Below are 57,671 nucleotides of genomic sequence, written 5' to 3'. Positions count from 1 at the left end.
AAGCGGGTGCTAAAAAAGTTATCCTTTCTGCTCCAGCAAAAGATAATATGCCTACATTTGTAATGGGTGTAAATGCTGATCAATATAATCCAGAAACAGACCATGTAGTATCAAATGCTTCATGTACTACAAACTGTTTATCACCAGTAGCAAAAGTATTACAAGATCAATTTGGTATTAAGCGTGGAATGATGACTACTATTCACTCATACACAAATGACCAACGTATTTTAGACTTACCACATAGCGATTATCGTCGTGCGCGTGCAGCAGCAGAATCTATGATTCCTACAACTACAGGAGCAGCTGCAGCAGTAGCAAAAGTACTTCCTGAGTTAAAAGGGAAATTAGATGGTATGGCAGTTCGTGTACCAACTCCAAACGTTTCTATCGTTGACTTTGTAGCTGAATTAGACAAAAACGTTACAGTGGATGAGTTAAATGCAGTACTAAAATCTGCTTCTGAAAATGAATTAAAAGGAATTATGGAGTACAATGAACTTCCTTTAGTTTCTAGAGATTATAACGGAAATACAGCTTCATCTACTGTAGATGGTCTTTCTACTATGGTACTTGGAGATAATTTAGTAAAAGTATTAGCATGGTACGACAATGAATCAGGATATTCTGCACGTTGTATCGACCTTGCATTACTTATGGCTAAAAAAGGACTATAACTCTTTCGTACTTGACTAAGGAAAGCACATAGTAACAATGTGATTTTTCGTGGCGATTCGATAGATTTACCTCTATAATGAAAGAGGGTAAAGGAGCCAGGGATTACCCCCTCGCTCCTTTTTTTTACAGATTAACAAGGAGGCTTATCTCATGAAGGTTAAACAAGCAATGAGCGATGTAGCTTTACAAGGAAAACGTGTATTTTGTCGAGTGGACTTTAACGTCCCAATGGAAGATGGAGCTATCACGGACGATACAAGAATTCGTGCGGCACTCCCAACGATTAGTTATTTAATCGAACAAGGTGCAAAAGTAATCTTAGCAAGCCATATGGGACGACCAAAAGGTGAAGTGAAGGAAGATTTACGTTTGACTAAGGTTGGAGAACATTTAGCAAAACTTTTGGATAAGCCAGTACAAAAATTAGATGAATCTATCGGCGAAGCTGTGGAAAAAACAGTTTCAGAAATGGAAGACGGCGACATTGTACTATTAGAAAACGTTCGTTTCCATGCAGGTGAGGAAAAGAATGACGCAGAGCTAGCAAAATCTTTTGCGAAGCTAGCAGATGTGTATGTTAACGATGCTTTTGGTGCTGCTCATCGTGCACATGCTACAACAGAAGGGATCGCAAAACTACTTCCAGCTGTGTCAGGGCTATTAATGCAAAAAGAGTTAGATGTATTAGGAAAAGCTTTAGCTGAGCCTGAACGTCCTTTTACTGCCATTATCGGCGGAGCAAAAGTAAAAGATAAAATTGGGGTAATCGATCATTTATTGGACAAAGCAGATAATATTATTATAGGTGGAGGCTTATCGTATACTTTTACGAAGGCACAAGGCCGTGATGTTGGAACATCTCTACTGGAAGAAGATAAAATTGACCTAGCTAGAGGCTTCATTGAAAAAGCAAAAGAAAAAGGTGTTTCGTTCTATTTGCCAGTAGATGTAGTAGTGGCAGATGAATTTTCAAAGGATGCTAACACAAAAGTAGTAGATATCACTGACATTCCTTCTGATTGGATGGGATTAGATATTGGTCCAAAAACAAGAGAACTATACGCAGACGTTATTAAAAATAGTAAGCTAATTATTTGGAATGGACCGATGGGTGTATTCGAAATGGATGCATTTGCAGAAGGTACAAAAGCTGTAGCAAATGCAATGGCTGAAACTGCAGGCTATACGATTATCGGTGGTGGCGATTCTGCAGCTGCTGTTGAAAAGTTCAATGTTGGCGAGAAGATGGATCATATTTCTACAGGTGGAGGAGCTTCCTTAGAGTTTATGGAAGGTAAGGATTTGCCTGGAGTTTCCGCTTTAAACGATAAGTAATGGAGGAGATGTCATATGCGTAAACCAGTAATAGCAGGGAATTGGAAGATGTATAAAACACTTGGTGAGGCAAAGGAATTTGCACTTCAGTTAAAAGAACAACAAGTGGATAGCACAAAAGTTGATGCAGTAATCTGCGCTCCAGCGCTATTTTTAGATCAGCTTGTTCAAGCGACAAAGGGTTCGTTCGTTTCTATCGGTGCTCAAACGATGCACGAGGAAAAAGAGGGAGCATTTACAGGTGAAGTTAGTGGTCATCAGCTGAAAGACTTAGGAGTAGAATACGTTGTAATTGGTCACTCTGAACGTCGTCAATATTTCAATGAAACAGATGAATCGGTCAATAAAAAAGTAAAATCTGCTTTTGAGTTTAACCTAACACCAATCATTTGTGTGGGTGAAACATTGGAGCAGCGTGAGCAAAACGAAACAGAAACGATTGTTTCTAACCAAGTAATGGCTGCAATTGAAGGATTAACAGAAGAGCAACTAATTCAATCGATTATTGCATATGAGCCAATTTGGGCGATTGGAACTGGAAAAACGGCTACTGCAGATGATGCAAATGACGTATGCCAAGCAATTCGTGAAACGATTTTAGATGGTTTTGGAGAAGAAGTAGCTAGTCAGGTTCGCATCCAATACGGTGGTAGTGTGAAACCAGAAAATATTGAAGAGCTTCTTTCCAAGGAGCATATTGACGGTGCATTAGTAGGAGGAGCAAGCCTACAAGTAGACTCTTTTGTGAAACTATTGGAGGCTGGTGCAAATGCCTAAAAGTCCAGTAGCACTAATCATTCTAGATGGTTTCGGTTTGCGTCATGAAACGTTTGGGAATGCTGTTGCTCAAGCAAATAAACCGAACTTCGATCGATATTGGAAGACCTTTCCGAATGCTACTTTGACGGCCTCAGGAGAAGCAGTAGGTCTGCCTGAAGGTCAAATGGGTAATTCAGAGGTTGGTCATTTAAATATTGGTGCAGGTAGAGTCGTATACCAAAACCTAACTCGAATTCACAAATCAATTCGTGAAGGAGAATTTTTCTTAGAGCCAAAGCTATTAGCTGCAATTGACCATGTAAAACAAACAGGTGGGAAATTACACTTGATGGGCTTGCTTTCAGATGGTGGTGTTCATAGTCACTATAAGCATTTGTTTGCTTTGTTGAAGCTTGCAAAAGAACAAGGACTCGAAGAAGTATTTGTCCATGGCTTTTTGGATGGACGCGACGTTGGTCCGCGCACGGCGATTGGTTATGTAGCAGAAACAGAGAAACAAATGAAGGAAATTGGTATAGGGAAATTTGCTTCTATTAGTGGTAGATACTATGCAATGGATCGCGATCGCAGATGGGAAAGGGTTTTAATAGCATATAAAGCCATTGTAGAAGGTTTAGGTAAAACCGCAGAATCAGCAACAGCTGGTATTTTAGCATCCTATGAAGAGGATATTGTCGATGAATTTGTTGTTCCTTTTGTGATAGAGGAAGATGCAAAGCCTGCTGTATCAATTGAAACGAATGATGCGGTCATTTTCTTTAATTTCCGACCTGACCGTGCTATTCAATTATCGCTAGCTTTAAACACACCATCATTTGATAGTATTCCTTTAAGCGACACGCATCCAACGAACTTGAAATTTGTTACGTTCACTCATTATAGTGATGATGTTGTGGCAGATGTAGTGTTTGAGAAAGAGAATTTGTATAACACAGTAGGAGAAGTAATTTCCAAACATAACAAAACACAATTACGAATTGCAGAAACCGAGAAGTATCCACATGTCACGTTCTTTATGAGTGGTGGTAGAGAAGAAACCTTCCCAGGGGAAGAACGTATTCTAATCAACTCGCCAAAGGTTGCTACATATGATTTACAGCCTGAGATGAGCGCTTATGAAGTAACCGATGCTCTGTTGGATGCAATTGCAAATGATCGATTTGATGCAATTATTTTAAATTTTGCTAATCCTGATATGGTGGGACATAGTGGCATGTTAGAACCGACGATAAAAGCTATTGAAGCAGTGGACGATTGTCTAGGCAAAGTTGTAGATGCCATTTTAGCAAAAGGTGGACATGCTATTATTACAGCAGATCACGGAAATTCAGATGAAGTAACAACGATGGAAGGTCAGCCAATGACAGCGCACACGACAAATCCTGTCCCAGTAGTAGTTACAGTAAAAAATGAAACGCTAAGAAGCGACGGAATTTTAGCCGATTTGGCTCCAACCATGTTACACTTATTAGGGATAGAAACACCGCCTGAAATGACAGGTAAAACACTAATCGAAACGGAGAGTTAAAAATGCCAATTATTACACAAATTCAAGCACGTGAAGTATTAGATTCACGCGGAAATCCAACAGTAGAAGTAGAAGTATTTACAGAAAGCGGTGGATATGGACGCGCAATCGTTCCGTCTGGTGCATCTACTGGTGAATATGAAGCAGTAGAACTTCGTGATGGTGATAAGTCAAGATATCTAGGCAAAGGTGTTTTAAAAGCAGTTGAGAATGTAAACAACATTATTGCAGCTGAACTAGAAGAGAATTTCTCCGTATTGGATCAGGTAGAAATTGACCATGCAATGATCGAACTAGACGGAACTGAAAATAAAGGAAATTTAGGCGCAAACGCTATTTTAGGTGTATCTATCGCTGTTGCACATGCAGCTGCAGATTACTTAGATGTTCCACTTTATCAATACTTAGGTGGATTTAATGCAAAGCAACTTCCAGTGCCGATGATGAACATCGTAAATGGTGGAGAGCATGCGGATAATAACGTGGATATCCAAGAATTTATGGTAATGCCAGTAGGCGCAGAATCATTCCGTCATGCATTACGTATGGGAGCAGAAATTTTCCATAGCTTAAAAGCAGTATTAAAAGAAGCTGGGCTTAACACAGCAGTTGGAGATGAAGGCGGATTTGCACCGAACTTAAAATCTAACGAAGAAGCTCTTTCTACTATTATGACTGCAATTGAAAAAGCTGGTTATAAACCAGGAGAAGAAGTACTTCTTGCAATGGACGTTGCTGCCTCTGAATTATTCAATAAAGAAGATGGCAAATACCACTTATCTGGTGAAGGTGTTGTAAAAACTTCTGAAGAAATGGTTGCTTGGTATGAAGAGCTTTGCGAAAAATACCCAATCATTTCAATTGAAGACGGCTTAGACGAAAACGACTGGGCAGGTCATAAATTATTAACAGAACGCTTAGGCAAAAAAGTACAGTTAGTGGGCGATGATCTATTTGTAACGAATACTGAAAAATTATCGCAAGGAATTGAACAAGGTATAGGTAACTCTATTCTTGTAAAAGTTAACCAAATTGGTACACTTACGGAAACATTTGATGCAATTGAAATGGCAAAACGCGCTGGTTACACAGCAGTTATTTCTCACCGTTCTGGTGAATCAGAGGATGTAACAATTGCAGATATCGCAGTTGCAACAAACGCTGGTCAAATCAAAACTGGTGCACCATCTCGTTCAGACCGTGTAGCAAAATACAACCAATTACTGCGTATTGAAGATCAGTTATACGAAACTGCTCAGTACCTAGGCGAAAAAACATTCTATAACTTAAAAAAATAATGTAAAAAAGCAGTTAGCGAAATTTGCTAACTGCTTTTTTACCTAAATATTTTGGGGGATAGGTTGTAAATGTACTTGTTTTTTGGTAAAATTATATATATTGTGAACGTTCTTTTCAGGAGGTGGAATAAATGCACGCATTAATATTGACTTTACTTGTCATCGTTGCGCTCGCATTAATCGTTGTTGTATTGTTACAATCAGGGAAAAGTGCTGGTCTTTCAGGAGCCATCTCTGGTGGAGCTGAACAACTTTTTGGAAAACAAAAAGCTCGAGGTATGGACTTAGTCTTACATAGAGTGACGGTTGTACTTGCAGTTCTATTTTTTATATTGACTATTGCCATAACTAAATTTTAATCCTACTCTATTGATAGGGTCATTTATTCCGGTGAGTGTATTATACACTAAAGCCAAAGCCTTTTGATTAATAAACAGATGTGAACCGCCTGACCGACTTCTGATTGGTTAGGCGTTTTCTTTTAACTAAAAATAATTATACATATGAAATATAAGGCATTATTCGGGCATATTAAACTAATTAATGAAATAATTAGTATGATAAATAATGCAAAAAGCTATTATTGATGGAGGTTTTACATATGCGAATTTCAACTCCTAAGCCATTTTTCTTTGAAGCTGGCAAACGTGCGGTATTGCTGCTTCATGGTTTTACAGGAAATTCTTCAGATGTTCGTATGCTTGGACGCTTTTTAGAGAAAAACGGCTACACATCACTCGCTCCTCATTACAAAGGACATGGTGTGCCACCAGAAGAACTATTGGAAACAGGACCACAGGACTGGTGGAAGGATGTTATGAGAGGATATGACCGTTTAAAAGCAGCTGGCTATGAGGAAATTGCTGTTGCCGGGCTTTCACTTGGAGGAGTATTTTCACTGAAGTTAGGGTATACAGTACCTGTAAAAGGTATTGTCACTATGTGCTCCCCGATGACGATGAAAACGACTGATATTATGTTTGAAGGTGTAGTAAAATACGCAAAAGAATATAAAAAATATGAAGGAAAATCCGAACAACAAATCGAAGAAGAAGTAGAGGCTATTCGAAAAACACCAATGGAGACATTGGCTGAGCTAAGAGAATTTGTTTACAATGTTCGTGAGCATGTGGATCATGTATATGCTCCTTTATTAGTTACTCAAGGAAAAAAAGATAAAGTTATCGATATTTCTTCTGCTGAGTATATATATGAACAGGCGGAATCATTCGAGAAAAAACTAAATTGGTATGAAAACTCCGGACACGTAATCACACTGGGTTCAGAAAAAGAACAATTGCACGAAGATATATTAAACTTTTTAGAGTCGCTTGATTGGAATGTGTAAAACAGTCCAAATGTGCACACGCTGAAAAAGGAGGGATGTTAGATGGAAAATATGAAACAACAATTACTAGATCTAATGAACACAGAAGAATATAAACCAATGACTACAAAAGAGCTAGAAGAGCATTTTAATCTGGTAGATGCTGATGAATTTAAAGAGCTAGTGAAAACACTAGTCCAAATGGAGGAATATGGTTTCGTCGTTCGCTCTAGATCGAATAGATATGGGATTCCTTCTCGCATGAATTTAATCGTTGGGAAATTTATTGGGCATGCAAAAGGGTTCGGTTTCGTTACTCCGGAAGAGAGCGGAATGGATGACATTTTCATCCCACCTACCGAGGTAAATGGAGCAGTCAACGGAGACAAGGTACTCGTTCGTGTTTCCAAAGAAACATCAGGAGATCGCAGAGAAGGATCCATTATAAAAATAACACAGCGCGGTATGACGCAGGTTGTTGGAACATTCCAAGACAATAAAGGCTTTGGATTTGTAATCCCAGACGATAAAAAAGTCCCTATGGATGTCTTTATCGCCAAAGGAGACACGCTTGGGGCAATTGAGGGGCATAAGGTAGTCGTAGAAATTACCGAGTGGCCAAATGAAAGAAAGTCCGCTACAGGGATGGTAACACAAATTCTAGGTCATAAAAATGATCCAGGTGTCGATATACTTTCTATTATTTATAAGCATGGAATAACGATTGACTTCCCAGAAGAAGTGATCAACCAAGCAGAGTCTGTACCAGATCAAATTGACGAGAAGGACATGGATGATCGTAGAGATCTTCGAAATGAAGTAATCGTTACAATTGATGGAGCAGACGCTAAAGACTTGGATGATGCCGTAACTGTTACGAAAAATTCCGATGGTACATATAAACTTGGCGTCCATATCGCTGACGTAAGTCATTATGTAACGGAAGGATCGCCATTAGACCGAGAAGCATATGATCGTGGAACAAGTGTATACTTAGCCGATCGTGTTATTCCTATGATTCCACATCGATTGTCTAACGGAATTTGTTCGTTAAATCCACAAGTAGATCGTTTAACCTTATCCTGTGAAATGATCATTGATGGGTCAGGGATGGTTACCTCACACGAAATTTTCCAAAGTGTGATTCGAACTACTGAAAGAATGACGTACTCGGATGTATACAAGATTATAGAAGAAAAAGACGAAGAATTAATAGAGCGTTATAAAGACTTAGTGCCGATGTTCGAGCTAATGGGAGAGCTAGCGGAAATCCTACGTAACAAACGTGAACGACGTGGAGCAATTGACTTTGACTTCCCAGAAGCAAAAATAATAGTCGATGAAGATGGCTGGCCAACAGATATTGCAACTCGAGAGCGTACTGTTGCAGAGCGTTTAATTGAAGAGTTCATGCTTGCTGCCAACGAAACAGTTGCAGAACATTTTAAATGGATGGACGTACCGTTTATTTATCGTATTCACGAAGATCCAAAGCCCGAAAAACTAGAACGATTCTTTAATTTCTTAACGAATTTTGGGATAGTCGTTAAAGGGACTGGTAACGAAGTTCATCCAAAAGCATTACAGGAAATTATCGAAAACATTGAAGGAATGCCAGAAGAACCGGTTATTTCTACGATGCTTTTACGTTCATTACAACAGGCTAAATACTATTCCGAATGTCTAGGACATTTTGGTTTATCAACCGAATTTTATACCCACTTCACATCACCAATTCGTCGTTATCCGGATTTAATCGTTCATCGTTTAATACGTACGTATTTAGTGAATGAAGACGTGTCGCAGGCAACCATTAACCATTGGGGAGCCATTATGGACGATATTGCTGAGCATACGTCTAAACGGGAACGTCGCGCAGTAGATGCTGAGCGTGATACGGATGCACTGAAAAAAGCTCAGTATATGGCTGATAAAATCGGCGAGGAATTTGAAGGGATTGTTAGTTCCGTAACGAACTTCGGTCTATTTATCGAACTTCCAAATACGATTGAAGGTCTCGTACATGTGACGAATATGACCGATGATTATTATCGTTTTGACGATCGTCAAATGATGATGATTGGGGAACGAGCTGGAAAGCAGTTCCGTATCGGTGATGAAGTTACGGTTCGAGTGTCTGCTGTAAAACCAGAAGAAGCTTCGATTGATTTTGAAATCGTCGGAATGAAAAAAGCATTCCAGCGCACTAGAAAAGAAACACCAAAAGTTATACATGCGTCTAAAAAGGGCAGCAGTGGTACTGGAAATAGAGAAAAATCTCAGCCTGGTCCGAAAAAAGGAACAAAACAGAAACAAAAGTTTTACGAGTCAGTTGCGAAAAAATCTCAACGTCGTAAACGACCGAAGAAAAAATAACGGAGCGATTACAAAGTCGCTCTTTCTTTAGTTTTTGAGGGGTGAATGAAATGGCTAAAAAGCATGATGATAAGGTACTTGCACAGAACAAAAAAGCAAACCATGATTATTTTATCGAAGAAACGATCGAAGCAGGGATTGTACTTCAAGGTACAGAGATTAAATCTATTCGTAATGGTAAGGTGCAACTAAAGGATGCTTTCATACGAATTCGTAATAACGAAGCGTGGATTTCCAATATGCATATTAGTCCATACGAGCAAGGAAATCGATTTAACCACGATCCATTAAGAGCTAGAAAACTATTGTTGCACAAAAAACAAATCAGTACGTTAATCGGGGATACAAAAAGAGATGGTTATACGATCGTACCATTGAAGATGTATCTGAAAAGTGGCTACGCCAAAGTATTGATAGGTTTAGGTAAAGGGAAAAAAGATTACGATAAACGTGACGTCTTGAAGAAAAAAGAAGCCAAACGTGATATGGAAAGAGCATTTAAAGAACGTAACCAGTAATAGGTTTACCATTGCTGGTAGAATGTCTCACTTGAATTTTGACCATATTTGATGTATAGTAAGTTATGTAACTAAGCAACATATTCCATAAACGGGGACGTTATGGATTCGACAGGGATAGTCTGAGCTTGAGTTGCGCGTCGGAGGCTCGGCTCCGTAAAAACGGAACTTATAACAACAGGCAAAACAAACAACAACTTAGCATTCGCAGCGTAAGCTCGGATCTGCTTTATCTATCCATCGCCCATGTGGCTAGGTAGAGCTCAACTTTAGTGGGATACGGTAGCCAGTGCAACTTGAGCTGTCTACAAGAGATTTTCAAGTTAGCGTACAGGACGCCCGCTTATCGGCATAATGCTACGCGAAACTTCAAATAGGTAAGATACACGCGTAGAAGCTTAAGTGTTAGAGTTTCTGGACGCGGGTTCAAATCCCGCCGTCTCCATCTGCAATACCCAAGTACAAACTAATAATCGTCTCAAGAAAAACGATTTATTATAAGCGAATTGGGATAAAGAACATACAAGACGAAAAAAGGAGCAGGGATTAATTTCCCTACTCCTTTTTTTTGTTACTTTTTGGTGATAATTTTTATTACTATTGTAGTGATGATTCAATCATTGTTATGATGTTTATAGGAAGGGGGAACTATAGATGTTTTATAATAATCAAAGTGAAGAACAAAGAAGAGAATATATTAAGTTATTACAAACAGTAGGTTCACTGTCTAACCTTTTTTCGGATAACGAGGTGCCTTACCTGTATTATCGTGCGGCTGAAAATATCTTTTGTAGGTCACTGGAAGCACACAACTTATCAAGAGGGGATATTACCTTCGATGCAATGAAAGATAAGGTAGGAATAGCATTAAAAACTTTTCAACACAGAAATGGTCGATGCGTAGAAAAAATTGCTGAATTTAACCATGCCATAAATTATTTCCAAAATGAGTCCCCTAATAAAATTATGGAAATAGTATCATGCTTAAGAAATGATCGTATTGATTTGGCTTTGCGAATTACAGATGCTGATGAAATGATTTATCACTTAGTGACTCGTAAAGAAGGTTCATTTGAAATTCATGAGGAGCAACTAAAAAAGATTGATTTAGATACATTGAGATTAAACACCACTGCGACTACAGCAAAAAACATTTGGTTTAGCGATCAATATGCAGAATACAAATTTTCTATATCAAAAAGTACGTTGTACAAGAGATTCATTACAGACAATGCAGTTGCTACTTTTGACGTGGACATATTGGACAATCCATTTGAATTCTTATTGGGTGAGGAAGCAAAAAATATGTATCTATCCCACGAAAGTTTGGAAGAACAATACGAATTTGTTGTGCTACCATTATATTCTGCACAAGATGGTCTAGTTTATCCGAAGAGTGGTTTAAATCAGTGGAATGCTAAGGAAAGAAGTGGAAAACCAAGACATGAGGATGAAGTTTATATTCCAATTCCTAGTTGGATTCATAACCGATTTGAAGGTTTCTTTCCATACGACAAGGTGACAGATCATAGAGAACCGTGTACTCTTATTCTACCGAACGGACAGAGACTTTCAGCGAAAGTTTGTCAAGGTGGAGGAAAAGGATTTATGTCAAATCCAAACAGAGAATTAGGAAATTGGATTTTACAGACAGTTCTACAACTTCCACCTCGGACTCTTGTTACAAAAGTATTGTTAGACAGTATAGGAATTGATTCTGTAGTTGTGACGAAACTAGATGATTTAGTATTCCGTATAGATTTTGCTGAAACTGGAACTTATGATGAATTTGAAGAGAACAATAAATAGCAAATACTAGACTTTCAGATGACAATATGTGAAAATATTCTCTTGGGGGCAGCCAGATTAGCAAAATCATGCTACAATTAGTGTAGATATAATTAAGAACATCAGTTCTTCCCTATGGAGGTTATTTTATGGAAAACGATAGATTTACAGTTGCCTCACTTTTCGCGGGCGTTGGTGGAATAGATAAAGGGTTTGAAAGAGCCGGTGCCATAATTAAGTGGGCAAATGAAATAGATAAAAATGCGGCTATCACATATAAAGCCAATTTTGAACACGAATTAGTAGTAGATGATATTCGTAATTTAGATGAAAATGATATGCCTGATGTAGATATTATTACTGCTGGATGGCCATGTGTTGCATTTAGTGTTGCAGGAAATAGACATGGAATGAAATATCAATGTGATGATTGCAAATGCCAACACGATGTAACTTATGAACAATATATTTCAGAAGTATTATGTCCAAACTGTAAAAGTAATAAGACAGAAGCAATTGATCCAAGAGGAACTTTATTCTTCGATGTAGTTCGTTTCATTAGAAAGAAACAACCAAGAGCAATTTTCCTGGAAAATGTTAAAAATCTAGTTGGCCATGATAAAGGAAATACATTTAAAGTTATTCAACAAATGTTAAGTAGTTCCGGGTATTTTATTGACCACAAAGTTATGAACACAATGGAATATGGAAACATACCACAAAATAGGGAACGAATTTTCATTGTTGGATTTAAAGAAAAAGAAGACCTTGATAATTTTATATTCCCCGACAAAATTCCATTAACTAGAACAATAGAAGATGTCTTAAATAGAAACGTAAAACAGGCTGACAACTTTTATTACAATGAAGAGTCACAATATTACGGTATGATCCATGAAGCAATGCATAATCGTGATACTGTATATCAACTTAGAAGAGTTTATATTAGGGAAAATCAAAGTAATGTATGCCCAACTTTAACAGCCAACATGGGGACAGGCGGGCACAATGTTCCTTTGGTTATTGACGATTGGGGATACAGAAAACTCACTCCAAGAGAAACTTTAAACATTCAAGGGTTTCCAACGGATTATGTGATTCCCGAAAAAATGGCTAATAGTCATGTATATAAACAAGCGGGAAATGCTGTCAGTGTACCAGTTATTGAACGAATTGCTACGAATCTTTTAAGTGCATTAAAACAAACAAGTAGTAGTAAAGTTGAAGAATATCAAAAAGTTAGCAATTAAAAGAGACCCCTCAGGGTCTCTTTTTTCTTGTTCCATTATCTCCTTTAACTGCTATTGATATTTTTGGATTAAAAATGGAATATTATTGGGATTCCAAAGAGGATTTACAAAAATACCAATCTGATATAAAAATAACCCTTTTGGATTAATGCCTTTTTTATTATTATTTTTTCTTTGAATGGTAGCATCCCATTTTATTTTTACAAGTTTTGTAGTATTTTAATTAACCTGTTTATAGGGTGCATATGTCCGGTTTGTATGTAATAGTTATCAGCATCCATTTTGTTTTTTTCATGAATGACATTTAGATATGCACCTTGAGGAATAAAATAATTATTTTCAATTAATTGAACAAGATTACGATTCGTAATATATCCTGGAATATCATAAGAGTATTCTTGTTGCATGATTAATTCCTTAAGACTATCTTTATCAATTATATCATTGAACAAACATCTGTTTTCTAATAATATAGATTGGGTAAAAGGTTGAATTCTAAGTAAAATAAAATAGTGATATAATTCATTTCCAGTATTCAGATTTGGTATATACAGTCCTTCATCATTCCAGTCTTCAGACTCTAACAGCATTAACTGGCCATAGGACTTTGTTGATTTTACAGCAATTTTTATATCCTTATATTCAAAATCACTAGTATCCCAAATTCCTTCTTCATACATTTCTGTGTCCGGTTTTGGAACTTCTAAATTATTGGAGATAAAAAAGTCCCATAAAGCAAACTCTGCAAGTTTTCCTTGAAAAGTATCTGCGAATATTTGGCCATTTCTTCTTCGATCAATACCACCTGCCCTATGATTTCTGTGGTATCCTTGACCTCCAAAACTCATTCCAAATGCAAATTCAAATACTTCTTCTAGTACTTCCGTACTGATAACACTGATAGGTGAAAACGCTTTTGTGTTTGTGAATGAATAAACAGTTTGACTATTATCTTCGTGATCGTATTGTTCTTCTACATGTAACCGCATAGTATCTCCTCAATCCTTTCTTTTTAAATTATACAATAAATTTAAAATATTCCGAAGTTTACGTTGGTATTTTTTAGTAAATTCATCATTAATATTTAATTATAAAAAGGTAATGAGGATTCAGTGTTCAATTAATTAATACGAAGAAAGGAGGAGATACTACATGGTACAAATGAGCAATGAATACTTAATCCAACTCAATAAAATTTTTAAAACATCTAAAACTTTGGTTAAGGACAATGGAAATTCTATTATTCTAACATACCTTGATGAAGAAGGAGAATTAGATACAACAGTCGTTACACCAGAGGAATTTGATTTAATAAAGCAAGACTATTACTTACTAAATTTCTAAGCCGTTGAATATACATATAACTTATGACAATATATACGAAGTAATTATAAATGTCCCTTCCTATATCTCTACTTAAAAGATTTTTTAGCCGCTCCTAAAGGATACATTTACATAAGAGTTCTCTTTTCTTAGGAAGGCACATACAGAAGCAAGATAAATAAAAAGTTATTCGTTACTACAGGAAGTCCCAAAAGGTTAAAAGGACTTCTTCTACATCCTGTTTGACAACAGTGTAGAAAAAGTCCTTTTAACATTTATATATTCAACTCGGTTCACACTCTTAACACATACACTAACTCAAAGGTAGGATTTTCGTGTTTCCGCACGGTATCCTTTTGTTACACTCACTATATTATAACTGAAAATTCGGAATAACTAAAGGGTTTTGTCTAAAAGAATCTAAGAATTTAAGGAGAAGTTAAGAAAAAAGTTTCAACTATAAAATATATTCTTTTAGTAACTATTTTAATCAAGGAGATGCCTCACCAATCTCAAATAGATAAGAATAAATACTTACTCAAGAAAGGGAGGATTTATCATTATGACAGATATTTTAAAGTGGAATCAATTGAGGAGACCATTTGCGCCTTCACAAATAAAAAAAAGAGAAGGAAAGAAAGGAATGTGGTATGACTATGTTCCAAACGCGACTGTCGTTGAAAGATTAAATGAACAGGAAGATTTAAGATGGGATTTCACCGTCAAATATGAAATTATTGGTAATGAAGTTCTTGTATTAGGAACTATGAAGATCGAGGAGGAGATCAAAGAAGCATTCGGAAGTTGTACATATTCAACTGGGTATATCGGGGATGCTCTAAAAACAGCACAAGCGGGGGCATTAACGAAAGTTGCTTCCTTATTCGGGATTCCTTGTGTTTTTAATACACGAAAAAAGGAATACATGAAACAGAATCACACTCAGACAAATCAACAACAATACAATAAGCCAACAAACAACTTCAACAATCAGACAGTTCCATATGAAAATGAACAAACACAACAGAATGAGCAACAAGTTTGCAATGACTGCAAAGGTCCAATCTCACAACAGGAGATCCAATTTTGTAATAACAATTCAAGACTCAAAGGTCAGAAAGTCTGTCGCAAATGCCAGCAGGAAAGAAGAAAAAGGGGGGCATAATTGCTTCCCTTTTTTTATTGCTTATCTATTACTTCTGAAGTTCTCCATAAATAATAAAATACAAACACTTTTAGATGATTAGATTCACCTTACACTTAGTTAAGCGTTTTCTAAATAATTCGGTTATAATGGGCTGGTAATCGATCAACTCAAATACGGAGTGAATAAATAGCAACAAGACTATCTTTTGCTTAGTAACTAATCTGTTGTGTTTAGTAAAAAAATCATGATTGTATTCTTTGTTGTATAGTAGTACTATACTTGAATTTTAATTGCGGTTAGTCATTTAATCAAAAATATAAGATAGAGATTATTAGGAGTGGTGATCATGTTTGAGCCTAAACAGGTGTATATTACAAAACGGGTAAAGGATGAAATTATACCAGAAATAATCAAAGGTATGATGGATTCTATAATGGAAATTAAAAATATTGTAGAACTTGATTATCTTCAAGTTTTTGATTTTTCCTTATCCAAAAATAAAAAAACAACATATATAAATCATAGTCAAGAAGAGCCTGTTTATAGTAAACAACTTATGCTAGCAAATTTAACTAATAAATTTATTGGTAAAGTTTTCATAATTGATGATGGGGATTGTATAACAGTAATGTTAGCGGAAGAATATTAAAAGGAAGATAGTTAATGATCTTTAAGTATTCATTATCACTTGGAATATCTTAAGGAAATCAGAGGCAGTAATTTGGAGAAGTTATGAAGATCATAACGTACCATTAATTTTGGATTAGTGGGTTTTGGAAAATTAACTCTAAAAGAGGCATTAAGATTTCAAGGGTTCTCGGTGGACAATTATTATTAAATTCCAGAAGGATTGCAAATTCACATATTTAGAAACAAGTCTGCAATGCTGTATCTGTTCCAGTTATCCTACGTATTGCAGAGAAATTTATTGTAGCGCTTGAAACAGTTAATGGAGAGAAAAAATAAATGATCCATAAAGAGTGACAGTTTAAAGAGACCTATCTAGGTCTCTTTTTCTTTGTTATTACGATAAATTAATTCTAACTTCGCGATTGATTTAATAGCCACATGTTTTTAAATTCTCAATTCTTTAAAAAGTATTGGCCATATTAGAACTACTTTGTTTTATATTTACCTATGAAAAGTAATTTATAAATTATACTAGGGAGAGGAGGTTTTTTTATAAATTTTAAAAAATCATTTATCAATTAAGGAGGCAAAATATATTAGGTCTCTTTGTTTGTAAATATCCAAAAGTGTAGTGTTACTGGAGTATTTAAATAGATACCCGCGGATAGAGTAACATATTCTATATGTAGATCCTTACTAAAATATTGATTTATAAAACTTTTAATTTCGTTTAATGCGTCTGGTTTTTTCTTTTGATAATTATTAATTTCTTCAAAATGGGTATTTAAAGGATACCACATGGGATTTATTCCATGTGGGAAATCAACTAAAATTAGAATTTCAAAAAAGGTGATATGATCATACAGCACCTGAAACTTTTTCATGCGCTGAATATCTTTTTCTATATAACTCTTTTTCTTTAATAAACTGGGCGTTAACTGATAAATTACCTCGCATTTAAACTCTAACAGAGACACAAGTGGGAAAGGTGGGTTCCCATACTTAGGTTTAAGTTTAGGGTATTCAAAAAGAGCAAGATCAATCGCTTGGGTGCCTTTTAGATCATAAGTAAATGTTAAATCCTTAATTTCCATTGGGAGTTTACTTATTTCTATTTTTCTTGTTTCTTTGTCTTTGCTTCTTATATTTATTCCTTTTTCTTTAACATATAATTCTAAATGTACTGGGTCAATGCCCCACTCTTTCCATGAAGACCACTCCCTTATAGGGAATACATTAGAAATACCTTGAGAAAACCTATCTGAAAAATAAAGATCTAATTTATCTCGAAATAGATATTCAGTCTTAGATTGGAAAGATAATTTCGCTAATTCGTTAGGAGTTGAGTACCAGGGAATTGCATTTATACTATCAATAATATTTTTTAGAGAAATCATTTAAAAGTAACCTCTCTCTCACAACAATCACATTTAAATGTGCTGTACTTAGCGTTCATACCAATAATCCCACAAGGATCGCAATAAATCGATTTTGAATTGCATTTTAGACATTCACCCAGAAAGTAAATACTGGTTGAACCATCATATTCTTCTACTCCATAGGGGCTATCCCAAAGGAGTATTCCCGGAATAATACTATCTTTTGTCGTACAGCATGTACATATATCGTTTAAGTTATTATTATAATCTAACTCAGTTATGATGCTCTTATATGCTTTTTTCCAATCCAATATCTGCAGTTCAATTTTACTGTTATTTTGAATCCTTTTCTTTGCACCTTTAGTAAATCCTTTGGTAGCAATTATTATTCCTTTATCGACACCAAGGTCTTCACACATTCCAATAAAACTTTCTACTTTTTTGATATCAACTTTATTGCTATACTTTTTACAATCAATTGCTACTTGGTATCCAGAAATATTAAAATCAACAAAAATATCAACCTGTCTTTTTTCCTCACTAATAAGACCAGTTAGCATCACATTATGGGAAACTTTCACGTTTATTGAATTATTTAGATTATGTAAAATTTTTGTGTTTAACCATTCATATACTTTCCACATTGGAATATCATTATCCATAAAAACTACCTCTCTCAAGATATCATTTTTTCAGAATTGACCGTAAGAAGTAACGCTGTTGTCCATGTTAAAGAATAGTATTAAAACCTTTCAGATGTTCCTTCTGTTTATCGCTCTGTATATTTATTTTCGGTAATCGAATAATGATAGATCTCAATGTCTGAATCAAGAAAACCTCTTCTTTTGGCTCCTTGTAGAGTCTGATACATATTTTCTCTTCCGACTGGGTTATCCGTATGAATGTATATCTTGTTTGCTCGTAAGTTATTTTCGCAAATATACTTGACTAAATCATAACCTGTTGGCAGTAGATTTCCTTTTTTATCTTCTCCTAAATCATGGTCAAGCGAAAGAATATCAACTTTCTGGTTTTCAAGTAAGTGAATCGCCTCTTGAAAAGTTCGTGCCACTACAAAACCAACGGGACAATCTCTTAAATCATCCACATATACATTTATCATGTTCCTCACCCTTTTATCACGACTTTAGTTTTTTCATTACGTTCACTGTCTTTCCGTGTTGTATAGTTGTGGCTACCTGAACCCCAGTATGAAAACAGATCCCTCCTTGAATGCGATTGTACTCCGGTATATACGCCCTGTTAATTTATTGAAAAATTTGCAGTAACCAAATAATGTACCAATAATTTTTTCAGATACCAGAAATAATAAATTTGTATTCGAATATTACATTATTATATTTCTACTCTTTGAATCTATTTTCCTTCATTCTATAGCATTATGTTTGTATTGCCTAAAGTCTATTTAACAACATAAAATTTAGACATTACTAATGTATGTATGCAACATAGAGTATTTTTAGATTCAAACCAATAAAATATCCAATAGAAAATAGTCATGCAAATGAAATGATACTTTTATATCAGATAATAATTTAATTTTGGTAAAAGGTCCTATTTTTTATGCTTGTCATTTGATATAATTTAATTGGTAGAATTCGGAACAAATAATAAATATTTATAAATAGGAGGATAATATAGTGTCTGATAGAGAAGAAGATAATATACCACTATCGTTATTTGATGTTGATCAAGTTGAAGCCAGAGTACCAAGAGCACCCACTCAAACTACACATATTTTAGATGATGACTTATTTGGGGAAGAATCAACTGTGGAGGATTTGGATCAGTTGCCGTTATCTGAAGAAGAACTAGAGGATCTAGTGTTTTATAGTATTAAAACGGGCAATTCTACAACAGTAGAGTCTATTTCAAATATAGATAATCCAATTGAAGTTCTCCAGTTAAATAGATTTAGGGATGAATTAGAAGCCGATCAAATTATCTTTATCGTTTTTGGGGGAGATAAAGGTAAACCGGAGGTAACGTGGGAAACTGGGTTAATTGGAATTGGGCATGTATTTAGAGCACCATATGACATTGGTTATGAAGGAAGGAATTTTAAACTTGAAATTAATGTAGATATTTTATTAGAAGAGAATATAAAAAAAGAAGATTTAATTCCCTATATAACTACATACAATTTACCCGGAATTTCGCCGGCCACAAAAGGTGAACCTAATCAAGCGTTAAGTTCTTTCAATGGAAAAAAGGCGGTTGGTCTTGTAAGAGCAATATTGGATAACTATTCTGATGAAGAGGAAGAACTGACTAATATTTTTGGTGAAAGGTTTATGCTTAATGTAAAAGGTGATATACGCTACCTAGTTGAGCAAACAATATCATTTGAGGATAGACAGCGCCAACTCGAAGATAATGAAGTTGAAGAGGGAAATGCGGAAGTACAAACTCATACTCCACAAACATTAACCAATGTCTATAATCCAGATATAAGCGTTATTAAAGGCTCTCTTGAGATGGAGACAAGCCCTATTGAACATTTAAAAAACTATATAAACATCCAGAAAAATATTATTCTTACAGGACCACCGGGTACCGGTAAAACTACTATTGCGGAAAGAGCAGCAGAAGAAGGAGTAAGAACTAATTATATTGACGGTTATATATTAAGTACAGCCACAGATGATTGGAGTACATTTGATACGATTGGTGGATATATGCCTGATCCAAATGAAGCAGGAAAACTTAAGTTTCATGAAGGAATAGTGCTTAAAAGTATTAAAGAAAATAAATGGCTCATAATTGATGAGATAAATCGTGCAGATATTGATAAGGCTTTCGGACAATTATTTACTGTACTTTCAGGAAAAAATGTTGAACTTCCTTTTGAATCTAATAATCAGCCTGTAAAGATAAAACATCATTCGAGAAGAGATTCATATTATGATTTTTCAACTAGTACATATTATATTGGTCAAAATTGGAGAGTTATTGGTAGTATGAATACATTTGATAAGAATAGTCTTTTTGCCTTTTCTTATGCATTTATGCGGAGATTTGCATTTATTGAAATTCCAATACCTGATTTAACCTATTATTCAAGGCTAATTAATTCTAATACTAATCTTACACAAGAGAATATAGATTTTATATATAGATTAGTAGAAGTGACACCCAAGCCATTAGGGCCAGCAATTATTATTGAACTTATGAAATATATAAGCGTTACCAACAATTCTAGTAGAATTGAGGCGATTTGTGGATCTGTTATACCTCAATATGAAGGTTTAGATCATAATGACATTAATGATTTGTATCAACAAATAGTCTCATACCTTTCAATTCAAGAAAGAGAGATATTTAAAAGATTTGTAACTGACTTTTTTGAGTTACCAAACAATTTTTTTAGGAATATCGATAGAAGATTAACACAAGTAGAGAATGTTGAAAGTGCAGATGAAGAGGATTCAGAAATAGTAACTCAACAACAAAATGAATTACTTGAAGAAAGTGAAAATGAAGATGTTCCAGAAGAATAGAATATTTTTTAAAGCAGGTAATTAAGATGATTACTAATAAAAACGATTGTTGGTCAGAACAAAATTATACTCATTTACTAAAACAAACAAATAAGCACCTATGGAGATTTATACAACATAATTCAAGTGTGGTATCAGCAGAAGATGTTTTCTTAGGGATAGCAAATGTATCTAAAAGTGATTTACAGAAGTTGAGTTACCTTTATTTTATTCTAGATGAAGAAGTTGAAAAGTTTATAGATAAAACCGCTCCATCCATTTTAAAACGTCTTTCAAAGACATCCTTAACTGAAAATAAAGTTTTAAGAGGTAATATTAAAGGGAAAATTAATTGGAGTAAGACTTTATCTAATCGAAATGCTGCAGGTGGGGATCCTTCTATATTTGTTTGCAGTCAACGATCTTCTATTTTTGATTTGCCGGAAAACAGATTATTACTTTTCTTACTACGAAGGATTATGTTTATTTGCAGTTCTTTAACAAATTCCGATTTTGAGAAAGATGAAACAAAACTTGGGGAATTAGAAGAAAAAGAGAAATGGATAGATACTGTTTTTAGAATAGGGATTAAAACAAACAAACTACTTAAAAATCCTTTCGTTAGAAAAATAGGGGATATGCATGATATTACTCATAAAACAATATTCCAAGCAGAAAGAGTCCGTGGACAAACGTATTCTCAATTAGCAAAAGTTGCTCAGACCTATTATCTTATGGTTAATAATCCGATAGATTATCTTGACATAGTATTACAGGGAAAAACCTTAGAGCCTCTAAACAAAGATACTTTGTATGAAATTGCTGTTCTTTTTAAATTATTTGAGACTATAAAAGATAATGGATGGATTGAGAAGAAAATTGCTCTTATAGGTGGCGGTTCAACGCTTGTTAGTAGATTTACATTAGGAAATAAAGAGTTGAAAATTTATTTTCAGGGTATTCCAAAAGAATTCTCTTTGAATAGTAAATATGGACCGTTAATGAATTTATATGGGATGAGTGACAGACTTAGAAGACCAGACTTAGTCCTAGAAGTACTTGAAGGAAATAAAAAGAATTTTTACATCATCGAAGTTAAAAGATCAGATAAGAGGACATACTTAGTCGATGGTGCATATAAACTATTTGGATATTTAAAAGACTTTGAAAGTATAAAAAATCCCAATGTTAATTTGTATGGGATCTTAGTCGGTTGGTCAAATATTCAAAAACTTGAGATGGTTACAGAAAGTGAAATTTATCTATCATCTTGGAGTAATTTAGAAAATATTTATGATTTCATTATAAAAAAAGAAATGAGATAATATGGTATCAATACCTTATGGATGTAAAATAACCCTAAAGGATATACTAAATAGTTTGTTATGGGTACTATTGATAATTGAATTATTTACAAATAATAAAAAGAATTGTTTTAGACCCTGATGGGTCTTTTTTTTTTGGCTTTTGAGCCAGTATTAAATATAGTTAGTTATCCTAAGAATTCTTACTACTGATTATTAACGCTTGTTAACGATTACTACTGATTATTAACGATTACTACTGATTATTAACTCTTACTAATGATTAGTAAGAGTTATGAAAATTCACATGTGTTGAGTAGATTTTGAATGTCCCAAATTAACTCTTATTTGACTAGAGAGTTTTTAATCAACAATCTATCCATCACTAATGGATGGCTCGTAAAGTTCAGTAGTGGTAGGAAATAAAATACCGCAAATTATCTATTTTGGTAATACTTAAAATACCGAATTTATTCCCGAAAAAAATGACCTATAAAGGAAAATAAAATAAGGGTGTGCATCGATAATAATGAAGAAATTAGCAGATTGCCGAATTAATTCAGCATTTAATTATAAACGGTCAAAATAAACTAAAATTGCTCAAAATCGCCTGAAATCAAGTATTTTCAAATGGCTATTAATTCAGGGATTTGGATTTTCCTATTTATTAATTTCTGGAGCCAAATCCACCATCACTAAAATGATGACAGAAATTATTTGAGAAATACCCATTGTTTATTTTCTATTTCTATAAAGAATTCTTTTCAATTGCGTGGAATAATTGCGTAGAATAGGCATTCTACGCTATCATGACATCATAATTTAGCGGTAAAGTATTCAAATTAGGAGAATAACTAATCTAAAAAATTGCGTAGAATTATTTTAACTAAAAATTTGGGAGGGATACACATGCAAAATCGTTTTGTAGAGGAAGCACTGAGAGGGAAATCACAAGCAACTATTAAAACATATTTACATGCGATCAAGCAGTTCGCAAATTGGTTAGAAGGTGCCGGTACTGATTTATCTAATTATGGAAGAAGTGATGTACAGCAGTATATTGATTATTTAGTTAGTAAAAGAAAGAGTGCCTCAACCGTCAATAAAATTTGGAATGCTATAAAAATATTTAGTAAATGGGCAAACAAAGAATATTCAATAGAAGATATTTCTGTGATAAAAGCAACTAATAATAAAAATATTGCACCTAGATCATTAAGTAAAATAGAGTTAAATAGATTAGTAAGAGAAATTGATAGATCAAGGAATCTTAGAGACATTGCAATTCTTCAACTTATATTGAACACAGGCTTAAGAGTTGCGGAGGCTGTGTCACTTGATATATTCGATGTAGAAATTAGTGATAGGAAAGGCCACGTTACAGTAAGAAAAGGTAAAGGAAATAAAGAGCGTACATTACCTCTTAACAAAGAAGCACGCAGAGCACTATGTAAGTATCTCGATGGTAGATTCGATAATGAGGAAGCATTGTTTCTATCTAACCGTAGAAAACGAATTAGTGTAAGGAGTGTTCAGCATCTAATTGAGAAACATGGATTTAATGTTCATGCCCTTCGTCATACATTTATTACTGGCCTTGTAAGGAATGGAGAAGATATAAGCATTATTCAATCTTTGACGGGACATAGCACAGCGGATATGATTCTTAGATATTCTGCTCCTACCGAAGAGGATAAGGCTAATGCTGTTGAAGATATCTGGGTATCTAGGAACAAATAATTTACTGACGTTTGTAGATTAAAAAGGTATTTATAGGAGAAAGGTAGAAATACTCAGGAAGTTTTAAACTTAAGTAAATTGATGATAAATTGTTATAGGATGAAAGTATTAAAACATTAAAATATAGCCCATAATGGCAATCATTATAGGGAATTCTTAATTAAATGATAGCAGAAAAAATTAAATCAGAATAGGAAGATGGATAATGAAAAAAATTTTGATTTTAACCTTATTAACTACCAGTTTATTTGCAGGGTGTGAAGAAACTGAAAAAACTACACCACAGCAAGAAAATGTGAAGGAAGAAAATAATACTGTAAAAGAAAGGGAATACAAAGAAGAAGTAGTGCAGATTGGTAAACCTTTTGATTTTCGACTTGAAACTTTTCCAAACCAAGAAGATTATATTGGAGTAACTTTTAAAAATATTCTATTTGTAAAGAACTTACCAATGAGTGAAGAAGAGAAGGGATATGCTGACAGTGAAAACGCGTCAGGTCAGCAGGTAAGATTATTGTATGAGAAAATTAATAAAAATGACTTTGTTATAATTAACTGGAAAGTAGAGAATAAAACAAACTCTGATTTAAGAAATTATCCTAATTTTATTGTAGAGAATGAGAGTGGTATGCAAGTACAAGAGGTACAACATAGTGAACACCTTATTACTTACATTGAGGGAATTCTTTCACCTGGAGGGGTAAATGAAGGTGTATTTATTCTTAAGGTTCCCGAAGATACGGTAATCAGCAAAATTTATATGTTGAACGGAAACTATCGAGAATACACTGATGTTCATTATATTGATTTGATCAATGTAGAAAATATAGATACATATACACCTTAATATTTTTTTAGGGATGAACAAAAATATTAAGTAATGATAATAGAAAAAACTATGTGGATATAAATAAAAGCAAAGTAAATAAAATGGCGTCTCTTTTTTATGAGAGATGCCTTTTATTTTGCCTATTTTTGTTGACTTTCTTTCATTTTAAAAAAAAAAATGATTATTTGTTAATTATGTTGAAACATACTTTTCCCGTCTTTTTAAATTTATGTTTTAATACAAATATAAGTTCTTTATCAATTCGAAATTCTCTTCTACAAACTAGAGAAAGTTCGAAAAGGAAGGAGGTGAAAAAAAGTGGAAAATAATAAAATAAATATTAAGCAGAAAGAAATAATAGAATCTGTAATAAAGGAAGCAGAGGAAATTTTGCAATTTACCAAAAATAAAATTGCTAATATAACAATTATTACTGAATTAATTACTCAAAAGGTTTTCGATGAAAAGCAATTATCAAATATTAACGGGATATTGATAAGTGTATTAACTAGCAAAACAGAAAAAGAAATGAATTACTACTTCCAGAACTTTAAAGATTATATTTGGGAATATAATACTTTAATAATGAACTCAGAAGGTTATAAGTAAAAATATTATTTTTTAGAAGAATCAATATCTTAAAGTACAACTTGAAGGGGGTGATAACAATGAATAGGTATAAGAATTAATTACTCATGAGTAATTTTATAATAAACAAGAAAGAAAACGGTGAATTATTAAAAAACAAACACATAGAATTAATTATTTTATTACATAGAAAAGAAAAATGCAGTGATACATCAAATAATAATTGAACAAGTAAACAAAAGGTAGGCTAAATATAATCCAAAATAGACCACATTATAATATTTTATAATTATCCTCCCTTTCAAATTGGAAGGAGATTGATAAAAATGACGAATTCAACAAATGAGCAAAATAAAGATATTAATAATGTTTACGGAAAACAAGCAGAGTACCATGAAGAAAAAATTTCAACAGAGAGTTTAGCAATGGTAATGGAGAATAAAGATAAATATATATCTAATTATAGAAAATCCATTGATAACATAATGGAATTAGAAGAAAGTAGATTTTATCGTTATGATAAGGGAGAAATAAAGTCAGTGAACACAGGTATATTTGTTGATGAATTAATAAATAAAAATAAAGGGTTTGTCTTGAATGAAGAATTTTATATTTATAGAAATGGTTATTATAAGAAAATGACTAAATTTGAGATAAAAGGTCTTATACAAGATAATTTAGATCCCGTAATTCGTACCACGGCTGTAATTAATGATATTTACCGCATGTGGCAGTTTCACTCATCTATGCTAGTGCAAGAGAGAGATGTAAATAATAAACCATATTTAATAAATTTAATAAACGGCATATATAATTTAGAGACTAAAACTTTCACAGAAGGTCATACACCCACAGAACTAATAACCATTCGTATAAATACCGAATATAAAATAGATTTAAATAAAGAAGAACATGGTAAAGAGTGGCATAAATTTTTAGATTTTGCCTTGCCAGATTTAGAAATACAAGCAGTTCTACAAGAAATTATGGGTTATTCACTAACTCAATATGTAAATGCTAAAAAATTCTTTGTATTTAATGGTGTTGGAAATAGTGGTAAATCAAAAATTATAGAGTTATTAACAGAATTAGTAGGCCTAGATAATACTAGTAACGTAGCCTTGCAAGAATTAAATGGTTTTAATACATCTGAATTATATCAAAAAACGTTAAATGTTTATGCTGATCTTCCTACAAAACCAATAACAAGTGACAATGACATTAAAATTCTCACAGGGGAGGACCTAGTCTTTGGAGATAGAAAACATATGTCTCCCATAAAGTTTTATGTTAAATCAAAAATGTTATTCTCAACTAATGGCATGCCTGAAAATTTTGGTGACAAGAGTCCTGCTTTCTATAAACGTCTTATGATTATTCCATTTAAGTATGCAAAAGGAGATAAAGAATTAGATACTAAATTAATGGAGAAATTCATTAGAGAAAAAGACTACATATTCATGTGGGCACTGCGAGGGCTAATTAGGTTATACAATAATAATTTTCAATTTACATATTCTTTAGCAATAGAAAATGAGATATCAGAATATAAAATACATAGTAATCCTCTACATCAATTCGTGAGTGAAGAATGTACATTGGAAAATGGGGAAAGTATTATTACAACTAAATTTGTTGAAGAGTTTCATAACTATTGTATTTCAGTCTTAGGAATAGAAAGAAAAAATTGTATTGGAAGAAATAAAGTTCTTAAAATGCTTGAAACAGATTTTGGCTGTCATTATGGTGATAAGATTAAAGAAAAAGGTAAGAGAATCATAAGAGGAATCAAACTAAAAAACTAATTATTACAGAGAATGCACTTTCAAAATTGGTGCATTCTTTTTTTGTCATTAAAGGACAATTTATTTAAAACCGGTATTATTAATAGAAGAAACGAATTAAAGAAATAAAAAACGTACTTTTTATTAATAGGGTAGTATAGTATTTCAGATACTTTTAAGCCGTTTTTCCTTTTTTATTGAAGAAGGTTTTATATTAAAAAAATTACTTTAGTTCAATAACCAACATAAAGATAAAAGTTCTAAGTAAAAAAAGGAAAAAAGGAATATCATTAACTAATCGTTGTAGTTATTGCTTTTTTAGATTTGTCTTATGTACGGTTCTGCTTAAAAAATCCTTTTTCTTCTCAATACTTCTCTAATAAAACGTGTTCTGTATTTAAATTCCTCTTCAATTTACGCAACTAGACTTTAGGTGGATATTGGTTATTTTGTTATAATTAAGTTTGTTGTTGTATAGACATAATATTTTGAGAGTTTATAAAGGTGAAAATTTCAAAAAAGGGGAGAAGAGAGGAATTATGTACGAATATAAAACTAATGATATTATCGATAACCGTTACAAAGTGATTGAAGAAATAGGAGGTGGCGGATTTGGTAAAGTTGTAAGTGTATTAGATCAGCATAATGGGGAAACTATTGCTTTGAAATACTGCTGGTCTGAATCCTCTGAAGATTTACTACGTTTTAAAAGAGAAGTACGCATTATGGAGAATATTGTGCATGAAAATGTAGTAAAAGTATTAAACTCACACGTTGACCATAATCCTCCATTCTTCACGATGCCTCTGGCCATACATTCAGTTACAAAAATAATTCCTGATTTACAAGGAGATACGGGAAAAGTAATCCAAGTTTTTGAAGCGATTTGTAAGGGTATTAATGCAGTTCATTATAGTGGACATACACATAGAGATATTAAGCCTGATAATGCTTTAGTTTACGAAGGATCTCACATAGTTGTTTCAGATTTAGGACTGGCAAAATTTGATGATCGAGATTCTACTGTATTAACAAGAGCAAGTATTTATATAGGAACTTATGATTATATGCCACCGGAACAAATGGTGTATGGGGGAACAAGAAACTTAGATCATAGAGGGGATGTTTATCAACTTGGTAAAACGCTTTATCATCTTTTAACAGGTGATAGGCCTATAGTATTGAATCCTAATGCAGTACCAGTTCCGATATGGTATGTAATTAAAAGGGCAACTCGTGAGAATCCTGATCAAAGATACCAATCTGTAGACCTATTATTGGATGCATTAAATGATGCAGTTCGAGCAATAGATCCTGAAATAGATTCATTTGGAAGTTTTGAAGAATTGATCAATATTACAGAAGAAAAGTTAAAAAGCAATACCTATGATCCGAATGATATTTTAAGGTTGCTTCAACTTCTATTCAGTATTGATAATCATGATGAATATATTAAACTTTTTCATCGTATACCTAATAGAATTCTCCAAGCCTATGCCTCCATTATGGTATCTGAATTTGAACCAGTTTTGGAAAAATATAAAGTAGCAATAGATGAAGTAGTAGGTTCCTATACATTTGAATTTGCAGAAAAAGTTGCCCAGAAAATGGAGATAATTTTCCAAAACACAAATTCTCCAGAAATAAAGACTGATGCTTTGATTTGCGTTCTTATGGCAGGCAGGAGACTTAATCGATGGGTTGCGATGGGAACTTTTGATAGACTGCTAAAAACAGTGAATGAGGAAACGGTAGCGTATTCTGTTGCAGAAGGATTAAGAGATAATATGTATGATTACAAAAGACTGTACGATAGAATTCCTAAGAGTGAACTACATCCTGCAATACAATTAGTATGGGAGGCTTGTAAAAAAAGGGAAGATGAAGTTTCAATTGAAGACTAACCTAAAATACTAAATCAGTAAAACATTTAGGATTAAGAAAAAACAAAAACAGAAGAATAAGTGGAATTGCAATGGCAGCAATGGTAATCTGCACTGATCAGTAACTCTTTATAATATTTGAACCACAAAAAGGGGCTTAATGCTCCTTCTTTTTTTGTCTCTAGTATTTCTATTTAATTTCTTCCTTTTAAAAGACAAAACAATTGAAGATGATTAGATTCACGTTACACTCTAGTTATCAACTATATACAAGGGGTGTTGTTACATGGATATAAACAATGAAAAAGATATGTTTACTGGCAAGTATGAGCATTTGTTTGAATGGGAGAAGGAGTATCTCGGGGTAGTTATTGGAGTGGGTGCAGATTTCATTAAGAAACACCTACTATTAAAGTACGGGGTGGAACAAGAACATTTTATCCAAACAGTAAAACTTCCTCACATAGGCTTGTTGGATTTATTAATACAAACAGAAGGTGTCGAAAACTTTGACAGAGTTATCGTCTATTCTAAAAATGACTTTAAACATAAGGAAGAATTCCTACACTTGTATAGAGTATGCAGTGAGTGGGAATTAAACTTCACTACTATCCGTGAAAACATACAAAGTGAAGATTTCAAGAATGAAAAAGAATTTATTCGTTTTTTAGGATTGTAATAAATCTGTAGACTTTTCTGAAATCTCGTGCTAATATAGATTTAATATACTAGTGAAATACGGGATTCTGCATGCAGAACAATTAGAAATACGGTTAAACTCCTTACTGTTTTGAAAAAAGATATATTTATGATACACGGATTTTAAACTCTATAATTGAGTTCTCTTTGTGTTCATATTTTGTCTTTAAATTCAAAATGGTGAGGAGTTTTTTATTATGAAAAAAATGTATTTAGGACTAATGGTAAAGGAAGAAAACTACACAGAAACAGTAAAATTTCTTGGAGATTATGCTTACGAGAATGGTCGTGAAATAGTAATACTAGACTTAAAGAACTTAGAGGAATTCTATTCAATAATCGAAAGTGAAGAGGTTAAACGAGCGGAAAAAATTGTAATAAGGAACATAGAAATGTTCGATGGTATAGAAGAACTCTGCTACTTCAACATTGCATGTGTCAAAAATAAAATTAATTGGTATGCTATTGAAAATCATGCTACTAACAAAGACTTTGAAGAAGCACTAATTGAGATAATAAATGAACATGGTGGGGGGGGTAAATAAATTATGTCCGAAAAAAGAAAAATCGGAGTAGGTTATGCTCGTGTAAGTAGTTCTATGCAAGCAGAAGATGGGCTGTCGCTTGAACATCAAACAAGTAAGATATCGGAATATTGTTATAAGAACAATATCAAGTTGCTCGAAATATTTGAGGATGCTGCTGTTTCGGGCTTTCATATTTCAGACAAGGAAAGAGAATCCTTGCGGGCAAAGAAGAAGTTAAGCAGGGAAGAAATGATACATAGGAAGAGATCTGGACTGTTGCTTCTATTAAATGCTATACGACATGAAGATATTGACTATGTAATAGTAACGAAGAATGATAGATTAGGTCGTGACGATGAAGAGAAGGCATTCCTGAAAAGAGAGTGCAGGAAGCGAAAAATAGAAATAATTTATATTGATCAACCCGGATTGACGGGTGCTGCTCAAACTGCAACGGAAATGCTCATGGACAGGATGATGGATTTACTAGATGAATTCTATTCTATGAACTTAGGGATGGAAGTAAAGAAAATCCACGAAGATTTGGCTAAAAAAGGACTGTACACAGGTGGAAGAGTTCCTATCGGTTACAAGTTAGCAACTCGACTAAATGAAAAAGGTAAAGATGAAAAGTTTTATGTAATAGACGAAGAATCTGCTCCAACTATCAAATTAGTTTTCAATATGTATGTAGAAGGTAAAGGATTCTCAGCAATTGCTAATCATTTGAATGAAATAAAGGCTCCGGGCAAAAAGGTTTGGACTGCTCAAAATATCAGTATAATTTTGAAGAATCCCAATTATTATACTCGTGTTTGGAATAGGCATGAATCAAAACGGATAGAAGGGATACTAAAAGAAGAGGAGTTGTGGATCTATAATCTAGACGAATCCAATGCAACAATAGTCACGAAAGAACAATATGACGAAGTACAAGAACAAATGAAGAAGAGAGTAAAGAATACAAACAAAGGCGACAGGAAGAATATTGACCACGATTCAAGGTCATACGGGAAGTACTTACTTACAGGAATGGTATTCTGTAAAAACTGTGGGAAGACAATGGTATCGAATAGGACTACTTCTGCACGAAGTAAAACTGTCGGATACTACTTCTCTTGTCCATCTAATAAGTCACTTCCAAAAGGGCACAAGTGTAGCAATAATTTAAACATGCAGAAGTTAGATTTTATCGTCTGGAAAGAATTATGTAAATTTTTAACTCCTTCCGAAATCATTAAAGAGATCGACAATCACTTAAAAACAACAGCAGAAGAGAACAAGGCGAAGAATCAAAAGTTGTATAGTTTCCAAAAGGATTTAAAGAAACGACAAGATCAAGTAGAAAATTTATTCGACATTGTTGCAGAAATGGACTTCTCCAATAAGTCCTTACTTGCTCGTTATAACTTGCAGATACAAAAGCACGAAGACGAAATAGAACTATTAAAAAGAAAGATTGATGAATTCGGTGAACCTCTCGATGAAAACATCGTCTTTCCATCCAATGTCGATATCGTAAAGGTAGAATATCTATTACATGAAGACTACTATACTTATTTAGATTTCGAAGTTATCCGTGCAATCATTCAATCTGTTGTCGATAGAATTGTAACGAAAAGAATAAACGAAAATGAAACAGAAGTTGAAATCTTTTTTAGGTTTAATCATCCCTCTATAAATGAAATAATTAATTTCAAAAAACAAACAATGAAGAGTAAGCAAAAACAACGAAAAGAAACGGTAAATCAAGCAGTTATGGGCTTTTTGTCGAAATTGTTCTTGGGTATAGACTACATTGTGCCGTCTCCATACATTTACTGCTAAAGATGCAATCGTATCAACGGTTTTAACTACAATGGAGTGTGAACGGGTGTTGAACTAGGAAGGAAACTTCCTAATAAGCTCCCTATCGAATTTGCGACAACGACCTTCTAATTTATTCAAATTAGGAGGTTTTTTGTATGGGCAGAAAACAGGTATTTTTCCGTTAATTCAGAAGAAGTTAACATTTCAACAAAGAAAAAAACAGTCAATAGAAATGGTTTAATAATTCCATATGCATTAGAAACAACTTATCAGCTGATGAGAATCGCAGGAAACCGATTCAGGACGATTGAAAGCTATGATTATATTTTTAATCAGTACGTATAGTTTAATATACTGGAATATTTAGAGGATATTACAGCAGAGAGCATTTACGAGTACTTAGGATCTTTAGAGGTAGCACAATAGACGAAATTAATCAGACTAAAATCGATTAAGGCATTTTAAGTAAGTTTAATAACAATGGTTGGATGAAGAAGAAGTTCTGGAGTAACATTAATATCAAGATTGATAAAAAGTCAAAAAGGATGCTAAGGCAAATGACTGTATGCTGCAAGAAAATCTTTTGTTTATGGTAATTCCATAAACATTTTAGATATACATCGCTAAGTCACTGGTTTCATTACCTCATGACAAGAACGACATTGTGTTACTAGATTATCTCTATGATGGTTACACCTAGATTTCTCGAATTTTTATGATATTTAAATATTATTCATCCCTAAAAGCTATTTCCAAGACCCTTGGCAAAGTCATAAAAAAGGAATTTGGTCAATCAAATTATACGTATAAGTATCATGTTAACCATACTCTCCATCATTATAGTTGTTTTAAAGTTGTGTTGAAGAGATAGAAGTTCTAATTCAAATAATTCTTTATCAATGGTATCTTTAATTAACGGAAAAAATAGATAGTTATCTAGTACTAATGTGAATAGAGGAAAATAATTGACACATACAATGCATGAAATAAGTAGTAAAGATTATTTACAAGAAACTGTTAATATGTTTATTGAAAAGAATAATATCAAATATAATTGTGAAGATCATTATGTCAAAAACTTTAAACAAAAAGTTGGAAGATTTTTGGCTCAGCCATTATTAAAAGATAATAGCGAAGTTAAGAATATATTATTGCAGTTTATTCGCGAATATAGGTATTATTCGAAATCTAGTTTAGAAGAATCCTTAAAAAATTTTTATTCGGAAATATTATGTAATAAACTAAAATTAAAAGATTTTAATACATTTTATAGCCCCATTCCAAGTGAAAAAGATGTTGCTCGAGAAAATAGTTCGAATTTTTATTTGACAAAATTTTTGGAAGTGAATTCTTTGGAAAGTAATGTAGTAGTTAATTTAAATTCATTAAACTTGCTATATGAAAATGAAAAATTAAAAGGTAGGCTACATAATGAAACTACTGCATATAAAAAATTATTTTATATGAAGAACGTGGTTCTAATAGATGATTTTTCTGGAAGTGGAAAAACCGTTAAAACCTTTTTAAAAAAAAATGCTGTTTTAATAAAAGATAAGAAAATAATATTATATGTATTTCATTTAACAAAAAATGCTGAAACTAGAATTATTCAAGCCTTTTCGGATAATGGATATTCAGACTACCAAATTCATTATGATGATATTTCAGATAATATCTTTATACATGAAAGTTTTAATGAGTATGAACCAGCTATTGAAAACTTCGAAAAAAATATAATTAATAGTGACAGACCATTAGGATTTGATAAATGCGGATCATTAGTTACTTTTTTTAGAAACTGTCCAAATAATACATTGAGTAGTTATTGGTATACAGAGAATCATAGTTGGAGGCCATTATTTCCTAGAAAAGAAAGTAAGCTTGACTTTTTTGGTAAAGGAATAGTAGCGGCAAAGAATAATATTTTATATAATTTAGCGAAATATATTCCTAATGATAAGAGAGAAACATATGATGTGAAGGAGGTAATAATATTATTATATTTGAAGGAAAGTAACTATAGTGTAGATACTTTTGAATTATCTAGGCTATTAGGGTATAATAATATACAATTACAGGAACATTTGAATTTAATGGAGTCAGATATGTTAATATATAATCATTTATTAACTGATTCCGCTATAAGTTTGTTAAAAGATTTGAAGATTTATAACTATACATTGAGAGACTTATCTAATGATGAAGTATTTGAATATACTGATCAGGAGTTCAATCAAGATAGCCTTTTCATTCCTTCTAAAAAAAATTAGGGTTCAAGATAGGCGAGTCGTCCTTTTCTAGGAGTAAACGTTTCTAAATAACAATAAAATAATTTCTGTTAAGGAAATTCGTTGAAGCTCAACAAATTACCTTAACAGTATTGTTCTATGTTAGAAAGCTATAGGTAAATTGTAATTTAAGGGAGAATGGAATTGGATTTAATTCTTTTAGAACAAGAACTTAAAGCTATGGAATTGGATAATGATATTATTAACAATTATATTTCATATGCTAGTAATTTAAAAAATAATAATGTTCCTGTAATTTTTGAATTAGAACATTTAAGAAAACTTCTACATATTAGTAGAGAAGAGTTCTTTGGAATTTATTATTCTATAAAATATCAATATCATACAATTTATATCCCTAAAAGTAAAATAAAGTATGAAACTAATAAAGGGATAACTAGACAATCTAAAAAATATATATTACCTAAAGTATATTATGATAATGAGGTAAGACATAAATTTAAAAGGTATAATAAAGTAATCACAGATTTGACTAATAATAAATCGAGTTATTATCGAAAACTAGATTTACCTTCTAAAAAGTTGAAATATATACAAAGGTATATTTTAGATAATATTTTGTATAGAGTAGATGTACATAATGCAGCTCATGGTTTTGTTCCTGGAAAGTCTACAATTTCCAATGCTAGGGTTCATGTAGGAAATGAGTTTGTGGCCAAATTAGATATGAGGGATTTTTTTCCTGCTATAACGGCACAAAGAGTATATGGACTTTTTAGGTCATTTGGTTATAACAAATCCCTATCATTTACTTTAACAAAAGTCTGTACTTATAACGGCTCTTTACCACAAGGTGCTCCCACTAGCCCATATATATCAAATTTAATTTGTAGGAAGTTAGATTATAGAATTTCAACTTTGTGTATAAAAAATAACTTGAATTTTAGTAGATATGCAGATGATATTACCATTTCTGGCGGTAGAAAAGTTAAGAGGGTTCTTCCAATAATCAAGGATATAATAAAAAATGAAGGTTTCAGGATCAATGATGAAAAAACTAAAATTCTTCATAATAGCCATAAACAAAAAGTAACAGGAGTAGTTGTAAATCAAAAAGTATCTATTCCTAAAAGTTTTTATAGAAATCTTAGGCAGGAATTATACTATATGAATAAATTTGGAGTTTCATCTCATTTATTAGAAAAACAAACAATGTTTAAATCTAATACCAAAGCTTATTATTTTGGGTTAGTACATTATTGTTATATGGTTGACCCTATTAAGGGTGAAAAATTATTACAACTTTTAGAAAAAATTAACTGGAATTCGTGAATAAAAAGCAGACTTGTTTTAAGTCTGCTATTTTTATATAGAAATCAAAAAATTCACAAAGATTATACTGAAATTAGCTACTAAATAGTTAATTTAAGAGTATATCCACTTTAGCCTTTGTTTTATAAATTATTATCATCTTTTCAGTAGTAGTCATCGGAAATTTCATTGAATAAAGTAGTGTACCTGTATCATATACATGCACGTTAATTCAAACAAACATGAAATAAGCGAAATTCACGTTTGAATCTGACACAGGGACATATCACAACAGTTTTTATAACTAGGGAGTTTGAATACGTGTTGAACTAGGGAGGAAACTCTTTAATAAATTTCCTATCGAGTTTGCGATAGTGATCTTCTAATTTATTTAAATTAGGAGGTTTTTTATTTGGGCAGAAAACATAGTATTTTTTCCATTCAATCAGAAGAAGTTAATACTTCTACAAAGAAAAAAGCTGTCATAAGAAGCGGTATAACAATTCCACACGCACTAGAAGCAATTTATCAGCAGATGAGGATAGCAAGAAATCGAATCAGAACAATTGAAAGCTATGATTATATTTTTTTCAGTTCGTACAGTTCAATGAATATGTAGAGGATATTACAGCAGATAGCATTTATGAGTACTCAGAATCTTTAGAGGTAGCACAACAGTCGAATTTAATTCGGCTAAAATCGATTAAGACTGTTTTAAGTAAGTTTCATAACAATGGTTATGGTATTTTTCTATTCAAACAGAAGAAGTTAATATTTCTACAAAGAAAAAAGCAGTCAAAATATACGGTATAACAATTTCCAAGCATTAGAAACCATTTATCAGCAAATGCGAATCGCAGGAAAGAGAATCAGAACAAATAGAGAGGCTACGGCTATATTTTCAATTGGTTCGTACGGTTCAATAAACTGGAATATGTAGAGGACATTACAGCTGATAGTATTTATGAATACTTAGGTTCATAAGAGGTAGCTCAAAAGACAAAATTAATACGTCTAAAATCAATTAAAGTTGTATTAAGCAAATTTCATAATAACGATTGGATGAAACAAAAGTTCTGGAGTACTATTAATATCAAAATTGATAAGCAAGTCAAAAAGGTTGCTAAATCAAATGATATTGAAAAGCTTATTGAACTTATTGACCAAAACACGTTCATCGGCTTTCGAGACACTGACAATTTATAAGACTGGTATTCGTATTCAAACATTAGGCTAATTGAAAGAAAGACATATTGAATACGAAAACCTTTCATTAAACCTAGGCGGCTCTATTTTGAAGAATCATAAGTTCTTAAAAACTACCAATCGATCCAAGAATTAGCTGAACTTAAAGTGTTGATTAAGCAAAATGATAAAATTTGAAGCTACTACAATACGGAGAACACAAATATCATTATTACTCAGAAAGGCTTACCGATTAATAATAGTAAAACGTCAAATAAAGCTATTTCTAAACAACTAAATAAATATTCGAAACGATTCGGCTTGGAAAACATTAATCCACATGCAATACGCAGAGGGTATGCTAAGAGGCTACTAGACGTAGGAGCAAGCATTGCAATAATATCAAAAGCACTCGTTCATTCTGACTTAGCTGTAACAACACAATACTTAAATTTGGATGTGGAAGAAGTGGCGAAGGATTTGATAGAGTATAGTAATATGGATCAATAAGAAGGGAGACTATGTTTTAGATTAAATTTAGTTGGTTTAAAACATAGGCAGTCATTTTCGCACTAATCTTTAAAAACCGGCTTAATGTAATAAAAATTTATATTAAAGTAATTTTATGTTAATATTTAGAATAGTTAATACTTAATTTTAAAGAGGTGAAAATATGAGAGAGACGTTATATTATCCTAGTTTCTTTGTTGAAGATGAAAAGTGGTTAAAATTTGCTTTACTGTATTTAGGTCAAGTCGTAACTATTATACCTATGGAAGCTAATTTTAATCTTTCGAGTCTTCATAGTCTTGTATTAAATGAGACAGATTTATTGGGTAGTCATTCTCCTACTCAAAATGAAGTGAGTTTTGCTGCAGATAGTTTGGGCGAAGAAATTTCTAAGATTGCTAATAATCCACTGTATAGCAGTAGAGATTTAAGAGGTAATTTGAAGCAACGAAACCAAAATGATTGGGAAATATATGATGGTAAAATGTCATATCTATTGAAGGATATGCTGTTATCAAATGAATGGGCAACTCCAACAGAGAATGGCTTAAATATGAATGGGGAATTAGCTGGAGTATATATGACTTTATTAGCTAATGTTATTGCTGAGGAACGTAATATACCTACTATAACTGATAAAAAAATGCCAGTTAATTTTAGCAAAATTAATCAAAGTATAAAAGGTGAATATAGGAATTCTCAGAGGTATAAAACTTTATCTAACGAACTGGAAATAAAGTTACCTAAGCATTTAGAAGAAATTGATATTGGAAGAATAATAGATTTTAGAAATAACCCACGAAATCGTCGGAATTTAGATGAGTTTCATAATGCTATAGAGAAAATGAATCAGCTTAATGATGTTAATCTTTCTGAAAATGACATGTTACATATAAAGAAAAACTTATTTGATGCTAAGCGTGAATATTTAAGTGAAATTGCTGGGCAATTTATTGTGGGGAGCGGATCGGTATTAGGAATATACCAATTGATTAGTGGAGATGCACCACATATAGACTTTTTAAGGGAAGTTCTAGGAATTGGTGTAATAAGTGGTGTCAGAAGTGCTTATGGTAATGTCAATGATCTAAGGAGAAATCATAGAGCAATAAGTTATTTATCAGATGTTGAGAACTTATCAAAAAAAAGACAGAGAAACCTACTATACCATAACAGGTTATAATTACAGTTATTGAATAAAAAAATAGGTTTTATGTTAAATTACTCTTAATTTTTCGGCTCCTATTAGGTTTAATACTCTGCATCTGTTGCAGCATTATTCTTTACGAGTCGTATTTAGACAGTTCATTGAAAAATATGAAACAACATCTAAGCGAAATTAAAAGCAGACTCATTTTTTTCGGTTCAGGCTTTTCACAAAGATCATTAATTCTCCAAGTTGGTATGGTCTGCTGAAACAACTAATTAAAAATAATCCAGAAATTGGTGTGCCAATTGAGTATTTTGTTCAAGAACATGATGGTGATTATACTGAAATTGCTTCACAATTAGTCGGCTAATATCGTGATTTTGCTTGGAAAAACCGTGCTGTTGAGGATTTATTTCCACCATCATTGTTCTTCAAACCATCGAAGAATATTTACTTGAAAATATACAATATCATCTTTGTTAAAGGAGTTAATGGAGTCCTTTGACTCTGATACAAATGAATATTCTGGTGAGATCAATTTATTTAGAAAATTATTGAACCCGCAATTATTACTACAAAATATGATACTTTTCTGGAGCAATTGCTCCCAAAATATGAACCAGTTATTGGACAACAAGTAATATATACCAAAAAGTCTACTGATTAAAAATTCATGATTCAGTTGAAGATAGTAATGACATAGTCATTGAAAAAAGGTTTACGACAATTTTTTTGGAAAACAAATTTATTTAGTTGCTAAGTTATTTACATATTTTACGGAACATCCAATTATTTCTATTGGTTACAGATTAAATGATGAGAATACTAAATCAATTTTATATAATGTTAAACAGATAATTGATTCTGAATCAGAACCAATGATTCCAAACATGTGGTTTATAGACTAGAGTAGTGAGTCGATTGATCCCAGGTTTAACTCCTCCTACCGAAAAATCTATTTCTGTAGGTAATGGCGAATCAGTTAAACTTAACTATATTAAATCAAACACACATATGAAAAATTATAAAAACATTGTATCAGGATTGAGTTGATATTGAATTTCTCAAACAAATTGAATAATGCGAATAATAAAAGATGTAATATTAGATGAACTTATTAATCTTAGTTATAGAAGTTCAGATGTATATGAGGATATGATAGTGTATTTGATGGAGCCTAAGTAAGAGAATTGAGGGTGAAGTAATGGTAATTCAAAATTGTTATTGGTGTGAAAATGAAGCAAATTCAATGGAACACGTACCACCTAGATGCTTATTTCCAGAAGATAAAGATGTGAAACGAGTATTTAATAAAACTTTTAGAGAACATTTAATTACTGTTCCGTCATGTGACGAACATAATATGCAAAAATCAAACTTAGATGAATATTTGATGGTAACATTGTCGGGGAGAGTGGGGAATAATGGTTTAGCTTATATACAGACACTTACTAAAATTGATAGAAGTAGAAAGCGGAATAGGAAATTACTAGATATCGAAAATAGCGATGTTATTAGAATCAACGACAAAGAATTTCCTGTACTATGGGTTAATGTAGATACACAAAAATTAAATCACTCATTTGAATCTATAGCACGAGGACTGTATTATTATGAGAATAGTAAATCATTTAAAGGGGAACTGACTATTGTCTCGAAATTATTTAATCATATGGAAGATCCAGACGGTACAGAATATAATATTAGATCGTCTGAAATAATAGAAATCGAAAGACGGCATTGGAATACTGAAGTAAAAGGTGAAAATAAAGAAGTTTTTTCTTATCAGTTTAGTCCATTTGATGATTTTAAGACTCAAACACTTGCTTTGAATTTTTTTGAAGGTATTGATGTCTTTGTTATATTAACTGAATTAACAGCCAAAGAAATTGAAGATGCAAAATCGAGATTATCATTTTTAAATAAACTATTATTTGGAGATTTGCAATTAAAATATGAGCGATAGAGATAAAGGTATTCAAGCATCAAAGAGTGGCACAAAGAAGTAAGTGGTGAAGACCGGTTTGGAAAAAGTGGGAGGCAGCAAATTATCCAGTTTTTCAGACATCCCCAAAATAGAAAAATCCCCTTAGGAGGGGGAAGGTAGTGACCCTTAAAGTTAGAGCTTTTTTCCTTACTTTTTGGTGTTTCCTTCTTGACACGACTCCATAGAAGAAAGCGTAAGGTCAAAATTGCCAGAAGATGCTGAGTAGCTGATACAAGCTGGCTTTCTAGAATAAACAGAATACAAATGTATTCAAACCACCATCATCGTTACAAAAAACAAAGCAAAAAGACTAGTAAAGAAGAATTACAGATTTTTTTCATATTTACTCCGTGCCTACACCACTAGCGAATAACCGCCCCTAAAAATCCTACATTCACACCCGATTAAAGGGTGACACCTCGGCACTTATAAATAGAATAGCAAACAGTTAAAAATATGTCATCATCATTATAGATAAGAATTCAGATTATTACTTAGATTATTATCAGATAGACTTAACCCTCCCAATCGCATCAATTATTGAGTTATAGCGTATTAAGAATCCACTATACTTACCAAAGTCAGGACGTTTCCGAATATATTTAATAGGTATTCTGAAAATTTTCATATCCTGTGCTTCTGCGATTCCAAGCTCCCATGGCATCCATCTAGAGTGATCGTAATGTCTACTTTGAACGTACATTAATGAGTCAGATATTGTTAGTCTTTTTAATATTAAGTTGCTAATATGTTGCTCACTATTATTGCTTTTTATTTCAATCTTCCTTAGTTCATTATCAATATCATTGTCTAGAAAAATCAATTGAAATCCTAATACATCGTAAATAACTTCAATTATTTTTTGTATAGCACGAGGATAATTTGCTTGTTTGTCATCAATCCAATCTACATATACTTTTAAATTGTTTTGATCCTCTAACATTAATTTTAGTCCTAATACTTCTTTGGCATCCCAACTACAGTGAGATAAAAATACATCGTATCTATCATTAACTTCATTTTCTCTAATCGTGGAAATTAATATATTTACTTGTAGTAGAAGTCTCGAAACAATTAGTCTTAATACATATCCAATGACTATGCGTTCATTGTCAATTTCTTTTTCGAATTTTGGTACATCATTTAAATCTAAATTTTTTATTGCATCTTTAATATCTATTTTGTTTTCCTGAAAAGTGACCCTAGTTTTAATTTGCTCAATTTCTTCTGTATGTAAAATTTTTCTAATGCCAATTAAAAGTGCTCTTATAGAATCAGACTTGATATCCGAAGACTGAAAATGGTTATAGTTGTTGCCCTCAAATGACTTGATTAAGGTGTCAAGATACTTACTTATATTATCTTCTAAGAAATTATCAATTTCACTTTTGTTAATTGCATAATTATTATTCAAATTGTTAGCCCCTTTAATATTCAGTATAATGTAATCGGAAAATAATGCCAACCATTTATGTAGTTACAATTGCACATGTTTGCTTCACAGTTCATCATCCAGCTAGAACTATGGTTAGTGTTTAAGTTGTATAATTCTATTAATTCGAAACCTTTTTACTAGTAGCTACGTATATACTAAAAAGAGAGAATTATCATTAAGAAGGGCGAAGTTGTAAAATCTCGAAACCCTATCAAATGAATTTGAATGAAGAGGGATAAAAATGATCGTAGAATAATAAATAGACACTTATTATTCTACATGGAGGTGTTAGAAACAATAAATAAAAATTTTACGATTTCACTATCTTAATATATTAATCCTATACAAAGAAAGGTTGTTAAAATTTGATATATAGTCCTAGTATTAAGGAGTTTTTAAGAACTTATGTAAAGGCAATTCATGACTCAAATGCAGCGATATTTGCTGGTGCGGGTCTCTCACGTCCAGCTGGTTATGTAGACTGGAAAGAACTGTTAAGAGGAATTGCAGAAGATATACAACTGGATATTGACCAGGAAGTAGATTTAATAGCCTTAGCTCAATATCATGTTAACGAGTTTCAAGGGAGAGGTAAAATAAACCAAATTTTGATTGAAGAATTCACAAAAAGTGTAACTACTTCTCATAATCATACAATTTTATCACAACTACCTATAGATACGTATTGGACGACAAATTATGACCATTTAATTGAATCCAATTTAGATGCTGTTGGAAAGAAGGTAGACAAAAAAATAACACCTCAAAATTTAAGTTATACAGTACCAGGAAGTGATGCAACTGTTTATAAAATGCATGGGGATAGTACTTTACCTCATGAAGCAGTTTTAACCAGGGATGATTATGAGGGGTATGATCAAAAAAGGCAATTATTTAGTACAGCGCTACGGGGGGATTTAGTTTCTAAAACATTTTTATTTATAGGGTTTAGTTTTGATGACCCTAATTTATCTCAAATTCTTAGTAGGATTAGAATACTATTGAATGAAAATACAAGAACTCACTATTGCTTTATGAAAAAGGTAAATATAAATGATTTTAAAAATAATGAAAAAGAGTACCATTACGCCCAGATTAAGCAAGATTTAAAAATTAAAGATCTAATGCGTTACGGTATTAAGGTTCTTTTAGTTGATGATTATCCTGATATAACAGAAATTCTCCAACATATTGCTTCACTGGTAATAAGAAAAAACATTTTTTTATCCGGAAGTGCAAGTGATTATGGCGAATGGGCTGAAAAGAAGACTTTTGAGTTTAGTACATCATTAAGTAAAAATCTTATAAAAAATAATAATAATATTGTCTCTGGATTTGGCTTGGGTATAGGAAGTTGCATCATTTCAGGTGCATTAGAAGAACTCTATTCAAGTCAAAAAAACAAGGTAGAAGAAAGGTTAAAGTGTAGACCATTTCCGCAGATTACAACAGGACAAGTTCCCATAGCTGAATTATGGACTAAATATCGAGAAGAAATGCTTTCAAATGTTGGTATTGCTGTCTTTATATTTGGAAACAAGATCAATACTGAAACCAAAGAGGTAATCGCTGCTAATGGAATGGAAGAAGAATTTAATATTTCTATAGAAAATGGAGTCATCCCTATCCCAGTAGGGGCAACTGGTTTTACTTCTAAAGCTTTATGGGAAAAGGTAATAAACAATTTTGAAAAGTATGTTGGGGTTGAAGAATTAAAACCTTTGTATACCGATTTGGGGGATGAAAGCAAGTCTCCAGAAGAACTAATTGAAATAATAGTAAAAATCATTAATCATTTGGCAAAGCACTGATACCCAAAGTTATATCCATAAGCTGGATATAACTTTTAAGGAAATCCAAAAGAGATAAGTGAGGGGAAATGGATTGGCTTATAAAACTTTTATATCATATAAATATTCCGAAGCTAAGGATTTAAGAGATAGAATAGTAGGAGCACTAGGTGAAGATGCTAAATATTATCAAGGGGAAACAAGTGAATCCCCTGATATGTCAGATAAAACAACTGATTATATCAAAGATAAATTAAAGGATATGATTTATTCTACTTCTGTAACTATCGTTGTAATCTCTCCAAATTTAATATTAAGTAATTGGATTGATTGGGAAATCGAATATGCACTTAAGCAAATAAAACGAAATGATCGCACATCTGGAACCAATGGTGTTCTAGGAGTTGTCATGAAATACAATGGTGGCTATTCTTGGTTAAGATCTTCAGTCATAAATTCTGATGGACATACCGCTATACAAACAAATAATGAATATCTTTATGATATAATACACAAGAATAGATTCAACCAGGAACCTCCTGAATACAATTGTGATGTTTGTAAAAACATAGATGTTTTAACAGGTTCATATATTTCTTTGATTAATGAAGAAGATTTCCTTAACGATCCCAATAAATATATTAATAATGCATATGATAAAAGCAAAAATACAAGCAACTACAGTCTAACCAAAAATAAATAAAAAGGTGATTTTTAAGGCACTTACCTTACAAACACTGGTATTATAGCCTTCTTGGAATGATTGAGTCAAATCTCGCCGTCTCCATATATAAAAAATCGTTCAATTCTCTGTAATATCAGAGGTTGAGCGATTTTTTTGTAAAAAAGTAGATTAGTTGAAGATACGATTATTAAAAATTTGGAAATTCAAAGCTCTTAATAATGTACTTTAGTTCTTAGAATAATCCTAAAATCAATATGATTTAATTTTCACCCGAAAGAGTGGTTGATTCATGATTCTATTTGTAGCTTATCCAACTTTCGATAAAGCGTTCTAACACTAATTCCTAATTCTTTGGCTACCATTTGTTTGCCATTGTAACTATTCCCGTAGAGATTTAGTTTTTGCATGATCATTTCTCTTTCCATACCTACTAATTCTATGCTCTTTCCTGAATTCAGATTTAAATTGTAATTGTCTAATAAGTATGGTGGAAGAGAGGCTTCAGTTAAAGTACTGTCATTTTCAAAATTCATACTATATTCAATAACGTTTTCAAGCTCTCGCAAATTACCTGACCAGTGATAAGCAGTGAGGGCTTCCATAAAGCCACTTGTATAAGAGTTGAAATACTTACCAGATCGGTGTTTCAAGTTTTCCATCATTTCTTCTACAAGTACAGGTAAATCAAGTAGCCTTTCTCTTAAAGGAGGGATATTAATCGGGATTACATTTAAACGATAAAATAGGTCTGACCGGAACTTCTTTTCTTGTATAGATTTTTCCAGTGGTTGATTTGTAGCTGCTATTATTCTAGCATTTACCTTTTTTACACTTGTTCCACCAACCCGTTGAATTATCCCATCTTGTAAAACCTTTAATAGCTTCGACTGCAAGTGAATTGGAATCTCCGCAATTTCATCTAAGAATAATGTGCCGTTATCCGCCGATTCAAAATAACCTTTTTTTCCACCTTTCCTAGCATTAGTAAACGCACCACTTTCATATCCAAATAATTCACTTTCAAATAAACTCTCAGGAATACTTGCGCAGTTAATTTCTACTAGCGGACCTTCACTCACTGTGCTATTTTCATGAATGTATTTTGCTAGCATACTTTTGCCAGTCCCTGTTTCTCCGGTAATAAGAACTGTAGATGTACTATTACGCATTTTCTTTACCAATTTAGTAATATATTTAAACGCATTACTCTCTCCGAAAATATAATTTCCAGAAGAATAAACAGGGGAAAGATTACTTTTAAATTCATTTGAATCCCTTAAAATTGAAATGATAATATCTTTTAAACGAGTTAACCACTCTGTGTAAAAATCCTTTTGATCAATTAAGACACTTTTATTTTCACTCGATAGACTAACAAAAGAAAGATATCCAAACTTTTCCCCATTAAACATCATATCTTGAATGAGTTCCGCTTTTGATGGACATTTATGAAAAAAATGACATCCCTCACACATGTTCATATCTCCAGGCTGGTGAAGTAGAGTAATGTGATTTCCATATATTTTATCAAAAAAAGGTGCATGGACCTTCATACCCTTAAGAGCTATATAATCCTCGGTTGCGGCTATTATACGTCCACTTTTATCAAAACAGGCAATATCGACTTGTAAAAGTCCTGAAAAAGCTTGAATTACTTTCGAAATGGAACTTAATAAGATCATTCAATCACCTCTCATTTAACTTATTCATCATCAATCAAATTATATTTATAAGATTCTGAATAGTCAATCTGAAAATGTTTTTTTGACAAAAATGATATGTCATTTGTCAAAAGTGTCATATGCAATTAATTTCTTTTTTCAATGTTCCTCATTTTCCTAGTCTTTAATCCTACTTGCAGACCATTTAAAATAGTTGGCACGAAAATTGCAATATTAATCTGTATAAGTAGAGTAAGGAAAATTCAAGGATGTTGACAATTTGCTTCTTGAATTATAGGGAGGATAGATATGTATAAAAGTTAAACAAACGAACCTTTTAAACAAATAATAATTGAGTATGGAGGAATGAATTCAAACATGAGTAAATATCAAGATAGTCTAGGTGGAAAACGTGTTGTGATAACTGGAGGGGCTAGTGGCATTGGGCTGGCAACGGCTCTTCGGTTTGCAGATGAAAAAGCTATTGTCACTATTATTGATAACAATAAAGAATCGTTAGAGAGAATATTGAGCGAATATCCGAATATTACACACGGTATCGTTGCGGATGTAAGCAATTTCGAGAGTGTACAAGATGCGTTTATAAAGATAGATGACTTAGCAGGTGGTATTGATATCCTTGTTGCAAATGCTGGCATAAGCGTAAGGTCTAGTTTTCTAGATATAACGCCAGAACAATGGAATAAAGTAATCGGCGTTAATCTAAATGGTATTTTCTATGCAGCACAAGAAGCGGCGAAGAGAATGATTAAACAGGAAAATGGCGTAATTTTAATGACAGCTTCTACTAACGGTTTAGTAGGACATCCAAATTATGCGGATTACAATGCCTCAAAAGCTGGTGTCAATCTTCTAGCAAGAACGATGGCATTGGAATTAGCACCTTCAATTCGTGTAAATACAGTTTGTCCGGGATATGTACTTACTCCAATGCAAATAGCAGAATATACCCCAGAAGCGTTAGAGCAAGTAAATGAGAAAATTCCATTAAAACGGCATGCCCAACCAGAAGAAGTTGCTGCATTATTTGCGTTCTTGGCATCTTCAGAATCGAAGTATATTACGGGACAACATATTCCAATTGATGGTGGAGAACTAGCATAACCTCACTAGTCTTATAGAGATAACGTAAATGACAAAACAGACAAACTTTGTCATCTATGACACAAGTTATCTATAGAATTATTTTCTACACATTAGCAATTTTCCTTTGTTTTAATATATTTCTTAATTTTAAAAAAGTTGGCATGCAAATTGCATTATTAATTTAGTAGAAAGGGAGAGATGCAATTGAATTACGAAGAATTATTAGGAGTAAAAAGTAAAGTAGTTGCTATTACAGGTGCTGCATCAGGAATAGGTTTAGCTACCGCAAATTTGTTTGCAGAACTTGGGGCCTCCGTAGCATTAATAGATATTAATGAAGAACAAGGAAAAAAGGTTGCTGCGGAGTTAAGTGACAAAGACGTAAACGCAAAATTTTACAAATGCAATGTGACATCTTCGGAAGATTGCGAAGCAACTGCGAAGAAAATAGAAGATGACTTCGGTAAAATAGATGTACTTTTCAATAATGCAGGGGTAATTCGGCGAAAAACAGTTGTCGATCATACGGAAGAAGATTGGGATTTAGTACTGAATGTTTCTTTAAAAGGAGCATTTCTATTATCTAAGTATATTATTCCTATCATGGATAAAAACGGTGGAGGAAGTATTGTTAATACCGGATCTGGGTGGGGATTGAAAGGTGGAGATTTGGCCGCATCTTATTGCGCAGCGAAAGCCGGCGTTGTGAATTTAACAAAAGCAATGGCCATTGATCATGGACCACAAAACATTCGAGTGAATTGTATTTGCCCTGGAGATACAGATACACCGCTTCTAAGAGATGAGGCAAAGCAATTAAAACATGATGAAGATGCTTTTTTAGCAACTTCGGCAGTTGATAGACCACTAAATCGAATTGGAACTCCTCTAGATATCGGTAAGGGTGTACTGTTCTTGGCTAGTGATATGGCTTCTTGGGTCACGGGAACGGTTCTTACGGTTGATGGCGGGGGTCTAGCATAACAAATGAGGAGGAAATTGTCATGAAAGAAACAAAAAAAATAGCACATCCTTATATCCCAAATACGGTACCGGAGATCAAAGAGCAAATGTTAAAAGAGATTGGTGTAAAGACGGTTGAAGAGTTATTCGCTGGAATTCCAGAAGAGCTTCGTTATCGTGGAACAATGAATATTCCGAAAGCGCTTTCAGAATATGAGCTACGCAGATATATGGATGGGTTGCTATCTAAAAATACGAGTACAACAGAATACCTGAACTTTTTGGGAGCTGGTTGTTGGAATCATTTTATCCCAGCCGTTTGTGATGAGATCAACTCTCGAGCAGAGTTTGTAACGGGGTATGCAGGCGATCCATACGAAGACCATGGCCGCTTCCAAGCTCTTTTTGAGTACCAAAGTTTAATGGCAGAGTTAGTCGATATGGATGTTGTTAACGTGCCGACATTTGATTGGGCACAAGCAGCATCGACATCTATTCGGATGGCAACCAGAATCACCAACCGTACAGATGTTTTACTGCCTAAAACAATCTCACCTGATCGACTGAAAGTTATTAGAAACTATTGCTCGCCGTATATAAATGTTAGTTTGATTGATTATAAGGAAGATACGGGACAAATCGATTTGGATGATTTGGAAAGTAAACTATCGGCAAATACAGCGGCTGTCTATTTTGAAAATCCATCCTATTTAGGATTTTTGGAAACACAAGGTGAACAAATTAGTAAACTAGCAAAAAAAAATGGGGCAATTACTATAGTTGGAGTCGATCCTAGTTCTCTAGGAATTCTCGAGCCCCCTAGTCACTATGGTGCAGAAATTGTTTGTGGTGATCTTCAACCACTAGGCATGCACATGAATTACGGTGGTGGTCAATCAGGGTTTATTGCAACCCACGATGATATTAAATTTGTGCAAGAATACCCATCTAGATTATTTGGAATTGCACCAACAGTTGTAGAAGGTGAATATGGGTTTGGTGATGTTTATTATGACCGAACTTCCTTTGCACAAAGAGAAAATGGAAAAGAATCGGTAGGTACACAGACAGCGTTATGGGGAATTACTGCAGGAGTTTATTTATCACTTCTCGGGCCAGAAGGAATGTATGAGCTTGGGAAAACTATTTTGCAAAAATCACAATATGCAATGCAACAGATTGGTAGTATTCCAAATGTAGTAGCATCACGATTTGAGTCAACCAGTTTTAAAGAGTTTGTTGTGGACTTCTCCTATACTGGGAAATCAGTGAAAGAGATTAATAAGTATCTTCTAGACAATAAAATTTTTGGTGGTAAAGACCTTTCAGAAGATTTTCCAGAATTACAACAAAGTGCTTTATTCTGTGTTACAGAAATTCATACTAAAGAAGATATTGACCAACTCGTTTCTGTAATTAAGCAGTGCATAAACGAAAAATGAAATAAATCGAAAAGGATGAATGGCTATGAAAAAAATTAACCGCGAAAATAAGGTACGAAATTATCATCAAGCAAAATGGGATGAGCCGATTATTTTTGAACTTCATAATAGTGGTGAAAGAGGTGTTTCACTACCCAAAGTGGAAAGTGAAATTGTGGATAGTGTAGGCGACGGGCTATCCGTTTTACCAGCCTCTCTAATTAGAAAATCGGCTCCTAAATTACCTGAAATTTCACAAAACAGAGTTCTTCGGCATTATTTAAGACTTTCGCAAGAAATGCTAGGGGGCGCTCTGAATGTTGAAATAGGTCAAGGGACTTGTACGATTAAATATTCTCCTAAGGTAAATGAAGAAATTGCCTCATCTCCTAAAATGACGGAACTTCATCCTCTACAAGATGAAAGTACCGTGCAAGGCACTTTAGAAATAACACATAAGTTAGATCTCTGTTTGAGAGAAATTTCCGGTATGGATTACTTTTCTTTCCAACCTGGCAGTGGAACACAGTCGTTGTTTACAATGGCTTCTATCGTTCGAGCTTATCATGAAAGCAAGGGGGAGGGTGAGCAGCGAAACGAAATTATTACAACTATTTTCTCACACCCATCTCAGGCAGCAACTGCCGCTGTTAAGGGATATAAAATTATAACACTGTATCCTGATAAAGATGGGTTTCCTGATCTTGAAAAGTTAAAGGAGGTAGTATCTGACCGTACAGCTGGATTTGTAGTAGCAAATCCAGAGGACACTGGTATCTACAATACACGTATAAAAGAATTTACAAAAGTTGTTCATGAAGCCGGTGGGATTTGCTATTACGATCAAGCAAATGCGAATGGTTTACTAGGAATTACTAGAGCTAAAGAAGCAGGATTTGATATGTGTTTCTTCAATCTTCATAAAACATTTTCTACACCACACGCTTGCGGTGGTCCGGCTACTGGGGCACTGGGAGTAGCTGAGAAACTTAAAGAGTTTTTGCCTGGTCCAATAGTTGAAAAACAAGGTGATCAATACATGTTAAAAAGTGATATGAAGCATAGCATTGGAAAGGTTCGTTCGTTTCAAGGAGTACCCCAGATGATAATAAGGGCATATGCTTGGATACGAGCACTTGGTGAAGAAGGGTTAAAAGATGTAGCTGAAATAGCTGTATTAAATAACAATTACTTATATCACCATATCTTAAAAATTCGTGGTGCAAGTGCACCATATATTAAAGGGCAGCGCTTGGAGCAAGTGCGCTACAGCTGGGAGCAGTTAACTCGTGAAACGGGAGTTACAACCGACGATATTTCACGGAGAATGGCCGACTTTGCACATCAATACTGGACTAGTCATCATCCATATGTTGTACCTGAACCTTTTACGCTAGAGCCAACAGAGTCAACTTCAAAATCAGATTTAGATGAATATATTGCTTCTTTGACATATATTGCAAACGAAGCTTATGAAAATCCTGAAAAAGTAAAAAATGCACCTTATAATAGCTCTATTCACCGAGTAGATGAGCAAGACTTCTTTGAAAATCCTGAAAAATGGGCGGTTACTTGGAGATCATATTTAAAAAAGTGTAAGGAAATAGAAAAAATTAGATCTTAAGGTTTTCTCCTCGTTAACGCATTCAATTAGCTTGTTAATGGGGAGTATTGATATTAAAAGTAGGTGGTATCTTACATGATAAAAGTAGAGAATTTAAAAAAATCATTTGGGGATTTAGAAGTTCTAAAAGATATCAATGTTGAAATAAACCAACAAGAAGTAGTTGTTGTTATAGGTCCGTCGGGATCAGGAAAGTCAACATTCCTACGTTGTTTAAACAAGTTAGAAGAGACAACTTCCGGAATCATTCTATTAAATAATATAGACCTAACAGATAAAAAAATTAATATCAATAAAGTGCGAGAAGATATCGGAATGATTTTTCAGCAGTTTAACCTTTTTCCTCACAAGACCGTTTTAGAGAATATTATTATCGCCCCTATGAGAATACGAAAAAAAAGTAGAAAAGAAGCAGAAAAAATAGCATTTAATCTACTGGAAAAGCTAGGCTTAGTTGAAAAAGCTGGGGTCTATCCCGACTCGCTTTCTGGGGGGCAAAAACAAAGGATAGCAATAGCAAGAGCACTTGCAATGGAACCAAAAGTAATGCTTTTTGATGAACCGACTTCTGCACTAGATCCTGAAATGGTTGGAGAAGTTCTTAATGTGATGAAAGAGCTTGCCAAGGAAGGAATGACAATGGTTATTGTTACGCATGAAATGGGGTTTGCACGTGAAGTAGGGGATCGTGTAATTTTTATGGATGAAGGCTATATCATCGAGGAAGCTCACCCATCCCAATTATTTAGTAACCCTCAACATGAGCGTACAAAAGCGTTTCTATCGAAAATTTTATAAGAAAAAATAAAATAAATAGTTTGTAAAATAGAGATGGAGGAAGAAATTATGAAAAAGAATTCTTTATTATCTGTAATAATTTTATGCACAACTCTTATTTTGATATTAGTAGGATGCGGAAACAAGGAAGATACGACGAATGTAAGTGCTAACGAGCAAGAAAGTGAAGCGGATTTGAAATTAGTTCATGATGGAAAACTAACTTTTGCGATGAGTGGGTTACTTAAACCATTAAACTATAAGGATAATGGCAAACTTGTTGGTTTTGATGTTGAGATTGGTACCGAAATTGCAAAACGTATCGGGCTAGAGCCAAACCCAGTGACGAATCCTTGGGAAACGATACTTCAAGGTTTAAAAGGGAACAAATACGATGTAATCATAGGAAGTATGACTGCCACAGAAGAACGATCAAAACAGGTTGACTTTTCAGACCCATATTATATTTCTGGAGCACAAATTTTCGTTGCAGAAACAAACGATACCGTTAAAACAAAGGATGATTTGGGTGGAAAATCAATTGGTGTAATGCAAGCAAGTACTCATAAAGAAGTAGCGGAGACATTATCAAACGAAGTGAAAGGATATCCAAGTGAAATATTTGCTTTGCAAGACTTAATACCAGGACGGATCGATGCAGTCATTACTGATAAAATCGTAGGGGTCTCAGCAATTAAGGAACAGGGAATGAAAATAAAAACAGTTGATGGAGTTCTAAATAGAGAAGAAATTGCAGTAGCAATTAACAAAGATCATCAGGCTTTACTAGACAAGATTAATGAAGCCATTGCAGAAATCATAGAAGATGGCACATATGAAAAAATAAGTATGAAATGGTTTGGCGTAAATATTATGGAGGACTAAACTGGCAACAATAAGGTTCCCTTAGTAAAGGAGATAACTTACAATGAGTTTCATCGAAAGTATTGCGTCCATTATCCAAAAACATGGAATTGCTTTTCTTGAAGCGACTACTATAACCATATCTATAACAGCCGTCTCTTTAATAATTGCAACTGTTATAGGTTTAGTATTTGCCTTCTTTAAAGTATCGAATATTTGGATACTTGAAAAACTTGCGGATCTCTACATCTTTATAGTTCGCGGTCTTCCATTAATTGTTTTAATTATGTTTTTGTATTATGGAATTTCCAGTGTTATTGTCCTAAGTGATTTTGTAGCTGGTGCGGTTGCCCTAGGTATTCATTCCGGTGCATATTTAGCAGAAATTTTCCGAGGTGCAATACAATCTGTTGATAGAGGACAAAACGAGGCTGCACGATCGCTTGGTATGACTGCTACTTTGACGATGAGTACGATTATTTTGCCACAAGCTTTTAAACGAGCGATTCCTGCATTAGGTAATCAGTTTATAATTGGTCTCAAAGATTCATCTCTTGTTGCTTATATTGCTGTTACTGAGCTATTCAGTCATGCCTTGACCGCTTCAGCTGAAAACTATATGCCATTTGAGACTTATTTAGTTGTTGGATTCTACTACTTAGCGTTAGTCTTGATATTTACTCTGTTACTCAATTATGTTGAGAAAAGATTAGATACTGATGTAGTTGGAAGGAAGTTAAAAAAGACTGCAATCTCTTCATAAATTATAAAAGTCCAATACGTAGTGTGGCAAGAAAAGGAGTATGAAATATGATTACTACAAAAAATGAAGTACTTAAATTGACAGAAGAACTTGTTCGTATTGAAAGCATAGTAGAAACACCAGGTGAAATCGATGCTGCTAAGAAAATATATGAAATGATTGCCAAGATGCCTTACTTTATTCAAAAACCTGACCAAGTAATTCTATCTAAAACTAGTGATGACCAATTCGAAAGATATAATGTAATGGCATTTATAGAAGGAACAAAAGAGAATTCTAACAAAAAAACAATTATCTTAATGGGCCATCTGGATACTGTCGGTATTGATGATTATACAAATTTAAAAGATGTTGCATGTAATCCAGATGAACTGATGAAGAAATTACAGGATGAGCAACTACCTCATTTAGTAAAAGAGCAGCTCACCTCAGGTGAATGGTATTTTGGCAGAGGCGTATTAGATATGAAAAGCGGTGTAGCTAGCCATATGTCGCTTTTAAAGTATTTCTCTGAACATCCTGAAGAACTAGCTGGAAATCTTGTTTTCTTTTCAGAATGTGATGAAGAAGTAAGTTCCAAAGGTGTTTTATCAGGTTTAAAAGATTTAAAAAAATGGAAGGAAGAGCGTGGTTTTGACTATGTAGCATTAATAAATTCAGATTTCGTAGCTCCTTTATATGACGGCGATGTGAATCGTTATATTTATAAAGGTACTGTTGGGAAATTACTTCCTTCTTTTTTCATTACTGGAGCAGAAACCCATGTTGGTTCTGCTTTTGAAGGGCTAGATCCGAATTATATCGCAGCTGAATTGACAAGACAAATTAGCTATAATCCGGAATTATGTGATCGTCATTTAGGGGAAACACCTGCTCCACCAATTTCCTTAAAACAGATGGATTTAAAACCTAACTATACGGTGCAAACTGCACTCTCTGCTTATGTGTATTTTAATTTATTCGTGCATTCATGGACTCCACAAGAGGTTCTAACTAAGCTCGTAGAACAGGCTAATACGGCTTTTGATAACGCCCTCAAAACATTAAACGAACGATATGAAAGTTTTTGTAAACTAAGTGAGCAACCTTTCAAGCAATTACCATGGAAATCACGGGTAATCTTGTATGAAGACATGAATAAAATATTAAAAGAAGAACATGGGTCCCTTTTTGTAGAGCATATGAACAATTTTAAAGCAAACCTCCTATTAGACGAAACCTTAGATACGAGAATGTTTGCAGCTAGAGTTGTAGAAGAGGAATGGAAATGGATGAAGGATCAAAGCCCAGCAATTATTTTACTATATTCATCCCTATATTCACCTTGCTTAGACCTTACTGGGAGAAATGAACAAGAGGAAAAGCTGATTTCGGCATTAGATAAAGCTATAGAAACAGTTCAACCTCAATACAAATACCCAATCGTTTCAAAAAACTACTTCCCATATATTTGTGATATGAGTTGTGTTGCTATAAAAGATGATGAAAAATCTATCCAATCAGTGATTAATAATAACCCTGCTTGGGGAACAAAGCATTATGTGAATTATGAAGATATAAGAGAAATTAATGTCCCTGCCATTAATATTGGCCCTTATGGATACGATGCTCATAAACGCTTTGAGCGTATGGAAATTGAATATTCTACCGAGGTCATTCCAGCAATAACGAAGGAAATTATTAAATCTCTTATTGGTTAACTTCTCTTCAAATGAAAACAGATACCCAAGATACCTATGTTAGAAAAATATATCTTGCTCCAGTACTACATCTTTCTAAAATGTAGTCGAAACCTTAGTTTAGTTTTGATAAAAGGAAAAAGTACTTAGCAGATAGAGAGTCAAATTCAACTGTCTCCATATAAAAAAAGTCGCTCAACATTCTGTGAAATCAGAAGTTGTGTGACTTTTTCTCTATTTAAAAAAGTTCAAAAACATTCATTAATAAATAATTGGAAAATTCTATTTTTTTATGTTTTTCTCTTTTCAATACTATGCTAAACTTAAGTAGTATTTTATATAACTATAAAAAATTATCTAACTAATTAAAGTGGTAGCTATGATGGAAAGCGCTTACATAAAATTATTAAAAAGGATGATTTTTATGGATCTTTTTATTCAGCAACGGCAAGAAATGAAAATGCTAATGACCGTTCAGCTTAGACAGTCTATTGAACTACTGCAATACTCCACGATAGAACTGGAACAATTTTTGCATCAGCAAGAATTAGAAAATCCACTTATTGAGTTAGAATATAAAGAGGAAGAGCATTATTTTGCAGAAAAAACTCATTATTCTACAGTGAGTAAACAAAACGATTATGTACAAAACCGGCCTGTTGACTTTCGCTATGAATTGTTTGAACAAGTAAAGTTTACATTTTCAGATATCCCAACGCAAAGATTATTAAAAACGATTATTTTTAATCTGGATGATAGCGGTTATTTACAAGTTGAAACATCGACTGAAAAGAGTTGTTTCTCTTTAAATGAGCAGGAAATAGAAAATGGTGTCCATTTATTACAACAAATTGGTCCCGCTGGCATAGGTGCTCGAAATTTAAAAGAGTGTCTCCATCTACAAATTACATATCGGTATCCCGGAGAGACGTTGGCTAAAATCTTAGTAGCTGATCATTTACATCTTCTCGCAAAGCATAAATGGAATGACATAGCTGCCAACATGAATATTTCATTGACTAAAGTAAAAGAATTAAACGATTTTATTAAACTTTTAAATCCTAAACCTTGTGCTGCATTTAACACACAGGTAACAGAGTATGTAATTCCTGATATTATTGTAGAACAAAAAGACAAACATATTGTCTATCACTTGAACGATCGCTTTTTGCCTACTATAAGCATGAATGACTACTATGCGACTTTTCATAAGAATAAATGCGAAACAGCAAAATATATACAACCACATTATCAACATTTTCAATGGTTAATAAATAGCCTTGAACAGCGTCGCCACACCATTATTAAAATAATGAACATACTGACTAAAAGACAAGAGGAGTTTTTCAAAAAAGGTTTTTTATACTTGGAACCGTTAACATTAAAAGAGGTAGCAGATGCTATTGAAATGCACGAATCTACCGTTAGCCGAGCAACAACCAATAAAATAATACAAACTACTTTTGGCACTTTTGATATTAGAACATTGTTTGCATCAAAACTTGAAACTGCAGATGGTGAGAGTATTTCACAAACGAAAGTAAAGGCGTTATTGCAAAAATTAATTGCTAGTGAGAATAAACTAAAGCCATATTCTGATCAAAAGATTGCTGAATATTTTAATGTTGAAAAAGGAATTTCAATTTCTAGAAGAACGATCAACAAATATAGGGAAGAGATGAACATACCTTCTTCTAGCCAAAGAAAGGAAATTTCCGTTAGTAAATAAAAGGGCATCTAAAGATCCTATTTTAGATGCCTTTTTTGGTGAGCCCTAGTTTAGGTGATGTACCGTAAAGCTAAATTGAGTCTTAGATGTGAATCTTATCTCTTTTCCAAGATCGTTGCTATTTACTTCGACTTGAATTGTTGTAGCCTCGTAAATATTATTTTGAAAGAACAAAGGTTCAATATAACTTAAAAATGATAGACAGGTAGCTCAAGGGTGGATGGCTCACTCCCTTATGAAAATGGGTGGTACCGGTGACAGTATTTGAAGCATTGATGTTTGCAGTGACTTTCGCAGCATTAATTGTATCAATTCTTTCATTTAACCATAAAAAATAACCCATCTATGCGTTGACAGCTCATATGCGTTACTAACGCCTCAATAGTCATTCCACTTGTGTGAAGCTACTATTATATTGGCCAATTGATGCACCTCGTTTTTCAAGTGTAGTTGAATAGAAAAGCACTTCCACTTGAAACGTTGCTTAACTCTTTTTTCGACTATAACAGCTACTTCGTTTTCACTTTCTTCCCAAAACATACTACTACTTCTTCTCAGTTCATTTACTTCGCGTGTCGTTCCAATTTTTGAACGTTTTATCTTGTCCTTAGACAATCTGATTAGCTCATCACACTCTTCGTTTCTTAAAACATTTCCTAAAACCACTATCAGTGGCTCCTCTAATCTAGTGAGTATGCCAATTTCTCTATCAGTAATATTTTGAAACACCTACCCTGTCTCAGAAACATTCATATTAATTC

The 57,671-nt window shown here is 33.2% G+C and carries 47 protein-coding genes, 1 other RNA gene and 1 pseudogene (1 of these 49 cut by a window edge); 42 read left to right on the top strand and 7 right to left on the bottom strand.

Annotated features, from left to right (window positions below; translation table 11 throughout):
* The 12 genes from gap to BLR36_RS15575 form a co-directional block, all read left to right on the top strand.
* Positions 1-677 carry the 3' portion of a type I glyceraldehyde-3-phosphate dehydrogenase gene (gap, locus tag BLR36_RS15630; protein WP_093062674.1) on the top strand. Its footprint begins 331 nt before the window's first position, so 677 of the gene's 1,008 nt are visible here — the last part of the coding sequence; its start codon lies off the left edge, out of view; it ends in the stop codon at positions 675-677.
* Positions 678-846: 169 nt separating this feature from the next.
* Positions 847-2,013 carry a phosphoglycerate kinase gene (gene pgk / locus BLR36_RS15625; RefSeq protein ID WP_371326738.1) on the top strand — a complete coding sequence of 389 codons (1,167 nt, stop codon included), beginning with the start codon at positions 847-849 and terminating at the stop codon, positions 2,011-2,013.
* 15 nt (positions 2,014-2,028) lie between these two features.
* Complete coding sequence (gene tpiA / locus BLR36_RS15620; RefSeq protein WP_093062672.1) at positions 2,029-2,790, top strand: triose-phosphate isomerase; 762 nt, start codon at positions 2,029-2,031, stop codon at positions 2,788-2,790.
* The gene (gpmI, locus tag BLR36_RS15615) at positions 2,783-4,321 is read left to right on the top strand and encodes a 2,3-bisphosphoglycerate-independent phosphoglycerate mutase (RefSeq protein WP_093062671.1); all 1,539 of its coding nucleotides are present in this window, start codon (positions 2,783-2,785) and stop codon (positions 4,319-4,321) included. Before tpiA ends, gpmI begins: the two co-directional genes overlap by 8 nt.
* Positions 4,322-4,323: 2 nt before the next feature.
* Positions 4,324-5,619 carry a phosphopyruvate hydratase gene (gene eno, locus BLR36_RS15610; RefSeq protein ID WP_093062670.1) on the top strand — a complete coding sequence of 432 codons (1,296 nt, stop codon included), beginning with the start codon at positions 4,324-4,326 and terminating at the stop codon, positions 5,617-5,619.
* A gap of 131 nt (positions 5,620-5,750) precedes the next feature.
* Positions 5,751-5,978, top strand: a complete 228-nt coding sequence (gene secG / locus BLR36_RS15605; RefSeq protein WP_093062669.1) for a preprotein translocase subunit SecG — start codon at positions 5,751-5,753, stop codon at positions 5,976-5,978.
* Positions 5,979-6,220: 242 nt separating this feature from the next.
* The gene (locus BLR36_RS15600; protein WP_093062668.1) at positions 6,221-6,967 is read left to right on the top strand and encodes an alpha/beta hydrolase; all 747 of its coding nucleotides are present in this window, start codon (positions 6,221-6,223) and stop codon (positions 6,965-6,967) included.
* Positions 6,968-7,009: 42 nt separating this feature from the next.
* Entirely contained in the window at positions 7,010-9,322 is a 2,313-nt protein-coding gene (rnr, locus tag BLR36_RS15595; RefSeq protein ID WP_093062667.1) for a ribonuclease R, read from the top strand.
* 50 nt (positions 9,323-9,372) lie between these two features.
* Positions 9,373-9,840: an SsrA-binding protein SmpB gene (gene smpB / locus BLR36_RS15590; protein ID WP_093062666.1), complete on the top strand. Its 468-nt coding sequence runs from the start codon at positions 9,373-9,375 to the stop codon at positions 9,838-9,840.
* A gap of 93 nt (positions 9,841-9,933) precedes the next feature.
* Positions 9,934-10,288: a transfer-messenger RNA gene (gene ssrA, locus BLR36_RS15585) on the top strand.
* A 206-nt stretch (positions 10,289-10,494) separates the two neighbouring features.
* Positions 10,495-11,649, top strand: a complete 1,155-nt coding sequence (locus BLR36_RS15580; protein ID WP_093062665.1) for a phospholipase D-like domain-containing protein — start codon at positions 10,495-10,497, stop codon at positions 11,647-11,649.
* Positions 11,650-11,777: 128 nt separating this feature from the next.
* Positions 11,778-12,878, top strand: a complete 1,101-nt coding sequence (locus tag BLR36_RS15575) for a DNA cytosine methyltransferase (protein WP_093062664.1) — start codon at positions 11,778-11,780, stop codon at positions 12,876-12,878.
* 200 nt (positions 12,879-13,078) lie between these two features.
* On the opposite strand, the gene BLR36_RS15570 is transcribed toward BLR36_RS15575, so the two are convergent.
* Positions 13,079-13,867 carry a hypothetical protein gene (locus BLR36_RS15570; protein ID WP_093062663.1) on the bottom strand — a complete coding sequence of 263 codons (789 nt, stop codon included), beginning with the start codon at positions 13,865-13,867 and terminating at the stop codon, positions 13,079-13,081.
* 163 nt (positions 13,868-14,030) lie between these two features.
* Here BLR36_RS15570 and BLR36_RS15565 point away from each other — a divergent pair, with 163 nt between their 5' ends.
* The 3 genes from BLR36_RS15565 to BLR36_RS15555 all read left to right on the top strand — a co-directional run bounded on the left by BLR36_RS15565 (position 14,031) and on the right by BLR36_RS15555 (position 15,997).
* Complete coding sequence (locus BLR36_RS15565) at positions 14,031-14,222, top strand: hypothetical protein (protein ID WP_093062662.1); 192 nt, start codon at positions 14,031-14,033, stop codon at positions 14,220-14,222.
* 541 nt (positions 14,223-14,763) lie between these two features.
* Complete coding sequence (locus BLR36_RS15560; protein WP_093062661.1) at positions 14,764-15,366, top strand: hypothetical protein; 603 nt, start codon at positions 14,764-14,766, stop codon at positions 15,364-15,366.
* A 328-nt stretch (positions 15,367-15,694) separates the two neighbouring features.
* Positions 15,695-15,997: a DUF960 family protein gene (locus BLR36_RS15555; RefSeq protein ID WP_093062660.1), complete on the top strand. Its 303-nt coding sequence runs from the start codon at positions 15,695-15,697 to the stop codon at positions 15,995-15,997.
* Positions 15,998-16,574: 577 nt separating this feature from the next.
* Here the strand turns inward: BLR36_RS15555 and BLR36_RS15550 are convergent.
* The 3 genes from BLR36_RS15550 to BLR36_RS15540 all read right to left on the bottom strand — a co-directional run bounded on the left by BLR36_RS15550 (position 16,575) and on the right by BLR36_RS15540 (position 18,480).
* Positions 16,575-17,375: a hypothetical protein gene (locus tag BLR36_RS15550; protein ID WP_093062659.1), complete on the bottom strand. Its 801-nt coding sequence runs from the start codon at positions 17,373-17,375 to the stop codon at positions 16,575-16,577.
* Entirely contained in the window at positions 17,372-18,019 is a 648-nt protein-coding gene (locus BLR36_RS15545; RefSeq protein WP_093062658.1) for a restriction endonuclease, read from the bottom strand. The genes BLR36_RS15550 and BLR36_RS15545 overlap by 4 nt, the downstream gene beginning before the upstream one ends.
* 107 nt (positions 18,020-18,126) lie before the next feature.
* Complete coding sequence (locus BLR36_RS15540; RefSeq protein ID WP_175454099.1) at positions 18,127-18,480, bottom strand: cyclic-phosphate processing receiver domain-containing protein; 354 nt, start codon at positions 18,478-18,480, stop codon at positions 18,127-18,129.
* Between the two features lie 538 nt (positions 18,481-19,018).
* On the opposite strand from BLR36_RS15540, the gene BLR36_RS15535 reads away from it, so the two are divergent.
* From BLR36_RS15535 to BLR36_RS15460, 16 genes are all read left to right on the top strand, one after another.
* Positions 19,019-20,878 (top strand): AAA family ATPase, encoded by a 1,860-nt coding sequence (locus tag BLR36_RS15535; protein WP_093062656.1) that lies wholly within the window; start codon positions 19,019-19,021, stop codon positions 20,876-20,878.
* Positions 20,879-20,904: 26 nt separating this feature from the next.
* Positions 20,905-22,182: a hypothetical protein gene (locus BLR36_RS15530; RefSeq protein WP_093062655.1), complete on the top strand. Its 1,278-nt coding sequence runs from the start codon at positions 20,905-20,907 to the stop codon at positions 22,180-22,182.
* Between the two features lie 888 nt (positions 22,183-23,070).
* Positions 23,071-23,901: a tyrosine-type recombinase/integrase gene (locus tag BLR36_RS15525; protein WP_093062654.1), complete on the top strand. Its 831-nt coding sequence runs from the start codon at positions 23,071-23,073 to the stop codon at positions 23,899-23,901.
* A gap of 205 nt (positions 23,902-24,106) precedes the next feature.
* Positions 24,107-24,748, top strand: coding sequence for a hypothetical protein (locus BLR36_RS15520; protein WP_093062653.1), 642 nt, complete (start codon positions 24,107-24,109; stop codon positions 24,746-24,748).
* A gap of 300 nt (positions 24,749-25,048) precedes the next feature.
* Positions 25,049-25,339, top strand: coding sequence for a hypothetical protein (locus tag BLR36_RS15515; protein WP_093062652.1), 291 nt, complete (start codon positions 25,049-25,051; stop codon positions 25,337-25,339).
* Positions 25,340-25,644: 305 nt separating this feature from the next.
* Positions 25,645-27,123 (top strand): DNA primase family protein, encoded by a 1,479-nt coding sequence (locus tag BLR36_RS15510; protein ID WP_093062651.1) that lies wholly within the window; start codon positions 25,645-25,647, stop codon positions 27,121-27,123.
* 518 nt (positions 27,124-27,641) lie between these two features.
* Positions 27,642-29,006, top strand: a complete 1,365-nt coding sequence (locus BLR36_RS15505) for a serine/threonine protein kinase (protein WP_139185107.1) — start codon at positions 27,642-27,644, stop codon at positions 29,004-29,006.
* A gap of 265 nt (positions 29,007-29,271) precedes the next feature.
* Positions 29,272-29,664: a hypothetical protein gene (locus BLR36_RS15500; protein WP_093062649.1), complete on the top strand. Its 393-nt coding sequence runs from the start codon at positions 29,272-29,274 to the stop codon at positions 29,662-29,664.
* Between the two features lie 217 nt (positions 29,665-29,881).
* Positions 29,882-30,229 (top strand): hypothetical protein, encoded by a 348-nt coding sequence (locus BLR36_RS15495; protein ID WP_093062648.1) that lies wholly within the window; start codon positions 29,882-29,884, stop codon positions 30,227-30,229.
* Positions 30,230-30,232: 3 nt separating this feature from the next.
* Complete coding sequence (locus BLR36_RS15490; protein WP_093062647.1) at positions 30,233-32,038, top strand: recombinase family protein; 1,806 nt, start codon at positions 30,233-30,235, stop codon at positions 32,036-32,038.
* A gap of 947 nt (positions 32,039-32,985) precedes the next feature.
* Positions 32,986-34,290 (top strand): phosphoribosyltransferase-like protein, encoded by a 1,305-nt coding sequence (locus tag BLR36_RS15485; protein ID WP_093062646.1) that lies wholly within the window; start codon positions 32,986-32,988, stop codon positions 34,288-34,290.
* Positions 34,291-34,452: 162 nt separating this feature from the next.
* On the top strand, positions 34,453-35,601 hold the full coding sequence (locus tag BLR36_RS15480) for a reverse transcriptase family protein (RefSeq protein ID WP_175454098.1): 1,149 nt from the start codon (positions 34,453-34,455) through the stop codon (positions 35,599-35,601).
* A 391-nt stretch (positions 35,602-35,992) separates the two neighbouring features.
* Positions 35,993-36,199 (top strand): hypothetical protein, encoded by a 207-nt coding sequence (locus BLR36_RS15475; protein ID WP_093062644.1) that lies wholly within the window; start codon positions 35,993-35,995, stop codon positions 36,197-36,199.
* A 791-nt stretch (positions 36,200-36,990) separates the two neighbouring features.
* On the top strand, positions 36,991-37,275 hold the full coding sequence (locus BLR36_RS19080; RefSeq protein WP_371326737.1) for a tyrosine-type recombinase/integrase: 285 nt from the start codon (positions 36,991-36,993) through the stop codon (positions 37,273-37,275).
* A gap of 163 nt (positions 37,276-37,438) precedes the next feature.
* Positions 37,439-38,458 carry a hypothetical protein gene (locus BLR36_RS15465; protein ID WP_093062643.1) on the top strand — a complete coding sequence of 340 codons (1,020 nt, stop codon included), beginning with the start codon at positions 37,439-37,441 and terminating at the stop codon, positions 38,456-38,458.
* Between the two features lie 1,171 nt (positions 38,459-39,629).
* Positions 39,630-40,391 carry a hypothetical protein gene (locus BLR36_RS15460; RefSeq protein WP_093062642.1) on the top strand — a complete coding sequence of 254 codons (762 nt, stop codon included), beginning with the start codon at positions 39,630-39,632 and terminating at the stop codon, positions 40,389-40,391.
* 526 nt (positions 40,392-40,917) lie between these two features.
* On the opposite strand, the gene BLR36_RS15455 is transcribed toward BLR36_RS15460, so the two are convergent.
* Positions 40,918-41,826, bottom strand: a complete 909-nt coding sequence (locus tag BLR36_RS15455; RefSeq protein WP_093062641.1) for a hypothetical protein — start codon at positions 41,824-41,826, stop codon at positions 40,918-40,920.
* A gap of 386 nt (positions 41,827-42,212) precedes the next feature.
* Here BLR36_RS15455 and BLR36_RS15450 point away from each other — a divergent pair, with 386 nt between their 5' ends.
* Positions 42,213-43,658: an SIR2 family protein gene (locus BLR36_RS15450; protein ID WP_093062640.1), complete on the top strand. Its 1,446-nt coding sequence runs from the start codon at positions 42,213-42,215 to the stop codon at positions 43,656-43,658.
* Positions 43,659-43,731: 73 nt separating this feature from the next.
* Positions 43,732-44,340 (top strand): TIR domain-containing protein, encoded by a 609-nt coding sequence (locus BLR36_RS15445; protein WP_093062639.1) that lies wholly within the window; start codon positions 43,732-43,734, stop codon positions 44,338-44,340.
* 269 nt (positions 44,341-44,609) lie between these two features.
* Here the strand turns inward: BLR36_RS15445 and BLR36_RS15440 are convergent, their stop codons facing one another.
* Entirely contained in the window at positions 44,610-46,004 is a 1,395-nt protein-coding gene (locus BLR36_RS15440; protein WP_093062638.1) for a sigma-54 interaction domain-containing protein, read from the bottom strand.
* Between the two features lie 357 nt (positions 46,005-46,361).
* Between BLR36_RS15440 and BLR36_RS15435 the strand changes: the two genes are divergently transcribed.
* From BLR36_RS15435 to rpoN, 9 genes are all read left to right on the top strand, one after another.
* Positions 46,362-47,108 carry an SDR family NAD(P)-dependent oxidoreductase gene (locus tag BLR36_RS15435; protein ID WP_093062637.1) on the top strand — a complete coding sequence of 249 codons (747 nt, stop codon included), beginning with the start codon at positions 46,362-46,364 and terminating at the stop codon, positions 47,106-47,108.
* Positions 47,109-47,288: 180 nt separating this feature from the next.
* Entirely contained in the window at positions 47,289-48,074 is a 786-nt protein-coding gene (locus tag BLR36_RS15430) for an SDR family NAD(P)-dependent oxidoreductase (protein WP_093062636.1), read from the top strand.
* A 20-nt stretch (positions 48,075-48,094) separates the two neighbouring features.
* Positions 48,095-49,495, top strand: coding sequence for an aminomethyl-transferring glycine dehydrogenase subunit GcvPA (gene gcvPA / locus BLR36_RS15425; protein WP_093062635.1), 1,401 nt, complete (start codon positions 48,095-48,097; stop codon positions 49,493-49,495).
* A gap of 25 nt (positions 49,496-49,520) precedes the next feature.
* Entirely contained in the window at positions 49,521-51,098 is a 1,578-nt protein-coding gene (gene gcvPB, locus BLR36_RS15420; protein WP_093062634.1) for an aminomethyl-transferring glycine dehydrogenase subunit GcvPB, read from the top strand.
* Between the two features lie 75 nt (positions 51,099-51,173).
* The gene (locus tag BLR36_RS15415) at positions 51,174-51,896 is read left to right on the top strand and encodes an amino acid ABC transporter ATP-binding protein (protein WP_093062633.1); all 723 of its coding nucleotides are present in this window, start codon (positions 51,174-51,176) and stop codon (positions 51,894-51,896) included.
* Between the two features lie 48 nt (positions 51,897-51,944).
* Positions 51,945-52,760, top strand: coding sequence for a transporter substrate-binding domain-containing protein (locus BLR36_RS15410; protein WP_093062632.1), 816 nt, complete (start codon positions 51,945-51,947; stop codon positions 52,758-52,760).
* Positions 52,761-52,803: 43 nt separating this feature from the next.
* Positions 52,804-53,502 (top strand): amino acid ABC transporter permease, encoded by a 699-nt coding sequence (locus BLR36_RS15405; RefSeq protein ID WP_093062631.1) that lies wholly within the window; start codon positions 52,804-52,806, stop codon positions 53,500-53,502.
* A gap of 47 nt (positions 53,503-53,549) precedes the next feature.
* Positions 53,550-55,202: a M20/M25/M40 family metallo-hydrolase gene (locus BLR36_RS15400; protein ID WP_093062630.1), complete on the top strand. Its 1,653-nt coding sequence runs from the start codon at positions 53,550-53,552 to the stop codon at positions 55,200-55,202.
* Between the two features lie 403 nt (positions 55,203-55,605).
* Positions 55,606-56,910, top strand: coding sequence for an RNA polymerase factor sigma-54 (rpoN, locus tag BLR36_RS15395; protein ID WP_093062704.1), 1,305 nt, complete (start codon positions 55,606-55,608; stop codon positions 56,908-56,910).
* 480 nt (positions 56,911-57,390) lie between these two features.
* Here rpoN and BLR36_RS19075 read toward each other — a convergent pair.
* Positions 57,391-57,639: pseudogene (locus BLR36_RS19075) on the bottom strand (2OG-Fe(II) oxygenase); the annotation flags it as partial.
* Between the last annotated feature and the right edge of the window lie 32 nt (positions 57,640-57,671).

This window comes from Psychrobacillus sp. OK028 (assembly GCF_900103605.1).
In the GTDB taxonomy this organism is placed as follows: Bacteria; Bacillota; Bacilli; order Bacillales_A; family Planococcaceae; genus Psychrobacillus.
The sequence above is the reverse complement of the archived record's forward strand: the minus strand, read 5'-3'. Positions and strand labels throughout refer to the sequence as shown.

Excerpts from the sequence above, each read along its gene's own strand:
- pgk (WP_371326738.1), top strand. The coding sequence starts at position 847 with ATGAGCGATGTAGCTTTACAAGGAAAACGTGTATTTTGTCGAGTGGAC.
- tpiA (WP_093062672.1), top strand. The coding sequence starts at position 2,029 with ATGCGTAAACCAGTAATAGCAGGGAATTGGAAGATGTATAAAACACTT.
- gpmI (WP_093062671.1), top strand. The coding sequence starts at position 2,783 with ATGCCTAAAAGTCCAGTAGCACTAATCATTCTAGATGGTTTCGGTTTG.
- eno (WP_093062670.1), top strand. The coding sequence starts at position 4,324 with ATGCCAATTATTACACAAATTCAAGCACGTGAAGTATTAGATTCACGC.
- secG (WP_093062669.1), top strand. The coding sequence starts at position 5,751 with ATGCACGCATTAATATTGACTTTACTTGTCATCGTTGCGCTCGCATTA.
- BLR36_RS15600 (WP_093062668.1), top strand. The coding sequence starts at position 6,221 with ATGCGAATTTCAACTCCTAAGCCATTTTTCTTTGAAGCTGGCAAACGT.
- rnr (WP_093062667.1), top strand. The coding sequence starts at position 7,010 with ATGGAAAATATGAAACAACAATTACTAGATCTAATGAACACAGAAGAA.
- smpB (WP_093062666.1), top strand. The coding sequence starts at position 9,373 with ATGGCTAAAAAGCATGATGATAAGGTACTTGCACAGAACAAAAAAGCA.
- BLR36_RS15580 (WP_093062665.1), top strand. The coding sequence starts at position 10,495 with ATGTTTTATAATAATCAAAGTGAAGAACAAAGAAGAGAATATATTAAG.
- BLR36_RS15575 (WP_093062664.1), top strand. The coding sequence starts at position 11,778 with ATGGAAAACGATAGATTTACAGTTGCCTCACTTTTCGCGGGCGTTGGT.
- BLR36_RS15570 (WP_093062663.1), bottom strand. The coding sequence starts at position 13,867 with ATGCGGTTACATGTAGAAGAACAATACGATCACGAAGATAATAGTCAA.
- BLR36_RS15565 (WP_093062662.1), top strand. The coding sequence starts at position 14,031 with ATGGTACAAATGAGCAATGAATACTTAATCCAACTCAATAAAATTTTT.
- BLR36_RS15560 (WP_093062661.1), top strand. The coding sequence starts at position 14,764 with ATGACAGATATTTTAAAGTGGAATCAATTGAGGAGACCATTTGCGCCT.
- BLR36_RS15555 (WP_093062660.1), top strand. The coding sequence starts at position 15,695 with ATGTTTGAGCCTAAACAGGTGTATATTACAAAACGGGTAAAGGATGAA.
- BLR36_RS15550 (WP_093062659.1), bottom strand. The coding sequence starts at position 17,375 with ATGATTTCTCTAAAAAATATTATTGATAGTATAAATGCAATTCCCTGG.
- BLR36_RS15545 (WP_093062658.1), bottom strand. The coding sequence starts at position 18,019 with ATGGATAATGATATTCCAATGTGGAAAGTATATGAATGGTTAAACACA.
- BLR36_RS15540 (WP_175454099.1), bottom strand. The coding sequence starts at position 18,480 with ATGATAAATGTATATGTGGATGATTTAAGAGATTGTCCCGTTGGTTTT.
- BLR36_RS15530 (WP_093062655.1), top strand. The coding sequence starts at position 20,905 with ATGATTACTAATAAAAACGATTGTTGGTCAGAACAAAATTATACTCAT.
- BLR36_RS15525 (WP_093062654.1), top strand. The coding sequence starts at position 23,071 with ATGCAAAATCGTTTTGTAGAGGAAGCACTGAGAGGGAAATCACAAGCA.
- BLR36_RS15520 (WP_093062653.1), top strand. The coding sequence starts at position 24,107 with ATGAAAAAAATTTTGATTTTAACCTTATTAACTACCAGTTTATTTGCA.
- BLR36_RS15510 (WP_093062651.1), top strand. The coding sequence starts at position 25,645 with ATGACGAATTCAACAAATGAGCAAAATAAAGATATTAATAATGTTTAC.
- BLR36_RS15505 (WP_139185107.1), top strand. The coding sequence starts at position 27,642 with ATGTACGAATATAAAACTAATGATATTATCGATAACCGTTACAAAGTG.
- BLR36_RS15500 (WP_093062649.1), top strand. The coding sequence starts at position 29,272 with ATGGATATAAACAATGAAAAAGATATGTTTACTGGCAAGTATGAGCAT.
- BLR36_RS15495 (WP_093062648.1), top strand. The coding sequence starts at position 29,882 with ATGAAAAAAATGTATTTAGGACTAATGGTAAAGGAAGAAAACTACACA.
- BLR36_RS15490 (WP_093062647.1), top strand. The coding sequence starts at position 30,233 with ATGTCCGAAAAAAGAAAAATCGGAGTAGGTTATGCTCGTGTAAGTAGT.
- BLR36_RS15465 (WP_093062643.1), top strand. The coding sequence starts at position 37,439 with ATGAGAGAGACGTTATATTATCCTAGTTTCTTTGTTGAAGATGAAAAG.
- BLR36_RS15460 (WP_093062642.1), top strand. The coding sequence starts at position 39,630 with ATGGTAATTCAAAATTGTTATTGGTGTGAAAATGAAGCAAATTCAATG.
- BLR36_RS15440 (WP_093062638.1), bottom strand. The coding sequence starts at position 46,004 with ATGATCTTATTAAGTTCCATTTCGAAAGTAATTCAAGCTTTTTCAGGA.
- BLR36_RS15435 (WP_093062637.1), top strand. The coding sequence starts at position 46,362 with ATGAGTAAATATCAAGATAGTCTAGGTGGAAAACGTGTTGTGATAACT.
- BLR36_RS15430 (WP_093062636.1), top strand. The coding sequence starts at position 47,289 with ATGCAATTGAATTACGAAGAATTATTAGGAGTAAAAAGTAAAGTAGTT.
- gcvPA (WP_093062635.1), top strand. The coding sequence starts at position 48,095 with ATGAAAGAAACAAAAAAAATAGCACATCCTTATATCCCAAATACGGTA.
- gcvPB (WP_093062634.1), top strand. The coding sequence starts at position 49,521 with ATGAAAAAAATTAACCGCGAAAATAAGGTACGAAATTATCATCAAGCA.
- BLR36_RS15415 (WP_093062633.1), top strand. The coding sequence starts at position 51,174 with ATGATAAAAGTAGAGAATTTAAAAAAATCATTTGGGGATTTAGAAGTT.
- BLR36_RS15410 (WP_093062632.1), top strand. The coding sequence starts at position 51,945 with ATGAAAAAGAATTCTTTATTATCTGTAATAATTTTATGCACAACTCTT.
- BLR36_RS15405 (WP_093062631.1), top strand. The coding sequence starts at position 52,804 with ATGAGTTTCATCGAAAGTATTGCGTCCATTATCCAAAAACATGGAATT.
- BLR36_RS15400 (WP_093062630.1), top strand. The coding sequence starts at position 53,550 with ATGATTACTACAAAAAATGAAGTACTTAAATTGACAGAAGAACTTGTT.
- rpoN (WP_093062704.1), top strand. The coding sequence starts at position 55,606 with ATGGATCTTTTTATTCAGCAACGGCAAGAAATGAAAATGCTAATGACC.